This window comes from Streptomyces sp. NPDC104581, from assembly GCF_055583685.1.
On the sequence record NZ_JBVJNN010000002.1, the window covers coordinates 1 to 56,238 of the forward strand.

Sequence of the window (56,238 nt, forward strand, 5' to 3'; positions counted from 1 at the left end):
TCACGCCGTCCGGGCATGACCCCGGAGCGGCACCCGGCAACCGGCCCGCACCACCCAAGCCCGGCCGGCGATTGAGGCCACCCCACCGGCACCCCGCCCCGGCCTGCAGGGGCAGCACCCCGCCCCCGGGCGCCGGCCCGCACCACCCCAGCCCGGCCGGCGATTGAGGCCACCCGGGCCCCGGCCCGCCACCCACCCGCACCCGCCAAACGAACCCCGCACAGCGCAGCGCTACGCGTCCTCCCGCCGCACCGACAGCAGGTCCTCCAGCTGCTCCTCCCGCGCCTGCGCCGCCACGAACAGCAGCTCGTCCCCCGCCTCCAGCGTCTCCTCCGGGTTCGGCGTCAGCACCCGCGAGCCCCGGATGATCGTCACCAGCGACGTGTCCTCCGGCCAGTTGACGTCCCCGACCTGCGTCCCCGTGACCGCCGACTCCGGCGGCAGCGTCAGCTCCACGAGGTTCGCGTCGCCGTGGCTGAAGCGCAGCAGCCGGACGAGATCGCCGACGCTCACCGCCTCCTCCACCAGCGCCGACATCAGCCGGGGCGTCGACACCGCGACGTCCACGCCCCACGACTCGTTGAACAGCCACTCGTTCTTCGGGTTGTTGACGCGGGCCACCACCCTCGGCACCCCGTACTCCGTCTTGGCCAGCAGCGAGACGACCAGGTTGACCTTGTCGTCGCCGGTCGCCGCGATCACGACGTTGCAGCGCTGGAGCGCCGCCTCGTCCAGCGAGGTGATCTCGCACGCGTCCGCCAGCAGCCATTCCGCCATCGGGACCCGTTCGACCGAGATGGCGGTGGGCGCCTTGTCGATCAGCAGGATCTCGTGGCCGTTCTCCAGCAGTTCGCCCGCGATGGAACGACCCACCGCGCCTGCTCCGGCAATCGCGACGCGCATCAGTGACCGCCCTCCTCGGGGCCCTCGGCGAAAGCGGCCTCGACCTTCTGGATGTCGTCCGTACGCATCATCACGTGGACGAGGTCGCCCTCCTGGAGCACGGTCTGCGACGTGGGCAGTACGGCCTCGCCGAGCCGGGTGAGGAACGCGACGCGGACGCCCGTCTCCTCCTGGAGGGTGCTGATCTTGTGGCCGATCCAGCCGGCCGACGTGTGGACCTCGGCGAGCTGGACGCCGCCGCTCGGGTCGCGCCACAGCGGCTCCGCGCCGGACGGCAGCAGCCGCCGGAGCATCTGGTCGGCGGTCCAGCGGACGGTCGCCACGGTCGGGATGCCGAGCCGCTGGTAGACCTCCGCGCGCCGGGGGTCGTAGATGCGCGCGGCCACGTTCTCGATGCCGAACATCTCGCGGGCCACCCGGGCGGCGATGATGTTCGAGTTGTCCCCGCTGCTGACCGCGGCGAACGCCCCCGCGTCCTCGATGCCCGCGTCGCGCAAGGTGTCCTGGTCGAAGCCGACGCCGTTGACACGCCGCCCGCCGAAGCCCGATCCGAGCCTGCGGAACGCCGTGGGGTCCCGGTCGATCACCGCGACCGTGTGCCCCTGCCGCTCCAGGCTGGTCGCGAGCGCGGCTCCCACTCGGCCGCAGCCCATGATGACGATGTGCACGTCCTCTTTACCCCGCAGTCCTGTTCGCCGAGCTGACCTGCGTAAACACCTGGTTCACTCTTCTCTCTCCGTGCGCCGGGCCACGGACGGACAACCGTACGGGGCGCCGCCCGGTGATGAGCTTATGCGTCCGCGTCCGCCGTGCCGTCACCCGTGTCGGGGAGGCGTCGGGGGACCCTGAGACGACCCCGACTTCCCCTCAGTCCACCCTGATATGTGTCAGGTTTCTTTGACAGGTCCCGCGGGCTACTGTCAGTCTTCTCTGACAGGTGCTGATGAAGGGCGCTGCGATGCGAGAGGTCCCGACCGGCGACGAGCTGCTGAAGGTGCTCGGCGCGCTCGGCAATCCACACCGGATGCGGATCATCGGCGCGCTCCTGGAGGGCCGGAACTACGTCAGCAGGCTCGCCCGCGAACTCGGCATCGGCCGCCCGCTGCTGCACATGCACCTCCAGCGGCTGGAGGCGGCCGGTCTGGTCGTCGGGACGCTGGAGCTGTCCGAGAGCGGCAAGTCGATGAAGTACTTCGAGCTCACGCCGTTCTGTTTCGCCCTGACCCCCCAGTCCGTCGCCACGGCGGCGCAGACGCTCACCGAGGAAGAGGGAACGACCATGAAGGAGTCCGCGAAATGAACGATTCGGGATGGACGGACCTGGCCGGGGCCATCGGCGCCGGCGGCGTCTTCCTGTTCCTCATCGTGGTCGTCTGGCAGGTCGCGGCGACCTGGCGCGCGCGCATGCTGGCCGCGCGTGAGGAGCAGTACAAGCAGCTCGCCATGAAGTACGCGCAGCTGCTGGAGGACAACGTCGAGCTGCACCGTCGCACGCTCGACGAGCTGACACAGGCCCGCGGCTCGATCGCGTCGATGGAGAAGATGATGCGCGAGATCGAGTAGCGCCGGCGCCAAGTGAAGCCGTACGGCCGGGAGTTCCAGCTCCCGGCCGTACTCATGGAGATCCGTCACCCGGGGCACCACCCCACGCGCCGCGGCAGGTCGGCAAACCATCACGCCGCGGTGCGGAAGGAGTGTGCCCCTTCACTCACTCCATACCGAGGAGATTACTCATGACCACGTTGCCGAAGCGGCTCGCCGGGGCACCCGGCGGCAGCCGCGGGAAGTGGTTCGTCCTGCTCGCCTGGCTGATCCTCGTCGTCGCGCTCGGCCCGCTCGCGGGCAAGCTCGGCGAGGTCGAGGAGACGGGGCCGAACGCGTTCCTGCCCCGAGGCGCGGAATCGGCCCGGGTCAACACCGAGCTGGAGAAGTTCCGCACCGACACGCTGATGCCGGCGGTCGTCGTCTACACCGGCGAGGGGGCGGCGGCGAAGGCCCGGGCGGACCGCGAGCGCTTCGCGCCGTACGCCGCCGAGGGCGAGCAACTGCCGCCCGCCGTACCGTCCGAGGACGGCGAGGCCCTGATGGCCGTCGTGCCCCTGTCGTACGAGGACGAGATCACCGACACCGTCGACAGGCTCCGCGACATCGCCGGCGCCAACGCCCCACCCGGCGTCGAGGCCGAGGTCGGCGGCCCCGCCGCGTCCCTGACCGACTCCGTCGCCGTCTTCGGCACCCTCGACGCCACCCTGATGATCGCGACCGGACTCGTCGTCGCCGTCCTGCTGCTCATCACCTACCGCAGCCCGCTGCTCTGGCTGTTCCCGCTGCTCGCCGTCGGCTTCGCCGCCGTACTCACCCAGGTCGGTACCTACCTCCTCGCCAAGTACGGCCACCTGCCCGTCGATCCGCAGAGCGCGGGCATCCTGATGGTGCTCGTCTTCGGCGTCGGCACGGACTACGCGCTGCTGCTCATCGCCCGCTACCGCGAGGAACTGCACCGGCTGGAGGACCGCCACGAGGCCATGCGGACCGCGCTGCGCCGCTCGGGTCCGGCGATCCTCGCCTCGGCGGGCACCGTCGCCATCGGGCTGGCCTGTCTGGCGTTCGCCGACATCAACTCCTCCCGCTCCATGGGTTTGGTCGGCGCCGTCGGAGTGGTCTGCGCCTTCCTCGCGATGGTCACCGTGCTGCCCGCGCTGCTGGTCGTCGCCGGCCGCTGGGTCTTCTGGCCGTTCGTCCCGCGCTTCGGCACCCCCGTCCGCAAGGAGGCCACCGTGTGGTCCCGGATCGGCGCCCTGGTCGCCCGGCGCCCGCGCTGGTCCTGGCTGATGTCGGTGGGCGCCACCGGAGTGCTCGCGCTCAGCGCGGTCGGCATCGACATGGGGCTGAGGCAGTCGGAGATGTTCCAGGAGAAGCCCGAGTCGGTGGTGGCACAGGAGCTGATCTCCGCGCACTACCCGTCCGGCGCCTCCGACCCGGCGAAAGTCGTCACCCGCGCCGACCGCGCCGCCGACGTCGAGTCGGCCCTGCGGGACGTCGAGGGCGTCGCGCGCGTCGAGGGCGGCGACCGTACGCCCGACGGCAGTCTCGCCACCCTCTCGGTGGTGCTGACCGACGCCCCGGACAGTACGGCGGCCAAGGCGACCGTCGACCGGCTCCGGGACGCGGCGGGGGCCGTGGACGGCGCGGACGCCCTCGTCGGCGGGGCCACCGCGCAGACCCTCGACACCCAGCGGGCCGCCGACCGCGATCTGCGCACCGTCATCCCCGTGGTGCTGGTGGTGGTCCTGATCGTGCTGGTCCTGCTGCTGCGCGCCCTGGTCGCCCCCCTGCTGCTGCTCGCGACGGTCGTCCTGTCGTACTTCGCCGCGCTGGGCGCCTCGAACCTCCTGTTCGAGCACGTCTTCGGCTTCGCCGGTGTCGACTGGTCGATCCCGCTGATGGGCTTCGTGTTCCTGGTCGCGCTCGGTATCGACTACAACATCTTCCTGATGCACCGGGTCCGCGAGGAGGCACTGCGGATCGGACACCGGCGCGGCGTACTGGAGGGCCTGACCAGCACCGGCGGCGTGATCACCTCGGCGGGTGTGGTGCTCGCCGCGACCTTCGCCGTCTTCGCGGCGCTGCCGCTGGTGACGATGGCGCAGATGGGGGTGATCGTCGGGATCGGAGTCCTGCTGGACACCTTCCTGGTCCGTACGGTGCTGGTCCCCGCGCTCGCGCTGGACCTGGGGCGCCGGTTCTGGTGGCCGGGGCGGCTCTTCGCCCGGGGCGCCCACGACGGCCCGGGCGGGCCGTCGCGGCGGCCGGCGGGGGAGCGCTCGCCCGAACACGTCTGACCCCGTTCGCCGGAGCCCGCCGCCCGCCTCGCCCGAGCCCCGCCGCCCGGTGCGGCGGGCGGCGCGGCTCGGGCCCCGTCCTGGCGGGGTGGTGCTTGGGAGGGCCGCGCCCGGACGGCTTACGATCCTCATCGTGCCGAAACTGACCGACGTGCCCAAACGGATCCTGATCGGGAGGGCGCTGCGTAGCGACAGGCTGGGAGAAACGCTCCTTCCCAAACGCATCGCACTGCCCGTCTTCGCCTCCGACCCGCTGTCCTCGGTGGCCTACGCGCCGGGAGAAGTCCTCCTGGTGCTCTCCATCGCGGGCGCTTCGGCGTACCACTTCAGCCCGTGGATCGCCCTGGCCGTCGTGGTCCTGATGTTCACCGTCGTCGCCTCCTACCGTCAGAACGTGCACGCCTACCCGAGCGGTGGTGGCGACTACGAGGTCGCCACCACCAACCTCGGGCCCAGGGCCGGTCTGACCGTCGCGAGCGCCCTGCTCGTCGACTACGTCCTGACCGTGGCCGTGTCGATCGCCTCCGGTGTCGAGAACCTCGGCTCGGCGGTCCCCTTCGTCATCGAGAACAAGGTCCTGTGCGCGATCGGGATAATCGTGATCCTGACGCTGATGAACCTGCGGGGCGTACGGGAGTCGGGCAAGCTCTTCGCCATCCCGACGTACGTCTTCGTCACCGGCGTCTTCATCATGATCCTCTGGGGCGCCTACCGCGGGCTCGTACTCGACGACACCATGAGCGCGCCCACCGCCCACTTCGAGATCAAGGCGGAGGAGAGCGGCCTGGCCGGGTTCGCGCTCGTCTTCCTGCTGCTGCGCGCGTTCTCCTCCGGCTGCGCCGCTCTGACCGGCGTCGAGGCCATCAGCAACGGCGTCCCCGCCTTCCGCAAGCCCAAGAGCAGGAACGCGGCGACGACGCTGGCGATGATGGGCACCCTCGCCGTCACCATGTTCTGCGGCATCATCGGCCTGGCCATGGCCACCGATGTGAAGATGGCGGAGTTCCCCGGCAAGGACCTGCTGCGCGACGGTGTGCCGGTCGGTGACGGCTACGTCCAGAACCCGGTCATCACCCAGGTCGCCGCCGCCGTCTTCGGGGCGGACACCTTCTTCTTCGTCCTGCTCGCCGCGGCCACCGCGCTCGTCCTGTTCCTGGCCGCCAACACCGCGTACAACGGCTTCCCGCTGCTCGGCTCGATCCTCGCGCAGGACCGCTATCTGCCGCGCCAGCTCCACACCCGGGGCGACCGCCTCGCGTTCTCCAACGGCATCGTGCTGCTGGCCGGCGCCGCCATCCTGCTGGTGTGGATCTACGGGGCGGACTCCACCAAGCTGATCCAGCTCTACATCGTCGGCGTCTTCGTCTCCTTCACCCTCAGCCAGACGGGCATGGTCCGGCACTGGAACCGCCATCTGCGCACCGAACGCGACAAGGCCAAGCGCCGCCACATGATTCGCTCACGCGCGATCAACGCGTTCGGCGCCACGTTCACCGGACTCGTCCTGATCGTCGTGCTGGCCACCAAGTTCACCCACGGGGCGTGGGTCGCCCTGCTGGGCATGGTGATCTTCTACGGGACGATGAGCGCGATCCGCCGGCACTACGACCGTGTGGCCGAGGAGATCGCCGCCGCCGAGGCGCCCGGCCCCGACAGCGTACGGCCGTCGCGCGTCCACACGATCGTGCTCGTCTCCAAGGTCCACAAGCCGACGCTGCGGGCGCTCGCCTTCGCGAAGCTGACGCGCTCGGACCGGCTGGAGGCGCTCTCCATCAACGTCGACCCCGCCGAGACGAAGCAGCTCAGGGAGGAGTGGGAGCGGCGCGGCATCAACGTCCCGCTGAAGATCCTCGACTCGCCCTACCGCGAGATCACCCGCCCCGTCATCGAGTACGTGAAGGGCCTGCGGACCGAGAACCCGCGGGACGTCGTCAGCATCTTCATCCCCGAGTACGTGGTCGGCCGCTGGTACGAGCAGGTGCTGCACAACCAGAGCGCGCTGCGGCTCAAGGGGCGGCTGCTCTTCTCCCCGGGTGTGATGGTGACCTCCGTCCCGTACCAGCTGGAGTCCTCCGAGGTCGCGAAGAAGCGGGACAGACGGCGCGCGGAGTGGACCGCGCCCGGCTCGGTGCGCCGGGGGCCGGTGGACACCCGGCCGCGGAAGGAGCCCACGGGCAAGCCCTGAGGGACCGCGGGTGGCGGTGGGCGCCGCCGCCCGCACGTAGACTGGATCGCTTCCGCCGCCGTACCTTCCCGCCTCTGACCTCGCCCTGACCCTTTGGAGCCCAGCCCCTCATGCAGACAGAACCACAGCCTTCAGAGCAGGCTCCTGAACAGGCTTCGCTGGTCGGGCAGGAGTACGAGGTCGAGGTCGGTCCCGTCGCGCACGGCGGCCACTGCGTCGCCCGCACCGACGAGGGCCGCGTGCTCTTCGTACGGCACGCGCTGCCCGGTGAGAGGATCGTCGCCCGGGTGACGGACGGCGACGAGAGCTCGCGCTTTCTGCGCGCCGACGCGGTCACCGTCCTGGAAGCCTCCAAGGAACGCGTCGAGGCCCCCTGCCCGTACGCGGGTCCGGGCATGTGCGGCGGCTGCGACTGGCAGCACGCCAAGCCGGGCGCCCAGCGCCGCCTCAAGGGCGACGTCATCACCGAACAGCTCCGGCGACTGGCCGGGCTCACCCCGGAGGAGGCGGGCTGGGACGGCACGGTCATGCCCGCGCCCGGCGACAAACTGCCCTCGGGCGAGGTGCCCCGGTGGCGTACCCGCGTGCAGTACGCCGTCGACGCCGACGGCCGGGCCGGACTGCGCAAGCACCGCTCGCACGAGGTACAGCCCGTCGACCACTGCATGATCGCCTACGACGGCGTCAGCGAACTGGGCGTCGAGAAGCGCGAATGGCCGCAGATGGCCTCCGTCGAGGCGATCGCGGCCTCCGGCTCCGGCGACCGCCAGGTGGTCCTCGCCCCGCTCAAGGGCGGCCGGCTCCCGCTGGTCGAGTTGGACCGGCCGGTGTCGGTGCTGCGGATCGAGGAGCACGACGGGGGAGTGCACCGGGTCCACGGCCGCGCGTTCGTCCGCGAACGCGCCGACGACCGCACCTGGCGCGTCGGTATGGGCGGCTTCTGGCAGGTCCACCCGAAGGCCCCCGAGGTCCTGGTGGAGGCCGTGATGCAGGGCCTCATGCCCCGCAAGGGGGAGACGGCCCTCGACCTCTACTGCGGGGTGGGCCTGTTCGCCGGGGCGATCGCCCAGCGCGTGGGCGAGACGGGCGCGGTGCTCGGCATCGAATCCGGCAGGCGCGCGGCGGAGGACGCCCAGTACAACCTGAAGGACCTCGCCCGGGTCCGCATCGAACACGGCAAGGTCGACACGGTGCTGCCCCGCACCGGGATCACCGAGACGGACCTGATCGTCCTCGACCCCCCGCGCGCGGGCGCGGGCAAACAGGTCGTCAACCACCTCGCGGGCCTGGGCGCCCGCCGCATCGCCTACGTGGCCTGTGACCCGGCGGCACTGGCCCGCGACCTGGCGTACTTCCGGGAGTCGGGCTACAAGCCGCGCACACTGCGGGCGTTCGACCTGTTCCCGATGACGCATCATGTGGAGTGCGTGGCGATCCTGGAGCCGGTCGCGAAGGGCGCCTGACCTGCAGGTTTGGGTGATGTGCAATATGTGCACTGTGAGCGTTACGGGCGATATCTTTACGCTGAAATGACGCCCTGCGAGGCATCTTGACGCTCATTTGACGCTCGTTCTGATGGGTCGTCAGCCACGTCGAATTGCTGGTCAGACGCTCTGTTGATTCCGCGAGTGCGGCGCCTTGGCGGGAAATTCATGGTGCCAATGCGCCCATGAGCAGGCCCTCGAAGCAGAGAGGAAGCGCTTCGCTCTGTTTCTTGTGAAGGGGTTGGCGCCAGCGTCGGCGATGTCACCAGGTGTGCAAGCACCGCGCGTTGCCATCGCCGTGGTCGTCCGCGACAGCGACGTCCTGCTGGTCTGCCGGCGGACCACGAGGCCGCTGGCATCAGCTGGCAGTCCCCGGCCGGAGAGGTCGAGCCGGGCGAGACCCGCGAAGACGCCGCCGTGCGCGAGACCCAGGAGGAGACCGGGACTGGAGGTCTCTGCCGTGAAGCTGCTCGGCGAGCGTATCCATCCGAATATCGAGGGCTGGGCGAACTCGCGGGGGGGGGTGCCTCTATGTCTTTCGTCAAGCGATGCGAGGCGTTCGGGGTTCGTAGAAGGTGCCGTCGCGGAGCATCGCGAACAGCACGCTGATGCGTTGCCGTGCGAGCCGGAGGAGGGCCTGGGTGTGGGTCTTTCCTCTGGCTCGGCAGCGGTCGTAGTAGGTGCGGGAGGTGGGGTCGTGCAGGGCGGCGAACGCGGACAGGAACATCGCGCGTTTGAGCTGTCGGTTGCCGCCTCTGGGGGCGTGTTCGCCGTGGATCGAGGTGCCCGACGATTTCGTGGTCGGGGCGAGGCCGGCGTAGGAGGCAAGGTAGGCGGCGGTGGGGAAACTAGTGCCGTCGCCGACGGTCACCAGCAAAACGGCTGCGGTCCTGACCGCGACCCCCGGCATCGAGGTCAGGACCTGGGAAAGAGGGTGTTGTTCCAGCAGAGTGTTGATCTGGGCTTCCAGGGCCCGGCGCTGTTCGTGGACTGCGGCGAGCTGGCGAGCCAGGGACGGGACGACGATGTCGAGGGTGCCGGTGCCGGGAACCACCACGGTCTGCTCGTCGAGAGCGTCGAAGACGTCGTCGATCAGCCGTTTCGCCATCCTGGGCGCCTTGGGCCGGATCACTTCAACGAGCCTGCGTCGTCCGGCTTTTCGCAGGGCGGCCGGGGAGCCATAGCGTTCGAGGAGCCAGGTGACGGCCTGGTGATCGAGACGCGGGCCCAGGACCCGTTCCAAGCTGGGGTGGAACTGGGTGAGCAGGCCGCGTATCCGGTTGCTGGTGCGGGTGGCCTCGGCTGCGAGGTCCTGGTCGAAGCCGACCAGGACGGTCAGCTCGGCGGTGATCTCGTCGGTCACCTCCAGCGAGCGCAGGGTGTGCGGCATGGTGCGGGCCGCGTCCGCGATGACCGCGGCATCCTTCGCATCGGTCTTCGCCTCGCCCGGGTAGAGATCGGCGATCCGCCGCATCGCCAGGCCGGGCAGGTAGGCGACCTTGCAGCCCGTGTCGCGGGCGACGGTCAGGGGCAGGGCGCCGATCGAGGCAGGCTGGTCCACCACGACGAGAACGGTGCCGAACTTCGCGGCCAGCTTGTCGAAGACGGCCCGCAGCTTCGGTTCGCTGTTGGGCAGCGGCTTGTCGAAGACCTTCTTGCCTGCCGGGGTGAGCCCGTGGCCGTGATGGGCGCTCTTGCCGACGTCCAGGCCGAGGAACACGCCGACGTCGCCGGTGTCGAACATCGTGCTCTCAACTCCTTTGGTGCGGCTGGCCTTGGCGTCGGTGTCGTACTCGCGCATCCACGTTATGCAGACCTGCCGTCCGCGAACTGTCCGGCATTGCGCCGGGCCGGACGGTGGTCGGACCTCTCATCAGCGTCTCCGACAACACCTCTCGGGCCCGGTGAACACCACCCCCCAGGTCATCGAGGACAGGGGGACACAGTCATGCCGGGCCCGGAGGCCAGCGGCCCTCTTGCAGGACCGCGGAAAACATAACGGGGATCTCGCGGCACGTGCCGTAAGGGCTCTACAAGCCGGTGCAGGATACCTCGACGAAGCCCTGCCCGCTTGAGCAGTCACCTGGCCGGGCTGGGAGAGCGGCCCCCTCACTCAACCTGCTCGGGCAATGTCGTCGCCCCCTCACTGAGTGCACGGAGAAGGGTGTTGCTGAAGCCGACGAAAGGGGCAGAGGCAGCACCCCCGCGCCCTGTGGATGTGATGATCAGAACGGTGCCCCTGTGGTCGTGGAATACAAGCGCGGCATCGACGCCGCGGTGATCAACCAGGGCCTCTTCTACATGTCCTGGCTCCTCGACCACAGGGACGCCTTCCACCGGCTGGTGCGGGAGCGGCTCGGATCGGCGGTCGGGGCCCAGGTCGTGTGGAGCGCGCCGCAGCTGATCTGCGTGGCTGGCGACTTCACCCGCTACGACGTCCATGCCGTGTGCGAGCACCGGCGCAGCATCGACTTGGTCCGCTACCGCTTTTACAGGGCCGAGCATCTCGGCCTGGAGACTGTGGCTTCCGTGACCCGGCAGCCCGTGGGTTCCCCGGCAGGGAGCCGCGTGGCGGGAGCCCCACGCGCGCGTGCGGGCATGGGCGCGATGGAGGAGCTAGCGGCGGCGGTCGACGAGGTGCTGCGTGGTCTGGGCGACGACGTGATCGCGGTGCAGCGCCGACAGTACCGCGCCTTCCGGCGCCTGCGGAACTTCGCTTGCGTATGCACCCCGCGGCAGTCCAAGGTCCTCGTGTACCTCAAGGTGGACCCCAAGCAGATGGATCTGGTACCGGGGTTCACTCGTGACGTCACGGGGCTTGGGCACCACGGCACGGGAGACCTGGAGGTGCAGGTTCGCACGGACCGGGACCTGGAGCGTGCCGAAGAGCTGTTCCGTCTGGGCTACGCAGTGGCATCGCGGCTCAGCAGCTGAGAGGACCGCAAGGCGAGTTATTCGGTGGTGAGTGGTCGTCGTGCGCTGTCCTTTCACAGTGGCTGTCAGGGATTGCTGTGGACTACCAATGGTGCGGCGGAGTCCCGGTTTCGCTAACCGGGACTCCGCCGATATAGTGCGCGCCTGCATCTGGCACGGCAGTACGAGCCATTGATGGCTTGGATGATCGGCCGGATGAAGAACTACAAGATCCTTCGTGACCGTCGGCAGCGCGGCGACGGCCTCCATCACGCCGTCCAGCCGTCACCCGCATGCACAACCTCACCCTCGCCGCATGATCAGACGAGCCGACGGCATACCTCAGGCTGCATGATCACATCCTTCTGCAACGCGCTCTATCGGCCGAGAATGGATCAATAACGTCGCTGCGTACGAGTCAGACCCACTTTTCTGGCAAGTGGGTCTGACTCGTTGACACCGCATCAATGCCTCAGTTGCTCCAGGGAATCCCATAGGGCTTCAGAAGCCGTTCGGGCTCACCCCCCAAGTACTCGCGCGCGGCCGGGGATCCATCCCGGGCTGCCTGCCGAACGTCTTCCATCCGCGCGATACGCCAGGCCGACTCCCACTGCGGCCACTCCTCCTGGGGAACATCGCTGACCGCGAGAACGGCAAACATGATCGTTCGCGTGGGAGAAGTACGTCGAGTGACGAAGTTGTGGAAGGTGGAACGACTGATCGGCTGCTCAATCACGCCTCGAGCAGCCAGGCGCTTGGCCTTCTCTTCTGCCCTTCGGTAAGTGAGCCCAGAGAGCGCGTACTGTGATACGAGCGCGTTCCATAGGTCAGCAGGTGTCACCACGAAGTCTCGTGGATTCCTCTTCTCACCCTGGAGCATCTGCCTGATTCTGAGTTCCCACAGTCCTTTCCGATGCAGTCGTCTGCCGACGTTTACATCGGCGCCGCATGCCCGGGCGATCTCCTCGACCATCGTGAGCGACGGCAACGTGGTGCCACTGACCGCCCTACTCAGAGTGGACTTGTTAACCTCCAAACGTTCTGCCAGCTGCGCATAGGTCAAGCCTGTTCGTTGCCGCTGTTCGCGCAGCCAGCGCGCTAGTTCTACAAGAGGAGACGGCTGCTCGGGCAGCTCTTGCAGCTTTCGTCCCATGGGCCATCACGGCCGGAGGGCGGGACCGACCGGATCAGGCGTGCCCGCCCTGAACAGGGTCGAGATCACCGCCATTCCGCCGAGCATCTGCAGTACGTCCGCCACCGGGTGCCCCAGGACGACCAGAACTGTGGCGAGCGTCATGGCAATCACCACGATGACGACTACCTGTGTGCTCGGGGACTCGGGTGTCTCACGGGCCCCATGAACAACACACTCGAGATGAGATGTCCTGCCAAATGCCATTGCACCTCTTCCTTTCCGCCCTGCCTGTTGGCCTGCGGGCCGTCTTGCGCCACGTCCCTACGAGGCGCCATGTGACCCATGTTCAGCGCGTTGACGACCTCAACGCCATTCGCGTTGTTGCACAGATGTCCAACACCTGGACTGCAACAATCCGTCTTGGTCACCCGGAGGCTTCGTCAACTTGGAAAGGGAAACAGCAGGTCAGCGACTTGTCGAAATGGCCCAGGCGTTGGGATGCTGCCAGGCTGTCCACGAAGCCAATGTGGTATACATCACTGGCTCCATACGTGCGCTCACCTCTGCGGCATGCCAAGTCTATTGTCAAGCACAAGACTTGGCGCGCACTCAGCAATCCCCGATCACAGGCCCAAAGCCACGACGAGCCCTCCGAGGGTTGTGGACCATTCCTGGACACGGCCCAGACGACGAGTCGGCTGCAACCCGGGGGCGAGCAAGACTCAGCTAGGTGTGCTGTCCGGACAGCACACCTAGCTGTATTGATCACGAGCGTTGTTGACACTGGCGGGTCTTGAACATGGCGAAGACCTCCGATGTGGTGGAGCTGTCTAGGAACGCACCGCACGGAGGTCTTCGTGTCCCACCGTAACGCCCGGCTCACCGTTCATGGCAGGCGACTGCTCGTCGAGCGTGTCTGCGCAGGCCGTCCCGTCGCTCATGTGGCCGCCGAGATGGGGATCTCCCGTGCCACGGCCCACAAGTGGGTCCGCCGCTGGCGTGCTGAGGGCGAGGCGGGCCTCGCCGACCGCTCCAGCCGCCCCCGGACAACACCGCACCGAACCCCGGCGGCCGTGGAGGCCCGCGTCTGCCGGCTGCGGCAGGAACGCAAGCTCGGCCCCGCGCGGCTCGGCCCGACGCTGGGCCTGCCCGCCTCCACCGTGCACCGCATCCTGACCCGCCACCACCTGAACCGGCTCGCGTTCCTGGACCGACCCACCGGCCAGGTCATCCGCCGCTACGAACGCGACCGGCCCGGCGAACTGGTCCACGTCGACGTCAAGAAACTCGGCCGGATCCCGGACGGCGGCGGCCACAAGGTGCTGGGCCGCCAAGCCGGCCGCGCCCGCCGCAGCGGCGTGGGCTTCGACTACGTCCATTCCGCTGTCGACGACCACACCCGACTCGCCTACAGCGAGATCCACGGCGACGAGAAGGCAGCCACCTGCGCCGCTTTCCTGCGCCGGGCAGCAGCTTTCTTCGCGGACGTGGGCATCGGCCGCGTCGAGCGGGTCCTGACCGACAATGCCTGGCCCTACCGCAAAAGCTTCGCCTGGCGGCATGCACTCACCGACCTCGGCGCGACCGGCAAGCTCACCCGTCCCTACCGCCCGCAGACCAACGGCAAAGTCGAACGATTCAACCGCACCCTGCTCGACGAATGGGCCTACCAGCGGCCCTACACCTCAAACGACGAGCGGACAGCAGCCCTGGCAGACTTCCTGCACACCTACAACCACCACCGCTGCCACACCGCACTCGGAGGCAAGCCCCCGATCAGCCGCGTCAACAACCCTGCGGGTCAATACAAGTAGCGGCCGTCCGCAGTCACCACAGCGACGTGACCACTGCCGCGCCAGGTCCTCTTGATCAGCCCTCGCTGCTCCAGCGCCCATGCCACCTGTGTACGGGCGGGTGGAACGTGCACTGCATCGGAAACCGCCGCGATCTCGCGCAGCAAGTCGGCCTGCGATGCAGACAATGCATACCTCACCACTCCGGCTCCACTTGAGGGTGCAGATGGGATTGTCAAGGTAGAGGGAAGGGAGGCGACCGAGGTGCGTTGGCCCCTCATACGCGTGATGCCAAGGCTGAACTCGACCACGGCCGACGGCATCTGGTGTAAAGCCCTGCTGATCCTCCACAGGACAGATCTGCCCGGAATGCGCTGTTCGGCATCGTTTTGGTGCCCTGCATCCGCAACCGAGACGCGCTGCTCAGGCGCGACAGCGAACGACCCGGTCGAGCAGGAGAGCAGGGGCCGAAGGCGACGTTTGTCTCTCGCGGAGTCATCTATGCTCGCGCCAGTTGGTATGACCGGTTCGCTTCAGGGGGCGGAGAGCCGCATGGTCGATGAGATCAAGTACGAGTACAAGGTCGTGCAGACGGTTCGGGGCACCGACGGTTTGGTGATCTCGAAGATGCAGAAGGACGGATGGGAGCTCGTGGAACAGCTCCCAGGCAGACTTCGCACCACCCTCAACTTCCGTCGGGCGAAGAGGCCGCTGCCTTGGCGTCTGATCGGAACTGGGGCTGCCGTCCTCGTGGTCTTGGCCGCCATCATCGGCACGGGCGTTGCGCTCGGCGACGGCGACGAGGAGAAGGGCGCGTCAGCCAGTTCGCCGGTCGCCAGTGAGAAGTCTTCCGCTACGCCGCCCGTAGACGAGCCGACCACCGCTGAGGTGATCACGGCGCAGAACAGTCCCGAGTTCGCCACGTTGTTAAAGGCGGATCCGTGTGGCGAAGCGAACGTGAACTTCGCAACCAAGCACGAGGGGCAGACGGTCGCCTTCGACGGGTCAGTCAGGCACATGGCGGCCCACGCGGATGACCAGACCCGCTACGACTTCCTTCTCGGTCCGGGCGACAAGGGGCCGCAGACGACGGACGGCCCGAACTTCAAGTACGAGGACGTCAACACCGGCAACCTCCACCTGACCGGCAAGGAGGTCCCTGCCACCATTGCAGTGGGCGACAAGTTCCGCTTCATCGCCGAGGTGATCGAGTTCAACACGATCCAGTGCCTATTCCGCCTCTCCCCGGTCTCGACGGAGACTCGGTAGCCGAGATGGCCAGCCTTCCCGTCATGGAGGGAGCTGCCCGATGGAACGGCCCCCTGCTCCATCCATTCGAGAGTTTTGAGCTTTCCCACCAGCTTGCCAGACGGCAGCGCCATCCTTGACCCATGCTCGCATCCAGCTCTGCCCAACGGCTCGCCGACCACGTTCGACAGTTCCTTGGCAGCGGACCGTTTTTCCAGCCGGGCGGATGGACCCACATGGGTGCTGTCATCTGCGACGTCAGCTTCCAGCCACGGTGCAACTACGAGAGGACTCTCCGACCGCGGCTCCTCCATTTGCAACGGAGCTGGGCTGATGCAAGAACAGTCCGCGGATTCCAGCGCCGGCTCGTGACGGAAGACCTTGCCGTGGCCATGAAGTTCAACCATGCACAGAAGGTCGCGACGGCCCACGCCATCACCGACCTTCTCGCTGTCCACGGGGTAGATACCCGCGAGGACCTTCACGCCTGGCTCGATCATCAGGCCAATCGCGCCGCTCTGCGCACGGTGAAGGGAGTGGGGCCGAAGAGCATCGACTACATAGGCAATCTCGTCGGCCGTTCGCACGTCGCCGTCGACGTACACCTACGTGCCTTCGCCGGGGATGCTGGTGTTCCGGACCTCCCATACGACCAGTTGCGCGCCGTGTATGAGGAAGCCGCCGCGCTTCTCGGGCACGACAAAGGCGGGCTGGAGCATGCCGTTTGGCGGCATAAGTCGAAGGCCACGTAGCCACCCAGCGGGCCTGGCCGTTGTAGGTGCGGTTGCAGCAGGCTGATCTGCCGAACCGAGGCGGACGCGCCGTCTAGCAGGTCGTCAGCCCTCGCGACCGGCTGTACTGCCTGGACCCGGAGCGCGACACGATTGAGAACGGCCCCTCCACCCCAGCGCGGGTCGCGAGGCTGGCGCGCGAAGACTCCCGTCCGACCGAGTGGTGGCTCGGGAAGCCCCTGAAGCGGATGAGGGACGGCGACCGGCTGTGGATCTACTTCGGCGGGGTCGAAGGAAAGATCGCGCCGATGGCACATGTGAAGTCGTCGCCGCGACCGGCGCCGATCGGTTCGCAAAAGCCATACGAGTTCGACGCCGAACTGGACCTGAAGGCGACCATGGCTCTGTCCAAGTCGCCGGTACGGCATGAGGAGATGGATCAGAGGCACCCGCAGGCATGCGGGGAGATGCGGGCGGCGGACGTGAAGCTGGCCGAAGCGCGTGCCAACCTCTGACCGTCCCTCCCGCTGGGCGCGCACCGCACCGCGGTGCGTGCTCAGCTCTTGAGGGCTTGCTCGATCCGCTCGAAGTTCTCAGGGCTGAAGTTGCCCCGGCTCATCTGCACGCTCCGGTTTTGTTTCGGCGTCACCACATTCGAATACGACGCCAGCTCCGGCACGGCGATCTTCCAGATGGCCGCGATGCGCCCGAGGACGATCACCGCGTCACGGGACATGGCGCGGCGCACCAGGTAGAAGGCGAAGGACTGGGAGGGCAGTGTGTAGGGGATCGGCCGCCACAATTGCGAATGGTAGCCGTGGAACTGCACGGCAAGGATCTGCCGGGCGAGTTCGTCGTGACTGTGCCCCTCCTTCGTCAGGCCGTTCAGGGTCCGGGACCACCACCGGAGACCTGGATGGTCCTTCTCGGGGTGCATCAGGAAGTGGTTGCGGGTCCCGCCGGCGATCGCGATGTGTTCCAGAGTTCGCTCGGTCACGCCGGGCCGGGCGTAGGCGGCCGGGTCTGCGTCGCTCACACCTGGGTTGGCCAGCAGCATGACCAGGGGCGCGTCGTGGAGGCCGATGAACGGTTCCGGCGGGAGTGTCAGGTTGAGCTGGTACGGCGCGTGCGAGGGGTGGACTTGGGTGTCGCTGAGGGCTTGCAAGTGCGGCAGGTCTTCGGGGACCGCGTACGGTGCGTTCCTGGTCGTGCGGGTCCACGGATTGAGCACCTGATCCCCCGCTATCCGCGTCGTCATGGCATGCAAGCCTACGAGCATCCTGAGAGCGGACCGTCACCGTTCCGGCCAGCCATCGGTGCAGGGAGCCCTTCCCATCCTGATCAGGTGGCGAGTTCGAGGCCAACGACGGCACGGACAGCGGCTGTGATCCGGGTGGTGCTGCAGCGGAGTTTCCGCAGGAACCGCAAGACTTGAGGATGGCCATGCGTGTTCGCCGAGGCTGCGGATCTTGGCGTGATCGCGATTGTGGCGTCGGCGCCAGCCGCGCAGGTGCTTGCCGCGCATCGGGACATGGATCGCACGGCCGGCGCCCTGGTACGCCTTGTCGGCCCAGCACTTGATGTCGTCTGCGGCGAGGGCGGTCGTGCCAGCCCCGTCTGGCCCGAGTGGGCGGGATGGGCTATCGACCGTGACGCTCGTTTGACGCTCTGGGCGCACTCACGCTGTGTAGGGAGCAGGGAAAGCGGCTCTGACCTGGTCTTTTCCGTGACTTGCTCAGGTCGACCTCTTCCCGATGACCCATCATGTGGAGTGCGTGGCGATCCTGGAGCCGGTGAAGAAGGACGCCTGACCTGCGGGTGCGAGTGGTGTGCGCTGTGGGCGGTACGGGCGATATCTTGACGCTGAATTGACGCTCTGCGAAGCATCTTGACGCTCATTCGGCGCTCGATCTGATGGGTCGTCAGCCACCTCGGGTTGCCGGTCAGACGCTCTGTTGACTACGCGGGTGCGGCGCCTTGGCGGGGAACGCATGGTGCCAAGGCGCCCGCGAGCAGGCCCCCGAAGCAGTGAGGAAGCGCTCAGCTCTACTCCTTCTGAAAGAGCTGGCAGCGGCGTCGGCGACGTCACCAGGTTTGCAGGCACTGCGCGTTGCGGGCCGGGCTCGTCCGGGGCACGTGGAGCATGGCGGGCCGGCCGTCGTGCTTCGGTGCCGCTGCGAGGACCTGGTCGCCGCGTGACGGATGGGCGCGGCGGGCGGAGGGCGCCGGAATCCGAAGACACTTCATGCTCGGCGGGTGCGGTGACAGGGCCGGCGGCAGCTGACTCACCTGGTGGTGTCGTGGCGGAGGTGGTCGGTGTGGCGGGTGACGGCGTCGACGCGGTCGGCGAGGTCGGGGTGGGTGGTTTCGAGGTGGGGCCGGGTGGCGGTGAGCGGGGCCACGAGGGTGGCGGGGTCGTTGTCGGCGAGGGCGGTGGCGAGGAGGGCCTGTCCTCGGCGGGCGTCCGGGGGGAGGCCGGTGAGGGCGGTGATCTGTCCGGCGAGCTGCCGGAGGTCGGAGGAGTTGTCGCGGGCCCAGTGGGTGACGCTGCGGTCTGCCGCGCGGCGGTCGCGGGTGGTCTGTACGCGCTGGTCCCCGGTGGTGCCGGGCGCGCCGGGGCGTACGCGCAGGTAGCGGCGTTCGGCGGCCTGGCGGCTGGCGACGCCGAGGGGGCCCGCGAGGTCGGCCCAGCTGGCGCCGGCCTCCCGTGCGGCTTCGATCAGGCCGGGTTCCCAGGTGGCGAGCCGCTCTCGCAGCTCGCGGAGCAGGAGCAGGGCGGCCAGGGCCTGTTCGCTGCTGGTGCCGGGGCTCTCGCCGGGGGCCGCACGGGGGGCGTGGGCGGTCTGTACGGCCTCGTCGATCGCGTTCAGGGCCGCCGACGCGGCGAGGAAGGTGGTCGGGGTGGGAGCGGATTCGGGGTATGGGGAGGGCTGGTCTGCCGCGGGCACGGTCACTCCTTCGTCGTGTCACCCTTTCGACGACATCAAACTTGTCATCGTTTCGATGACATGTTACAACAGTGGCAGCAGCAGCGCATTGGCAGTTTCTGCCCAGACCAATCGGAGGTGTTTCGCGATGTTGATGCGCACCGAATCGTTCCGCGAACTCGACCGTCTCTCCCAGCAGCTCATGGGCGCGACCGGCACCTGGTCCAAGCCGTCCGCGATGCCGATGGACGCCTACCGGGAAGGCGAGGTCTATGTGATCGCACTCGACCTGCCCGGCGTCCCGCCCGAGGCGATCGACATCGACGTGGAGCGAAACATGCTGACCGTCAAGGCCGAGCGACGGCCCGCCGCCAACACGGACGACGTCCGCATGGACCTCTCCGAGCGCCCCCTGGGCGTCTTCTCCCGCAAGGTCGTGCTGGCCGACACCCTCGACACCGAACGCATCGAGGCGCACTACGACGCAGGCGTCCTCACCCTGCGGATCCCCGTCGCCGAACGAGCCAAGCCACGCAAGATCAGCGTCGGCGCACCGGCACGGCGCAAGGAACTCCACACCTGAACAGGCTCCCCACCGCCACAGCCCCCCAACACCCCGATGAAGAAAGGCATCGCCCGATGCACCCCCAGGCAGTGCCGTCGGCGCCGGCGACGACGTACGACCAGATGCTCGAACAGATCAGGTACGACGGCGCCTACCCCACCCGGGAGCGCGCCGAGCGTACGGCGCGCGTCGTACTGGCGGCCCTCGGCAGACAACTCCGCACGGACGAGCGCGACGAACTCGCCGCGTGCCTGCCCCCTGAAGCCGCACACATCCTGACGGCGGAGCCCGCCGGCGCCGGAACGCTCACCGGCTGGGGCTTCGTCAAGGACCTGGCCACCCGCACCCACGGCACCCCCGCCACCACGCGATGGGACGTCGGCACCGTCCTGGCCCAGGTCGCCCACCTCGCCGACGACGACATCATCGACCGCGTCCTCGCCCAACTCCCGCCCGGCTACGCCCTCCTGTTCGGCCGCGCCGAACTGGTCCAGGCCGCCTGACACACCAGGCGGACAAGGCCGTGTCCCGCCCGCCCCCCCGAACGGGACACGGCCTCCACCACCGGATCAACGTTCTCGCCCGGAGGAATTCAAGGCGTAGTGCCCAGACGGGATCGGTGCCGCGAGGGCGGCACCGATCCCGAAGCCGCGAACGGCGGCGCGCCCTGACACGGCGCAGCCGGGCTATTGGGCGACCGGAGCGCTCCCCGTCCTGTGGCGGCCGCAGCTGGCAGGGACTCCCCGGCATGACGATTGAAGACGCCCGCGGTTACGGGCACCTGCGTCGTGATTGTCTGCGCCGCGGGACTCTCTGCCTGTGCTCGCTTCGGCACCGGGACGGTACGCCGGACAGCCGCGACCTGGAGGGAGTGTTCCCCCGCCCCGGGCGGCTCCGTACTGGAGCCGGACCGGCGCACGCCGTCAGCGCTGCAACGTCAGCAGAGCCGGACGGTAGGGCAGGAGGCCGTAGTCACCGCCGGAGTTGGGGCTGCGCCCCTGGTAGAGCAACCGCAGGTTGCAGGGGTCTACGGTCATGGTCTGATCAGGGCCGCTGCGGATCAGTTCGCCGTGGCTGATGTCGTTGGTCCAGCCGGCCCCACTGTTGGCCTTGCCGGCGAAGGGGTTGCTCTCGGTCGTGGCCTGGGGCGTCCATGAGCCGTCCAGACTGGTGGCTGTGAACGAGCGGAAGTAGCGGCCCTGCGAGCCGATCGCCTCGACGATCATGAGGTAGCGGTTCTGGCCCTGCAGCTTGTAGACCTGCGGAGCTTCGAACAGGTTGTTCGTCGTATCGCTCATGACCACTGTCGAGTTCGCGCCGAAACTGCCAGGGAAGTTCCCGATCGGCATACTGGCCCGGTAGATCTTGCCGTTGTCACCGGCGAAGAACAGGTACATGTTCGTCCCGTCACCGATGAGGGTCTGATCGATGGGTCCCGTTCCGGAGCCGGAGATGGTTCCGGAGAAGAGTTCCCGCTGGGACGACCAGCCATTCGGGTTGGCCGGGTCGCTCGACGTCCGGTAGGAGAAGGCGGTTCCGCCCCACTGGTAGGCGAGCACCCAGATGTTCCTCGGTGCGAAGTAGAGGAGTGTGGGGGCCACGGTGGAAGTCGACATCGCGTTCTGGCCGGCCGAGGCCATCTCCGACCAGTTGGTGAACAGGCCGAAATTCATCGACCCCCAACTCGTCCCCGTGTCGTGCGTCGTCGCATAGACGAGCTGCCTGCCGTTGTAGGGGGCCACGGTGAAGTCCTTGAGCGAGACCCATCCCGGCTTGGGCTGCGCGAGCGCGCCCGTTGATGTCCAGCGGTATGTCGACGGAAGATCGCAGGGGCCGGTGTCGCCGCCGCCGCCCCTGACGAGCCGCCACTGCTGGTTGGTGCCGCCCCAGTCGTCGTATTGGACGATGTTCGCGTTGTCGGCGGTAGAGGCGCCTTGCGCTTCGAGGGCCTTGTCGCTGTGGCGCGAGATGAACCTCACGTAGCCGTCCGGGCTGTCGGCGAGCCGCCACTGCTGGTTGGTGGCGTTCAGGTCGGCCCACTGGACGATCGGGGCGCCGTTCGCGGTGGACCAGTTGTGGACGTCCAGCACCTTGCCCGAGTGGCGGGACTTGATGCGGTAGTAGCCACCCCCCGAATCGACGAACTGCCACTGCTGCTGGTACTGATCGTTCCTGGTCCACTGGGTGATGCGGGCGCCGTCGTTGGTCGCCATGTTGTACACGTCCAGGGCCTTGCCGCTGTTGCGGTTGACCAGCACATATGAGGCGTCGGGGTCGACGGTCGCCGCGTCGGCGGGCTGGGCGCCGAGGAAGGCAGCCAGAAGGAGCAGGGGCGCGAGGACGGCCAGTAAGCGTCTTGGGCGGACCGGGGACGGGTGGCTAAACCACATCAGAGGGGCTCCTTCGGGGACGGGGGCGAGGCGACAGCGATGAACTGCGGAGCGGCCGCTCCCGGACACAGGGATGCTTCGAAAGAGTTTCGAAAAATTCCCGGATTCTCTGACGCCACAAGCTAGGAATACGGCACGCCCCGGTCAAGAGTCGGCGCCGATCTGTCCATAAACAGCGCCTGCTCTTTGGTCTTGAGAAGCTTCGCGCCGACCGGAAGCACCCCCCATTCCGGCCCTGGTCCGGCCCCGCGACGTCGGCGATCGACTCGGCGCCGGGCTCGCCAGGGCTTCTGAAATTCTCGGTACTTAGATCGAAACTTTCTCTGTTGAGTGTATTGACGGCCTCTCGTCAGTGCCTCAATCATCTCTTCCTGTGAGGCGCCGGTCACAGTTCGCGATCTCGAACTCCGTTGGTCCTGGGCCGGCGCGCACAACAGACCCGCCCACAGTCGCGCAGTGCATCCGCTTACCCGAGTGCCTGCGCCACTGACGTTCACCGGTGAACTCGCGCTGTCCGTATTCCGGCCCGCCCCGTCCGTCCGCCCCGCCGTCCGTCCGCCCAGAGGGAGCGGACGCCGCATTCTCCTGCGCTTCGTCACTTCCGTCCTACCTACCCTGGAGGCACAGCCATGGGCTCGAACGCCCTTCCCGGAACCGTTGTCCACCGGAAGATCCGAAGACTGCTTCTGGCACTGGTCGCCGGCGTCCTCGGTGTCGTTGCCGCACTGGGCGCAGCGCCGAGAGCACAGGCCGCCGAGAGCACGCTCGGCGCTGCGGCGTCGCAGAGCGGCCGCTACTTCGGCACCGCCATCGCATCGGGCAGGCTGGGTGACTCGGCGTACACGACGATCGCGGGCCGTGAGTTCAACTCGGTGACGGCCGAGAACGAGATGAAGATCGACGCCACCGAACCGCAGCGGGGCCAGTTCAACTTCACCGCCGGTGACCGCGTCTACAACTGGGCGGTGCAGAACGGCAAGCAGGTGCGCGGCCACACCCTGGCCTGGCACTCCCAGCAGCCCGGCTGGATGCAGAGCCTCAGCGGCGGCACGCTGCGTCAGGCGATGATCGACCACATCAACGGCGTGATGGGCCACTACAAGGGCAAGATCGCCCAGTGGGACGTGGTGAACGAGGCGTTCGCCGACGGCAGTTCGGGAGCCCGGCGCGACTCCAACCTGCAGCGCACGGGCAACGACTGGATCGAGGTCGCCTTCCGCACGGCGCGTGCCGCCGACCCGGCCGCCAAACTCTGCTACAACGACTACAACGTCGAGGACTGGACCTGGGCCAAGACCCAGGCCATGTACGCCATGGTCCGAGACTTCAAGCAGCGCGGCGTGCCGATCGACTGTGTCGGCTTCCAGTCGCACTTCAACAGCGGCAGCCCTTACAACAGCAACTTCCGCACCACCTTGCAGAGCTTCGCCGCCCTCGGCGTCGACGTGGCCATCACCGAACTCGACATCCAGGGTGCCTCGGCCACTACCTACGCCAATGTGACCAACGACTGCCTGGCTGTCCCGCGCTGCCTCGGCATCACCGTCTGGGGTGTTCGCGACTCCGACTCCTGGCGACCGGAGCACACGCCTCTGCTGTTCAACAGCGACGGCAGCAAGAAGCCCGCCTACACCGCCGTCCTCAACGCGCTCAACGGCGGCTCCTCCATGCCCCCTTCCGAAGCCGGACCGATCAAGGGCGTCGGTTCGGGCCGTTGCGTCGACGTACCCAACGCCGGTACCACCGACGGCACCCGGGTCAACCTGTGGGACTGCCACGGCGGAACACAGCAGCAGTGGACCTATACCGCCGCCGGCGAGTTCAGGGTCTACGGCAACAAGTGCCTGGACGCCGCCGGCACCGGCAATGGCGCCCAGGTCCAGATCTACAGCTGCTGGGGCGGCGACAACCAGAAGTGGCGCCTCAACTCCGACGGATCGATCGTCGGAGTCCAGTCCGGCCTCTGCCTCGACGCCGTCGGGGCCGGCGCCGCCAACGGCACCCAGATCCAGCTCTACTCCTGCTCGAACGGCAGCAACCAACGCTGGACACGTACCTGATGGGACCTGCCGGAAACGGCAGGCCGAATCGCTGAGGACTCAGTTGCGGCTCCCCCCGGGCCCTCCACGAGGACATCGCCGGTGGTCCCGGGGCACCGCAGTGCCGCTGTGGCGGCGCCCCCGCGCTGATGGGGTATCAAAAGATTTGTCGAGCAGGTCAGGGCTGTCAGGGGCGTATTTCGATGCGCTTACATCAACTCCAGGCCACGGAACAGCTTATGCAAGATCCGCAGGACGCTTCGACGGATCGCCTCGTCCGTCGGTCCAGGGATCGACAGACACGCTACGAGGTGACCGGCCCCCCGGACTCCGCCGGTGTCCGTTCCACGGCTCAGGAACGCCCTGATGGCGACTGGGACGAACCCGACCACGGACGGTGGCATGTGGTATGTAGCCCTGCGAGGCTGATGCGGGCCGGAGTTCGCCGTCGCGGGCGACTATGCGGTGACACGCTGCCCCGGCTACGTCGGCTCCTACAATTCCGATCCGGGATCAGAATGACCGATCCGAGGGATGCGGGTCACCCGTCTGCTGTACGTTCCTGGCATGGTCACGGGCAAAGTGAGTGAGAACGCGGAGTCGCGCTTCTCCACCGTTCTGGTCGGCGCGGCAAGACTTCCGGGCGTGCGAATCGACAGGGAGGCGTACCTCCGGACGGCGCTTGCCCGTCATTGCTCGGAGGATGAACTGCGCAGAGCGATAGAAGAGACCCCCGCAGCGGCGGGTATCCCTCTTGCTGTTCTGGACAGAGTGGCCGACGACTCCATTCGCTACGAAACCGCCAAGGTGAGCGCGGTCTCCGCGGCTGCTGGGATTCCTGGATTCATCGCCCTGCCCGCCACGGTGCCGGCCGATGTGGCCCAGTATGCAGCCCACATGCTGCGCATCGCGCAGAAGCTCGCTTATCTCTACAGCTGGCCTGATCTGTTCTCTGTCGACAACGAGGACCTGGATGACGCTACCAAAGGGGTGCTCACGCTCTTCCTCGGAGTGATGTTCGGAACCCAGTCCGCGAACGCCGCTGTGGGGAAGGTGGCGGGGATGATGTCGGAGCAGGTAGCGAAGAAGCTGCCTCAGAAGGCACTGACCCAGGGCATCGTCTACCCCATTGTGAAGAAGGTCGCCGGCTACCTCGGCGTCGAGATGACGAAGCAGACCTTCGCCAAGTCGGTCTCGAAGGCCATTCCCGTCGTCGGGGCTGCTGTGTCCGGAGGGCTCACCTTCGTGACTTTCCGCCCCATGTCCAGAAGGCTCAAGGCGCACCTCTCCGGCCTGGAACTCGCCAAGCCTGTTGGCCAGGTCATTACGGGGGAAGTCGTTCAGGGCGGGGGCTACCCGACCGCAGACGGGGCGCGGATCCGGCAGCCGGGCCGTTGAAGGCGTGTCTTCAAGCGTGGTGCGTAGCGGATCAGGCCATGGGCAAGGGCGATCAGGTCGTGGAACCCCATTGACGCGCAGGTGGAGAACGGTGGTCAGGGACCTCGTTGTCGAGGGTGAGCCGGGGTAGGCAATCACGACAGGTTTCTCCTTGCCGGGCAAGGGGGTCTGGATGGACTGCTGCAATTGGTGTGGGGACAGCCCGCTATACGGCATCGGCGGCAGCAGCCGGATTGCACTGGGGGGTCGGTGGTCGACCCTTCCTATCAGCCGGGATGGGACTTCGTGGCTACTCGGCGGGTAAGGGTCGTAGTGGTACCCCACGAGACGGCCCTGCCAAATCCCGCAGCGCTGTGGACGGCTTCACGTCGTGCGGGCCAGCCGCTTCAGGCTCTGGGCGTAGCGGTGCGCCACCGCCCGCTGAAGTGAACGTCCGCACGGGCCCAGTGCCTTGGTGTACCAAGCCGAGGGCCGGCTGATGGCGACGACGACGAAGTCGGTGGAGTCGTCCGGCAGGCGTTCCAGAACGAACGCCTCTTCACCGCACTCGGGGTGTCCGGTGAGCGTCCCGTAGGCGAACCCGGTCCGATGCCGCTCGTCGACGGTCCACACGACCTCGCACGGTGCCGTGAGCGGTCCCGCCCGCAGCGTCACCCGCACGCCCTGCGCGGCGTGCGGGGTGTCGTTCGGGACGCCGAGAAAGGGAGTGGCCCGGTGCATCTCCCACCCGAGGAGCGCCTCGGCGGCACGGTCGTACGTGCCGAGCCCCAGTGATGTACGGAGCCGCAGCACGTGGAAGCCCGGGGGCGCCGGTCCGTCCTTCGCCGTCATGCCCACGTCGGCATAGGTCAGATCGCGCATGCGCTCCATCATGCCCCGCCGCCACGGGGGAGCGGGGCCGACAGCCCCCGAGCCCGTAGGACGGCGGCGAAGGGAGGGGCCGGGCGGTCAGAGTCTGCTCATCGAGGCCATCGCGAAGAGCAGTTCGTTCAGTGCGACCCGGTCGCCCTGCTGGCCCGCTGCCACGTCCTGGGGTTTGAGGCGGCCCGCGGAGAGGCGGCAGAACTCGACCTCGTCCAGGACCACTTCGCCGACGCAGTTCTCGGGGCCGGCGGTGGAGGTGGGGTCGTCGACCGGGAGGTACCAGTCGCCGCCGCTCTCGCCCTCGATGGTCAGGCGCAGCGAACGGGGGTTGAGTGTCGGGTCCAGGGTGGGCAGGGGCGGGGAGGCCAGACCCGCCTGGCGCCGGGCGGCGAGGATCGACGGGAGCATCTGGACGGCGACGCCCACCAGCGTGCGCAGATGCGCGGGCACCGGTGGCGGGTACGGGTAGTCGACGGCGTCGGCGATGTCCGTGGCGTGGATCCAGGTCTCGAACGCCCGGTCCAGGAGGGCCAGGCGCAGCGGCAGCATGACGCCCTCACCGTAGGGAACGGGGATGTCGGCGATGCCCGTCCCGCTGAACGCGCAGGTGCGGATCAGCTCGTAGGCGTGGTCGCGCCAGGTGTCGCGCAGTGCGTCCGGGCCCGAATCGGCGAAGGGCATCTCCTGTGCCCAGAGGGCCTCGGTCCGGTCCTGCGGGTCGGTCGAGGAGGTCGTACCCGGCCGGAGCGGGTCCGGCAGGCCGAGCGACGCGGAGACCGCGCCGTCCACCGCCAGGAGGTGGCCGAGCACACCGGCCACCGAGGTCCTGCGGCTCGTGGAGTCCGCGCCGTCGAACCACTCCAGCCTGACCTGCGCCGCCCACTCCGAGTCGTCCAGGTCCGTCAGCAGTGCGTCCAGACGGGCGGCCTCGGCGTCGTAGGGCTGCGCGTAGTCCGGTACGGCGACCTGGGGTGGACGCGCGCTCAGGCATGCCCCGATGACCTCGGCGCGCAGCGTGGTCGGCAGGTCGAGGTCCATGTGGGGGTGCAACAGGTCCATGGCCGACCGAAGCCGTCCGGCCTCGCGGGAGCAGTCGCCGCATTCGGCGAGGTGCGTGTCCACCTCCGCCGCCTCCTCGGGCGAGCACGCGCTGAGCGCCCAGGCGCCGAGCAGACGTTGCAGGCGCGCGTGTGCGCCGGAGTCCGCTGTGGAGTCGCTGTTCATCGCCCGTCCTCCCTGACGGCCTCGGTCCGTGCGGCGATCATCTGAAGTCCCAGACGCAGTCGGCGCAGGGTCTCCTCCTCGGAGACTCCCAGGGTGGCGGCTGTCTGACGGTAGTCCAGCCCCGCGGTGCGGGTGAGGTGCAGAGCGCGGCGCACCCCGGGGCGCAGCTCGCTGATCGCCTCGTCCGCGCGGCTGCTCTCCTCGGTCCGGGCGGGGTCCCCGTATCCGTTCGTCCGTGCTTCCGGTACGTGCTCCGCGGCCATCTCGCAGGTCCGTACGGCGAGCCAGGTCGCCAGGCGGTAGCGCGCGTGGTCGAACGAGCCGGGGTGCAGCCAGAGTTCGGTGAAGACGCGTGCCACCAGTTCACGCGTGGCCTTCTCCTCGCCGGTCAGCCGGGCGGCGAGAGCGTGCACGAGGCGGGCGTGCCGGTCGTAGAGCTCACCCAGTGCCGCGGCCTCGCCACGAGTCAGCCGGAGCTGTATCTGACGTTCCCATCGCGCCCAGTCCTCGGGTGTGTCGGTCATGGCTCAGTACCTCCCGGCTCGCGCGCCGGTCCCCACTATCCAGCATCCGGCCCGAAATGGGGAAACGCCCTTGACAGGGCGGAGGTTGGGGATTTCTCGTCCGGTTCGGACGAGGACGGCCGACGGCCGTCGGGCCCCTTGCCGGGTGGCCCGCTCGTCGTGTGCGGCGCCGGGCACCGGACCCGGCGGCGTCCACCGGGTCGGGTGTCACGTCGCCCGCACGGGGCGCAGCGCTCATGCTGGACGGAGGACGGGTCGAGGGTCGCCGTCGCCGTGGCCGTCGCAGGAGGTGTGTGCAGCATGACCAGCAAGGTGATCGTCGGTGTCGACGGGTCCCCGGAGAGTCTGGCCGCCGCCCGCTGGGCGGCCGACGAGGCCTGCCTCCGCCGGGTGCCGCTGAAGCTGCTGAGCGTCTGGGAACCGGCGCCTCCCGGGCCGGAGCCGGTCATGGGCGCCGAGACCCGGCGGCACTGGTCGGAACGCATTCCCAGGGACGCCGCGGAGGAGCTGCGTGAGAGCCGTCCCGATCTGGAAATCCTTGTGGAACAGACCTCCGGCCGACCGGGTGAGGTGATTCCCCGCGCGGCGGGCGACGCCGACCTGCTGGTCCTGGGATCCCGGGGGCTGAGCGGCTTCCGCGGGTTCCTGGTCGGCTCCGTGGGCCAGGCGGTCGTCGCGCGGGCCGGACTGCCGGTCGTCCTGGTCCGCCCACCGGATCCGGTGACGGGCGGGCCGGAGCCGGCGGGTGACGCGGCCACGACCCGATACCGGCCGGTCGTCCTCGGGCTCGACGCGAACGCCCCCGACGACACGCTCATCGAGTTCGCCTTCGAGGAGGCCCTCCGCCGCGACACCCGCCTGCACGCCGTCCACGGGTGGCAGCTGCCCGCCTACTACTCCTACGGGCTCGCGTTCGGTGGCTCTCCGGGGTCGGCTCTGGACGAGAGCGAGATCGCCGCTCTCTCGCAGGCCCTGCGGCCGTGGCGGCAGAGGTATCCGGCTGTGCAGGTGGACGAGCGGTCCCTGCCCGGCCGCGCCGTCAACCATCTTCTCGACGCGGCCCGTGACGCCTCCCTGCTGGTCGTGGGCCGTCGTGTCCGGCGCACGTCACTCGGCGGCCGTATCGGATCGGTCACCCACGCCGTCCTGCATCACTCGCCGGCGCCCGTCGCCGTGATTCCCCACCCGTGACCGATCCGCCCCCGGGGCGGCGCCGCACCGCGTGGGACCCGGGCAAGTGGCGGGCGGAGGCCCGAAGACGCACGATGGTGGGGTTCCCGCATCCGTAGGACCGACCGCGCGGGCGCCGAATCCAGTCATCGCGCCGCGCGGCATCGGAGGGCGGTTCCACCGTCCCCCACGAGCGGAGAGGTAGCCATGACCGGAGAAATGAACCTGGCAGCCGACTATCCGATCCTCGGCGCTTTCTGGACGGTCCTCTTCTTCGTCCTGAGCGTGCTGTGGCTGATCCTGCTCTTCCGGATCATCGCCGACATACTCCGGGACGACATGACCGGAGTGGCCAAAGCCGGCTGGCTGCTGTTCGTGATCCTGCTGCCCTTCCTGGGCGTCTTCGTCTACGTCGCGCTCCGCGGCCGTGGCATGGGGGAACGTGAACAGCGCCACGCGCGGGCCCGGCAGCAGGATCTCGACTCGTACATCCGCGCGACCGCCGGATCCGGCACCAGTCAGGCGGAACAACTCGCGAAGCTGGTCGAGATGCACGACAAGGGCGCCATCAACGATCACGAGTTCCAGAAGGCGAAGACCAAGGTGCTCCACTGACGCCACCGGAACCACGTTCACCGCTGAGGCACCGCTGAGGCCGCGGGAGCCGCGTTCAGTGGGTGTCGATGATCCGGCCGCTGATCCGTTCCGGCAGCAGCCGGATCCACAGGGGCCGCGACCCGCCCGCCCAGGGGCGTGAACCCACCCGGTCCGCGAGGGCGTCCCTCTCCGCGTGGTCCGTGACGTGCGCGGCCGTCCCCGTCAGCAGTACGCTCCAGCCGCTCGTCCGCCTTTCGTCGAGACGGTCCGCCTCGAAGGAGAGCGACGTACCCGTGTCGACGGCCGGGGCGCTTCCGGGCTCCGTCCGGTACACGACGCTCCGGCCGTCCACCAGGAAATTGACCGGCACGACCACGGGCGCGGTCTCCCCCGGGAGCCCCAGACGTCCGACGCCATGGGTGTCGAGCAAGTCCCAGCACTCGCGTTCCGTGAGCCGCCTCAGCCGCGGACGGGCCGCTGCGGCGCCCTGCCCCGGCGGTGGCTCGGCGCGCCCGCGGAGCAGTTCGGCGGTCGTCATGTCCAGGGCGCCGGCCAGCCGGGTCAGCCCCTCGGGGTCGAAGTCGCCGTGCGTCGAGGCAAGCGTGCGCAAGTACGTCGGGGACATCCGGGCGCGGTGTGCCAGCTCGGCCGGTGAGAGGCCCAGCTGGATCCGGCGCAGTTCCACCCGGTCGGCCATGTCCTCCGGCGCCCCCGGCCCGCTCTCGGCCCCTCCGTCCGACGGCGTGCGCTTGTCCTCGACCACCCTCGTCTCCTTCGCCGGGGCTCCCGATACCGTTCCCAGAGGAACACAGGGTTCCGGTGCGCCGCGAGCGCTGGCGGCCCGGCCGGGCCCTTCCGGGAGGACGGGCGCCGGAAGACACGCCGACGGCCGCTACGGCTCAGGCGCGGGGTCCCCCATTCGACGGTCCGGCCGGTGGGGGAGAGGAGAGGGAGAAGTAGCTGTCCTCCTCCTGGATGAAGTGCAGACGCAGCACGGTGTGGAGTCCGTAGAGGCAGGCACGCAGGTCGTCGACCTGCTCCAGGCGCAGTTCCCCGGCTTCGTCCGCCAGTCGCAGATGCGTGGCGATACGGCGGGCGAGCCGGTCGATCTCGGTGTGGGCGCGGCTCATCGTCTCGGTGTTCGCCGGGCCGCCGAGCTGTCTGTTCAGGGCCGGGTAGAGCTGCTGTTCCTCGGCGTGTTCGTGCGGGAGCAGCCGTTCGGTCAGCAGACGGTCGACGCGGCGCAGGGTGGCCAGGGCCTTCGGTCCCTGGTCGGTGGAGACCAGTCCGGCGGCCTCTCTGATGGCGTCCAGGGTGTCCCGGAGATCCTCGTGTTCCATCGCGAAACGGTGGATCAGCGTCTCGGTGTCCGATTCCAGGACCGGACCCGCGCCCCGGGCCGGCAGGAGCGCGCGGAGGGCGTTGAGGATGACGGCCGTGTCGATGGCCTCCTGAAGAAGCGCCCCGGGGGCCGGGCGCAGCCAGCCGGCCAGGGCGGCTGCCATGGCGACCAGGGACATCAGCATGCCGCCGACGGCGCTCTGTACGGCGATCCGCCGGGCCCGGACCGCGATTTCCATCGCGTCGGCGAGGCGGTCGACCCGGTCGGTGGTCAGAACGATGTCGGCGGCTTCGGAGGTCGCGGTGGAGCCGCGGGCGCCCATGGCCACCCCGATGTCGGCGGTGGCCAGGGCGGGCGCGTCGTTGACACCGTCGCCCACCATGATCGTGACGGCGCCGGCGCACTCCTCCCGGACCGAGGCGACCTTGTCGGCGGGCAGTTGCCCCGCGCGGACGTCGTCCAGACCCAGCACCGCTCCCACCTCACGGGCCGGCTCGGCGCGGTCGCCGGTGAGCATCAGCAGCCGGGTCAGCCCCGCCGCCCTCAGCCGCCGGATCGTGCGCGGGGCGTCGTGGCGCAGGGGGTCCTGGAGCAGTACGGCGCCGGCGAGCGTGTCGTCGACGGTGAGCCAGGCGACGGCGGCGCCGTCGAGCAGCGCACGGTTGTCAACGGCCCGTGCCCATCCGGGCAGGGCCCGCGCGGCGAGACCGGTCTTCCCGACGGTGACGCGGTGGCCGTCGACCGTGCCGGCGGTTCCGCGTCCGGCCTCCTCGTCGGCCCGGTCGGGCACCGACAGGGTCAGTCCCCGGGCTCCCGCCTCACGGACGATGGCCTCGGCCAGGATGTGCGCCGAGATCTGGTCCAGCGACGCCGCGAGCCGCAGCACCTCGGAGGTCGTCCTGCCCGGGGCCGCCGCGACCTCCAGCACACGCGGCCGCCCGGCGGTGAGGGTTCCGGTCTTGTCGATCACCAGTGTGCGGGCCCGCCCCAGCCGCTCCAGAGCCCCGCCGTCGCGCACGATGACGCCCCTGCGTGCCGCTCTGGAGAGGCCCGAGACGATCGCCACGGGAGCGGCGAGCAGCAGGGGACACGGCGTCGCGACGACCAGAACCGCCACCGCGCGCACCGCCGACCCGCTGACCGCCCAGGCGAGCCCGGCCATCCCCAGCGACAGGGGCAGGAACCACGCCGCGTAGCGCTCCGCCAGCCGTACGGTCGGTGCCCGCTCCGCTCCCGCGTGCTGGGCCAGCCGCACGATCTCCGCGTAGGTGCTCTCCTCCGCGGTCGCGCTCGCCTCCAGCTCGAAGACGCCGCCCGCGTTGACCACACCGCTGCGTACGGCGTCGGCGGTGCCCCGCTCCACCTGCGCGGACTCTCCCGTCAGCACGGACTCGTCGAGGAGCGCGGTGCCGGTGGTGACCCGGCCGTCCACGGGCACCACCTCGCCCGTTCCCACCACGATCGTGTCGCCGACGGCGACATCCGCGAGAGCGACCACGGACACCGTCCGCCCCCTGCGGCGGCGCGCCGATCGCGGAGCGTGTTCCAGGAGCGCCCTCAGATCGTGCGAGGCCCGGCGCTCGGCGGCCGCGTCGAGCGCCCGCCCGGTGGCCAGCATCAACGCGATCAGGGCGCCCGCCAGGTACTCCCCGACGACCAGCGTGCCGACCAGCGCCAGTACGGCGATCAGGTCGACGCCGGCCCGCTTCCTGCGCAGCGCGGCGACCACCCAGCCGATCGCGGGGGCCAGGGCGACGACCGTACCCGCCGCCCAGAACGCGTCGGCCACGGCCACGTCGCCGGTCAGCCGGGCGACCCCGCCGCCCAGCAGGGCGATCGCCGTCGCCGCCAACAGCGCGGGCTCCAGCAGCCGCCGGACAGGTCTTCCCCCGGTCGCTCCCCGACGCCTCGGGTGTCTCACGGCTTCTCTCCGCCCCTCGCGCGAATCACTCAGGCGCCATGAAAGCCGTCCGCGCCCTCTCCCCCCGGCCACCGCGCCAGGACGCGGGCCGAACGGGCTACCAGGCGCGCGGGGCGGCTCGGCGCCGGAGAGACGGGCCGCGGCCAGGGACGGGGCCGTATCCGGCGACCGGCCGTCCTCAGGGACGGGCCGTCACCCGCGCTTCACCGGCGAAGCCGCTGGTCCGCCACGAACGGCCGTCGGGCAGCACCGCGAACCCCTCGTAGCCGTCCAGCGACTCCAGCCAGTCCCGCGCCGACTCTCCCCTGGCGAAGGCCGCGGTGGCGTAGGCGTCGGTCATCGTGAGTCCGTCGCCGGTCACCGTGACCGACGCCAGGCCGCCGGCGGGTACGGCGAGGTGCGGGTTGACGATGTGGGTCCCGCGTTCGACCGTTCCGGAGGTGGCGACGGCCAGGTCGCCACCCTCGACGACGGCGCACAGTTCGCCGGGGCGCAGGGGGTGGGCGATCCCGACGCGCCAGGGAGTGCCCGGTGCGGCCTCGCCTCTCAGCCGCAGGTCACCGCCGCCGTTCAGACAGGTGTTGCGGGCTCCCGCCTCGTACAGGATCCGGGACGCGCCCTCCACCGCCCATCCTTTGACCAGCCCCGACGGGTCGAGGAGCCCGGTCGCGAGGTGGCTGAACCAGCCGCCGCTGGTCCGCACCGCGTCGCGGCACAGACCAAGGACCTCGCGCACCTCAGAGGAGCAGTCGGCGGGCCCGATCTCGTGCCGGGCCAGCCGGCTGATGGCGCTGTCGGGCCGGTAGGGCGAGTACACCTCGTCGACATGGTGCAGCCAGTCCACCGCCTCGCTCAGCGCCGCCTCGATCGCGGGGGCGCGTCCGTCCCGGATGTCGAAGGAGACGACGGTGCCCATGACGTGCTCGACATGGCGCAGACCGCGCCCGGTGTCAGGCACCGGCCCTGTCCAATGCGCTCTGGAGGGACTGGATGTACCCCTGGCTGGTGTAGCTCGCGCCGGAGACGGCGTCGATGTGCGCGCTGTGTGTGGCCAGAGCCTCCTTCGTCAGGCGTGGCACGGCGTACGCGGCGATCTGCTGGTCGCGTCCGTTCCCGGACGGCACCTGGATCACCCTGACGTCGGTCAGCTTCCCGGCCTTGACGGTGGCCGCGACCTGCACCGTGCCGTACTGGGTGGACACGGCGTCACCCGTGTAGGTGCCTGTGCCCGGCCGGGACCCGCCCGGTGGCGACGCCGGCGCGGTCGGGGCCGGTGACGTCCCCGCCGGTGGTGACGCACCGCCCACCGGGGTGGTCGGCTGGTGCGGTTTGAGCGTCAGGAGCAGCACGACGAGGGTGCTGGTCGACGCCGCGGCGAGTACGGCTCTGCGCATGGTGGGCGCTGCGCGCACGGTGGGCCTCCTCAGAACTCGAACGACTCGTGGTGGATGTGACGGCGGGGCACACCGGCGTCACGCAGGGCGTGCTCGGCGGCGTCGGTCATCCCGGGCGGACCGCACACGTACACCTCGTGGGCCGCGAGGTCCGGTACCAGGGCGCCCAGCGCACTCGCTGTCAGTGGGGAGCGGCTGGTGGCGGGCTCGCCCGCGATGTAGTGCACGACGGCCCCACGCGCCGCCGCTATGGAGTCGAGTTCGGCGCAGAGCGCCATGTCCTCCGGACGGCGGGCCCGGTAGATCAGGGTCACCTCTCCCGGGAGGGTCTCGAAGAGGGCCCGGAGAGGGGTGATGCCCACGCCGCCCGCCAGCAGCAGGATCCTGCGCGATCTGCTGCGGGCCGCGGTGAAGGCGCCGTAGGGGCCCTCCGCCCACACCCGGGTGCCCGGCCGCAGCCCCGCCAGTGCCGCGCTGTGCTTTCCCGTCGCCTTCACGGTGATCCGCAGCTGACGGGGGAGGGGCGGGGCGGAGAGGGAGTACGGATTGGCGGTCCACCACAGGCCCGGTGCCAGGAAGCGCCAGCGGAAGAACTGTCCCGGCCGCGCGTCCAGTTCGTCCAGGTGCTCCCCCGTCAGATGCACCGAGACGATGCCGGGGGCTTCGTGCCGGACGTCCGCCACTCGCAGCCGGTGACGGAGCGAACGCCGTACGGGGACCAGGAAGCGGTACCAGCCGATGAGGGCGGCGACCCCGAGATACAGCGCGTACCAGACCGCCTGGGCGGTCGGGTGTCCGACGAAGTCGGCACCGTTGCTCAGCTGGTGGAAGAAGGCCAGGAAGACGGCCAGATAGGTGGCGAAGTGCAGGTAGTGCCAGGTCTCGTAGCTCATCCTGCGGCGCGCGGCGCGTGCCGAGACGAACGCGGTGACGACGAAGAGCAGGAAGGCGGCGGTGGCCTTGAGCATGTCCGGGTAGTGGAACACCAGTGTGCTCGTCTGACTCACCGGCCCGTTGCCCGACGTGAGCGCGTATCCCCAGATGATCAGCAGGGTGTGGGCGAGGATGAGCGAGATCGTGTAGCGACCGCCGATGGCGTGCCAGCGCGCCAGCCGGTCGGTGCCGATGCTGTGGTCGAGCAGGGGGACGCGGGCCATCAGCGCCACCAGCACCGCGCAGGCGTAGCCCGCGAGAAGCCCGGTGATCCGGCCCGCGTCCGTCAGCCACGCGCCGGCGCCCACCACCGACGCGGTGTGACTCCACCACAGGCCGATGACCCCCGCGGCGCCCAGCCAGATCACGGCCTGCACCACCAGGGGCACCACCGAACGCGGGCGTCGCGGTCGCGGGGCACGGTCCGCACGGTGTCGCGCGGGGGTCGTGGTAGTCATGGGCCTTCTTTCCGCCGGGTGCTGACCACCGTCGCAACCCGACCTCTGAGGCTCCTCTGAAAGAGGCCGCCGCGGCCGTATTCAGAGGAAACTCAGAGCGAGTCCGGAACGCCGCGGCCCCGGTCCGGAGGGATGCTGGAGACACCATGGACGACCGAAGCTCCCCGCCCCGTATCCCGCACAGCGGTGACGGCGACCCCGTGCGGGTCCTCGTCGTCGACGACGAGCCGGACCTCACGGAGGTCCTCTCCGGCGCCCTGTCGGGTGAGGGCTGGCAGGTGCGTACCGCAGCCGACGGCGCTTCCGCCGTGGCGACCGCCAGGACGTTCCGTCCGCACGCCGTCGTACTGGACTGGATGCTGCCCGACATGGACGGTCTCCACGTACTGCGCCGCCTGCGCGGCGATCTGGACGGCGTGTGCGTGCTGTTCCTGACCGCACGCGATTCCGTCCAGGACCGGGTCGCCGGAATCACCGCGGGCGGCGACGACTACGTGACGAAGCCCTTCAGCCTGGAAGAGGTCCTGGCCCGGCTGCGCGGCCTGCTCCGCCGGGCCGGTACGGCGAGCGGGCCGGGCGGTGACAGGCTGGTCGTCGGGGAACTGGTGATGGACGAGGAGGCCCGGGAGGTCACCCGCGCGGGCGAGATCGTGGAGCTGTCCCGTACGGAGTTCGAACTCCTGCGGTTCCTGATGCGCAACCCCCGCCGAGTCCTCTCCAAGGCACAGATCCTCGACCGTGTCTGGTCCTACGACTTCGGAGGGCGTGCGCATGTCGTGGAGCTGTACATCAGCTATCTGCGCAAGAAGATCGACGCCGGCCGGCCCGCGATGATCCACACCGTGCGCGGTGTGGGCTACGTGCTCAAGCCGGAGTGCTGATGCGGCCGCGGTTTCCCCGGGTCCCGCTGCCGCGCACCCTGCGGAGCCAGCTGACCACCGGAATGGTCGTTCTGCTCGCCCTCGCCTGCCTGGCGGTGGGGTTCACCACCGTCCTCGCGCTCGAAGGTTTCCTCGTGAGGCGCCTCGACCAGCAGCTCGCCGCCTCCGGGGGACGATTCGCGCAGAGCCTGGAGCACGAGTCCCGGCCCGACGCCGACAACATGCCCGACACCCGCGGTCAGTCCGAAGGCACGTTCGGCGCCCGGCTGCTGAGGGGGGCGGTCGTTCAGGCGGCGGTCGTCCGGGACGAGACGGACGCCGGAGTGCCCCTGGACGCCGCCGACCGGCGGACACTCGAACGCCTGCCCGCCGACGGGAAGGCCCACGGCGTCAGGCTGTCGGCGCTGGGTCCGTACCGCCTCGCCGCTGTCCGCGGGGACGACCAGGATGTCCTGGTCACCGGTCTGCCCCTGCGGCCGGTCGAGGAGACGGTGCACCGACTCGAACGGGTGGAGGCGGTGGTGTTCGCCGTCGCCCTCGCGGTCACGGGCATCCTCGGAGCGCTCTGGGTGCGCTTCTCGCTGCGGCCGCTGCACCGGGTGACCAGCACCGCGGTGAGCGTCGCGGAGCGGCCCCTGGCCAGCGGCGAGGTCGCCATGCCGGAACCGGTACCGGTCGGTGACCCCCGGACCGAGGTGGGGCAGGTCGGCACGGCCGTCAACCGCATGCTGGGCCATGTCGGCGACGCCCTGGAGCGCCGCCAGGCAAGCGAGCAACGCCTGCGGCACTTCGCCGCGGACGCGAGTCACGAGCTGCGCACACCGGTGGCGAACATCCGCGGGCACGCGGAACTCGCACTCCGCACCCGGAGTCCCGTACCGCCCGAGGTGCGCCGCGCGCTGGAACGCGTCCAGTCCGAGTCCGAACGCATGAGCCGCCTGGTGGACGACCTGCTGCTGCTCGCCCGTATCGACGCGGGCAGCGCCCTCGGCCGATCCCGGGTCGACCTGACCCGGCTGGTCCTCGACGCCACGGACGACGCACGGGCGGCGGGCCCGGATCATCGCTGGCTGCTGGACCTGCCGCGGGAGTCGGTGACCGTGGACGGCGACGAGCACCGTCTGCACCAGGCCATCGGGAATCTGCTGGCCAACGCGCGCGTCCACACCCCCGCGGGCACCGAGGTCACCGTCCGGCTCGCGGCGGAGGACGGCCGCGTCGGGCTGACCGTGACGGACGACGGGCCCGGCATCGATGCGGACCTGCTGCCCGAGGTCTTCGGCCGCTTCGTCCGTGCCGACCACGCCCGCTCGCGCACGACGGGCAGCACCGGACTGGGCCTGGCCATCGTCCACGCGGTGGTCACGGCGCACGGCGGCACGGTGGAGGTCGGGAGCCGGCCCGGCCGCACCGTGTTCACCGTGACCCTGCCCGTCTCGGCGCCGGGCCCGGCCCCGTGACTCCGGGTCAGGGGCCCCCGTCCCCCGGCGGCTCTCCCGGCCCGTCGAGGGCTCGCTCCCGGGACGGGTCGCCGGGCCCGCCCGTCACGTTTCCCGCCTGCCGGCGGATTCGGCCGGGCCGGTGAGCGCCGACGGGTGTTTGAGGTCCTCGGAGACCGCGACGACCCCGTCCACGCCGCCGCACAGCCGCAGGAGTACCGCGACGGTGTGTTCGTCGTCGACGGCGCCGTGGAGGGAGACCTGCCCCTGCTCGACGTCGGCGGTGACGGCGGACGGCGCCAGGTTCAGCGTGCGCGCCAGGATGTCCCGTGAGATCTCCTCGTGAATGGCGCTGTCCCGCCGGAGAAAGACCCGCAGGAGGTCCGACCGGCTGACGATGCCCACCAGTTCGTCCGTCTCGTCCACCACGGGCAGGCGTTTGACGTGCCGCTCGGCCATGGAGCGTGCGGCCTCCACGACTGTCCAGCCGGGGTACGCGCACAGCGCCGGGGCCGACATGATCTCCGCCGCGACCACGCCCTCGGCCCTGGCCCGCTCCCACGCCTCCAGATGGGGGAGTGGGGTCCTGCCGGACTGATCGGACCTGTTGGCCGCCTTGCGCAGCAAGTCGGCCTCGGAGACCACGCCGACCGGACGGCCGCCGTCGTCCAGCACGGGCACGGCGCTGACGCCGTGATCCGCCAGGGCTCTGGCGATCTCCTTGAAGGGGGTGTCGAGTCGCACGCTCACGACATCGCGGGTCATGAGTTCACCAATGCTGCGGTGGTCCATGTCCTGCACTCCTTCCGGGCTGGGCGGGCCTCCAGGGTGTGGGGCCGCCGGAGACCGGGGGACACCATCCAGCGTGACTCCGCTCGGCGCGGCGCAGCAGGTGCCACTCAGCCCTATCGGGCGACGACAGGCCCCGGAAACCCTCCGGACGGGTGCTTACGGGTGCTTACGGGGCCGTCGGCGCCGGTGTGCCCGACGCTTCGGCGAGGTGCGCGTGCGCCCGGTCGAGCAGCGAGGTGGCGCCGGGGTGCGCCTGGAGCGCGGGCAGCAGGAGCAGCCACAGGTCGTGGAGCCGCTCCTCGATGTGCTCCCGGCCGTCCATCGCGTCGGAGACGGTGTGCAGTCCGAAGAACGCGGACACGACGGCGTTCCCCGCCTTCCGGGGGTTCACGGACGGGGTGAGTACACCCTCGCGGGCGGCCTCCTCCAGCAGGCTGACGACCGTCTCGATCCAGCCCTCGAACGGAGAGGGAAGGGACGCGTCGACGGACTTGCGTTCGGCCCAGAGCCGTGAGCCGCCCCGTACCACCACATCGTCCCGGAAGGCGCGGGCGACCGAGAAGCTGAGCGCGACGAGTTTCTCCAGGGCCGGAATGTCGGCCTCGCGGTGGCGTCCGACCAGTGTGGGCCAGGTGTCGAACACTTCCTCCATCACCGCGAGGGCGAGATTCTCCTTGCACGCGTAATGGAAGTAGATCGCGCCGCTCGTCCGCCCGGAGAGCGCGCTGATATCGCTGATGCTGGTGCCCGCGTACCCCCGTTCCTCGAACAGTTGCGCAGCCGCCTCCAGAAGAGAACGCCGTGTTGCTTTCGCCCGTCCCTGCACATGCACCCCGATGCCGCGCCGTCCCGTTACCGCGAGGAAATCTAGTCCATGAAGCCGTCGTGATCGAAAAGACGGAGTGCGGACCTGAAGGGGATGAGTTCTTCTGGTCATATGGATAATTCGGTGGGTGAATTCACCGGTGAATCCCGGCTGAGCTGGTCACGGACCGTCCCTCGTGAACTGGTGCACCGCAGGTCGGCGGCAGAGGTGCTGCTCACCGACGTACGTCCCGGCGGGGACAGGGGTGAGTTCGACGTGGCGGCCTCCTGGCCGAGATCACATCCCACCTTTCCCCGGGACGGCGCGGATCTGCACAGTCCGCTGATGGTCATCGAGACGGTGCGCCAGCTCGGTATCTATCTGCCGTTGCGTCATTACGCCGTGCCGCCCGAATCCCGGCTGCTGATCACCGACCTGCACTTCCGGATCGATCCGGAACGGGAACCCCGAGCCCTCTCGAATTCCACGGACGTGACCTGCCGCGCGCGCGTGAGCGACCTGCGCGTGGGGGCGGACGGCTCCGTCGGCGGACTGCGGATGGAGATCTCCGTCCGGTTCGGCTCCGAGACCTTCGCGCGGGCGGGCGGCGGGGCGCGTTTCCTGGGCCCGGAGAAGTACGCCGCGATACGCGGGGCCGCGGCGACCTCGCTGCCACCCGCGGCCGCCGGCCGCTGGGAGCGGCCGGACATCGGACGTATCGCCGTGGCAGATCCGCGCGATGTGATGATCGCGGTCGACGGTGGCGCCGTGCGGCTGCGGCCGGCCGATCCGCGGCACCCCTTCTTCTTCGACCATCCCTCGGACCACGTACCGGGCATGGTCCTGCTGGAGGCGGCGCGGCAGGCCGGCGCGCTGGCGAGCGGCGGCCGGTGCGCGCGCCCTACCGCCGGTCGGCTGAAAGCCCTGAGCTTCGCCGAGTTCGCGCCGGCCGCCCGCGTGCTGGCCGTGCCGCACCACCGGACCTGCGGTTTCCGTGTCCGGCAAGGGGGTCGGTATGTCGCCTATGGGGCCTTGGAGTACCGGTAAGTACATTTTCATAACTATGTGTCACTCCTTGACGACTTTTCGTAATGCTTCATACCGTAGCGATCGTTATGTTCTCGGCTGGGCCCGGAGAAACCTTCCTCCCGTATGCGCGCCCACCGGGAACCGATCCCGCCCCCGGATCCGGCGGCCTGCGCGTCGACCGTGCCGTGCCTGACGGCACACCTCTCGGCGTTCCGCCCTCCGCGGGCACTGCGGAACGGAACAACTCCCATGACCTCTGAACGAGTCCTCTCCTGGACCCCCTCGGCCATCGTCTTCGACTGCGACGGCACCCTCATGGACACCGAAAAACACTGGATGGACGCGAGAGAGCACGCGCTCGGCGAATTCGGCCTCACCTCGTCCCCGGGCTTCGCGGACCGGGCCAAGGGACTGCACTACACCCAGTGCGGCAGGCTCATGGCCGAGGAGGCCGGACGGCCCGACCTCGCCGAGGGCATGACCGGCAGCCTGCTGCGGATCTTCCGCGACCTGGTCGCCGAGAACCCCGTGACCATGCCCGGAGCCCGTGAACTGGTCGTGTCCGCGGCCACGTTCGCCCCGCTGGCCGTGGCCAGCAACTGCCCGCGCGAGGTCGTCGAGTCCTGCCTGGACACGGCGGGCCTGCGGGACTACTTCGGCCACATCGTGGTCCCCGACAGCGGCATCCGGCCCAAACCGCAGCCCGACGTCTACCTGGCGGCCGCGCGCCACTGCGGTGCGGACCCGGCCGACACCCTCGCCGTGGAGGACTCCCTCTGCGGGGTCGAAGCCGCGTCACGGGCCGGTATGCGGGTGCTCGGGGTCGGCCCCTGGCCGGGGGAGCGGACCACGGCCCTGGTCGACCTCTGGGTCACCTCGCTCGCCGAGCCCGACCTCTCGCGGTGGGCCGACGCGCGGATCCCCCGGCAGGCCACGCGCTGAAGCCCCAGGGCAGGGGCGTGCCGCCTGCCCCGATTACGGCCGCCGGGAGCCCGACAGCGGCGGGCCTTCCGCCCCGGGCCGCGCCTCCCACCACGGGCCGCGCCCGGCCTCCCACCACGGGCCGCGCCGCGCCTCCGGGCCGCGCCTCCCACCGACGGCGGCGCCTCGCCCCGTGGGCCGCGCCTTCCCGTCCTGGGCCGGCTGGCGCGAGAATGGTGGCATGAGTCCCTTCAGGTCGACCGCCCCGGATCTGCGTGGCCGCCTCGGCGGTGCTCTCTTCGCCCGGGTCGCGGGCCCGGCGGGGAAAGAGAACCGGGCGCGCATCCACGACACTCCGGGGCCCCGGTGGTTCGACGCGGACAGGCCGGTCCGAACCGTCCACGGCGACGCCTCGATGTTCATCGGCGGCCTCAGAGCACTGCTCCTCCAGTCCCTCCACCCCCTCGCGATGGCGGCGGTGGCCGCCCACTCCGGCTACCGCGGCGACCCGTGGGGCAGGCTCCAGCGCACGAGTACCTTCCTGGCCACGACGACATACGGAACCGCCGCCGACGCACAGGCCGCCGTGGACCGGGTGCGGGCCGTACACGAGCGCGTACGCGGGCGGACCGCCTCGGGGGAGGCGTACCACGCGGGCGACCCCCATCTGCTGGGCTGGGTCCACGCGGCGGAGGTGGACAGCTTCCTGATGGCCCACCAGCGGTACGGGGCGCATCCCCTGGACGAGGCGGGACTCGACGCCTACGTCGCCGACACCGCCCGGGTCGGGGAGGCGCTCGGCGTCGTGGAGCCCCCGCGCGACCGGGAGCAGCTGACGGCGGTGCTCGCGGCGTACCGTCCCGAACTGCGCCCCACCGAACAGGCGCGTGAGGCCGCCCAGTTCATCCTCCACCACCCGCCCCTGCCCCTCGCCGCCCGGCCGCCCTACGCCGTACTCGCCGCGAACGCGGTCGCCGCGCTTCCCCCGTGGGCCCGCACCGCGCTGGGCGTCCGGCCCGCCGCGCTGCTTCCGAAGGGCTGCGTCGTCCCGGCCGGCCGCCTGCTCACCCGCACGATCCGCTGGGCCATGTCTCCGGCCCCACCGCTCACCACCGCCGGTCCGAACACCGGGTGACGGGGGACGGGCGGGCGTCCGGCGTCCGGCGTCGCGGTGCGGCCCGGGCGGCGGTCCCGCGTCAGCCACCCATCGCCGTCACGCGGTCCATGCGTGACAGCTTCTCCGGATCGCGGACCGCGTAGAGGCCTGGTGACGAGGTCGGCGGCCAGGCGGAGGGCCACGATCGTGTCGGGTCCGGCCGTCGCGGTGGATGATCAGCGCCGAAGCGCCGTTGACCAGTCGATTGACTCGGGCCCCGCCGAGTCCGGCCAGGACCTCGATCACGCTGTCGACGCCCACCACCGTTCCACGGCCGCCCGGACCACTCCACCGCCGTCCGTCAGAAGGACGGCGTCCGGGGCGATCATCTTGTGGAGCCGCGTCAAGTCGCGTGTCTCCACCGCTTGTTGGAAGGCGGCGGTTGCGTCGCGGGACTGCGACGGGGAGACCGCCCCGCGGGGGCGGCGCGCGGCGACATGGGCCCGACAACCGTCGCCGGTTGACGCCCCGTGCCCGGTCCCGATCGAAGAACCGGTGCCGGAGCGCGGTCATCGGGTGCGGCGTGCGCAGGCGGGTGATGTGGCGTGTCCCGCTCGCCCATGGTCCGTTCGCGCCCTGATCAGGACGCTGCCCGCTCCTACACGGCGGCCGGACCCGCTCGCCGGCGGGAGGAGCGCGGGTCACGCCGGTGCGGTCGGCGAATTGCCGAAGTGGACATTCGTGCGGAGAAACGTTGCTCCTGGCCGCGTACCCCACCCGCCGTCACGGCATTCACGTCCTTTCGTGTGATGACAGGTGAAGTAGGTAAGAGGGAGGGTAATTCGGCGTACCTACAGGAGGGCTGAGGATCACATATGACCGTCGAAGCCGACCGGGAAGCCGTACTGGCACGGGCGTCCGGGCAGCAGAGTCTGGCGACCGCGGCCGCGCGGAATCTGGCGACGATCGCCAAGTCCGTTCCGCAGATGCAGGAGACCTCGTCGCGGTGGCTGATGAGGATGCTGCCATGGGTGGATGTGCGGGGCGGCACCTACCGGGTGAACCGGCGGCTGAGTTACGCCGTGGGCGACGGGCGCGTGACCTTCGTGCAGACCGGCGGGCGCGTCGCGGTCGTCCCGGCCGGGCTGCGGGAGCTGCCGGTGCTCAGGGGGTACGGCGACGACGCGGTGCTGGACGAGCTGGCCGGCCGTTGCGAGCAGGTCGAGTTCGCACCCGGCGCGGTGCTGGTCCGGGCCGGTGAAGTGAAGGACCGCCTCTTCCTGCTGGCGCACGGCCGTGTCGAGAAGATCGGCACCGGGCCCTACGGCGGGGACACCGGACTGGACGTCCTGGCCGACGGCGCCCACTTCGGTGACGAGTCCCTGACCGGCGCGGACGCGACCTGGGACTGCGCCTTCCGGGCCACCACCGCCTGCACGGTGCTGGTGCTCTCGCGCGAGGACGTCGGCGACGTCGCCGCACGCGAGGGCTCCCTGCGGCGCCATCTCGGCGCCGGCGCGGCGCTCCCGAGGCAGCGCACCAACGCGTACGGCGAGGCCGCGATCGACCTCTCCGCCGGACACGTCGGTGAGCCACGGGTCCCGCACACCTATGCGGACTACGAGCCCGAGCCGCGCGAGTACGGGCTCTCCATCGCGCAGACGGTCCTGAAGGTCCACAGCCGTGTCGCGGACCTCCTCAACGATCCGATGAACCAGACCGAGCAGCAACTCCGGCTCACCCTTGAGGCGTTGCGCGAACGCCAGGAGTACGAACTCGTCAACAACAAGGAGTTCGGGCTGCTCGCCAACTGCGACTACGCGCAGCGCCTCCAGCCCCACGACGGGGTGCCCGGCCCCGACGACATGGACGAACTCCTCTCGCGCCGGCGCGGCAACAAGTTCTTCCTCGCCCACCCGCGCGCCATCGCCGCGTTCGGCCGTGAGTGCAACAGACGCGGCCTGCTCATGGAGCCGGTCGACGTCAACGGCCACCATGTCCCCTCCTGGCGGGGCGTGCCGATCTTTCCGTGCGGGAAGATCCCCGTCAGCGACGCCCGTACGACCACGATCATGTGCATGCGTACGGGGGAGGACGACCAGGGCGTGATCGGGCTGCGGCAGACCGGCATCCCGGACGAGATCGAGCCGAGCCTCTCGGTGCGGTTCACCGGCATCGACGAGCAGGCGATCCTCTCCTACCTCGTCACCGCCCACTACTCGGCCGCGATTCTCGTCCCCGACGCGCTCGGCGTCCTGGAGAACGTCGAAGTCGGCCGCCGGCACTGACACTTCCCGGCCCCCTCCGCTCCAGGGCCCCGGCCTCCGCGCCCCGCGACCACCCTGCCCCGCCCCGGCCCGCGCACTCCGGGCCGCCGACGGGCGCGCCCATCTGCCCCCGTACGAAAGGCACCTCACGCATGACCCGAACCAGCGGGGCCGACGGCCCCCCGTCGGCGTGGCACGGGCCACCGCCCGCACGCCCACCGGTCCTCCCCAGGGCCCGGGCGCTGCCGGCCCCACCCCCCTCGCCCGCGCTCGAACGCCTGCTGGCCGGTCCCGCCGGGCTGGGCACGGCCGCCGCCCGGGCCTTTCACTACCCCGAACCGCCGGTGCGGACGGATCAACCGCCCGGCCAGGAATCCGGCAGACCCACGGACACGGGTGCGGGCCCGGGTCCGCACGCCGACAGGGACGGCGACACGGCGGTGCGCATCCCGCCCCTGTACTGCCCCGACGCCCTGCGGGACGACCCCGCCCTCGGGGAGGAGGTCAACAACCGCCTGGTCGACTGGGCCGAGGAGATCGGGATCTTCACCGGGCGCCTCGAACGCCTGCGCTCACACCAGTTCGGGCACCTCTTCATGCTCGCCCATCCCGACTGCGACGACCCCGACCGTCTGATGGCCGCCGCCCGCTGCGGACTCGCGGAGTGGTCCGTGGACGACCACTGGGTCGACGAGGGCGACGAGACGGAGCCCGAACTCCTGGGCTCCCGACTCGCGATGACCCACGCGGTGGTCGATCCCGTCCGCCTCCCCGCCCGCTATCTCGCGCAGTTCGAGGAGGTCGTCGGGCAACAACCCGTACTGCGCGCCTTCCGGTCCAGCCTCGCCCATCTCTCCCAGATCGCCAGCACCACCCAGATGGCACGTCTGCGCCACGAACTGGCCGTCATGTTCGTCGGATACGGGCAGGAGGCCGAATGGCGCAACAGCGGACGCAGACCCGCGGTCTGGGAGTACCTGCTGCACCGCTACGAGAACGCCTTCTACCCCTGCATGGTGCTGATCGACCCGGTCGGCGGCTACGAACTGCCCGCCCACGAGTTCGCCGATCCCACCGTGCGGCGCACCTATCTCTACGCGGGCATGGCCAACGTCCTGCTCAACGACGTCTATTCGATGGCCAAGGAAGATCCCGGAGACACCAACCTGCCCAACCTCATCGCCACCGAGGACAACTGCTCGCTCCAGGAAGCGGTCGACCGCACGGCCGCCATCCACGACGAACTCATGCACACCGTCGAGGCCGACTGCGCCGTTCTCGCCGCGGCCGGCTCCCCTCAACTGCGCCGGTACCTGGCGGGGTTGTGGGCGTGGATGGGCGGCAGCAAACAGTGGCACGCGACTAGCCCCCGGTACCGGACCGCGCCGTGAGGCCGCCCCGTGGAGCCCGCCCGCCGAGCCCACGGGGGGACCCCGTACCGAATCCCGCGACGAACCCCTCAGATCCGTAACGCCTTATGAAGGAGATGTCCATGACCGTTCAGAACACCACCGCCCACCCGCTGCGCAGCCTCTACCAGAAGTCCGTCGCCAATTACTGGAACCAGGAGCGGAACCCTGTCAACCTCCGCCTCGGCGAGGTCGACGGCATCTACCACCACCACTACGGCATCGGTGACGTGGACCGGTCGGCCCTCGACGGCCCCGAGGAGACCCGGCAGGAGCGCCTCACGGCCGAACTTCACCGGCTCGAATGCGCCCAGGCCGATCTGCTGATGAGCCACCTCGGCGACATCACCCCGGCCGACCGTGTCATGGACTCCGGCTCGGGGCGCGGCGGCAGCAGTTTCGTCGCCCACAGCCGCTTCGGCTGTGAGGTCGACGGTGTGTCCATCTCCGAGACCCAGGTCGCCTTCGCCAACGGCCAGGCCGAGGAGCGCGGCGTCGACGACAAGGTCCGCTTCCACCTCAAGAACATGCTGCACACCGGCTTCGAGAGCGACACCTTCCAGGCCATCTGGAACAACGAGAGCACCATGTACGTGGACCTGGCCCTGCTCTTTCCCGAGTACGCCAGGCTTCTCAGGCACGGTGGCCGCTACGTCACCATCACCGGCTGCTACAACGACGCGTACGGACTGCCGTCCCGTGCCGTCAGCGAGATCAACGCCCACTACATCTGCAGCATTCATCCCCGCAGCAAGTACTTCAAGGAGATGGCCGCCAACCGCCTCGTCCCCGTCAGCGTCGTCGACCTGACCGCGGCGACCATCCCGTACTGGGAACTGCGCGCCGAGTCCCCGCTGGCCACCGGTATCGAGAAGGCGTTCCTGGACGCCTACAACGACGGCAGCTTCCAGTATCTGCTGATCGCGGCGGACAAGGTCTGACCGCGGGCGCCGGCTACAGATAGCCGAAGAGCGACAGCCACCGTCGCTGATCGGCGTCAGCCGCGCCGAGCAGGGCCTTGGGTTCGAAGCGGACGACCTGCCCGCTGTCCACGGTCGGCAGGTCGTGCCCCAGCACCTTCGGCGGCGTCACATCACTGCGCGCGGGGAATTCGCCGATCTGGCGGAAGACGTCCTGGCCGCGCTGCGACATGTTCCAGTCGAGGAAGAGTTCGGCCGCGGCCTCGTGCTCCGCCGACGTGGCCTTGCCGAGGTAGTAGTCGTACGCGGCCATGCCCTCGTCGGGCACCACGAAGTCGACCGGCGCGTTCTTGCTCGCCGCGATGTTGACGCTGCTGACGACCGCGGTCGCCACGGAGATCTCGCCACGTGCCAGGCTCTCCAGCGCCGCGCTCGACGAGTCGAAGATGCGGGGCTGCTGATCGGCGAGGGCCGGCAGATAGTCCGGCCCGAGCCGGTCCTCCTGGAACCTGGTCAGGGCGAGCGAACTGCCGCCCGCGCCGACCTGGGTGATGCCGAGGCTGCCCTTCCACTCCGCCTCGGTGAGCTCCTTCCAGGAGGTCGGCGCGTCCTTCTCGTCCACGAGGACGGTGTTGTAGGCGAAGGTGTAGAGGGGGTCGAAGACACGGTAGAACTCGCCGCCGTGGTAGCGGACGGTGTCGTCCAGCTTCTCGTAGCCGGGCACCTCATGGGCCCGGAAGACCCCGGCTTCGCGCATCCGTGAGGCGATGTCGTAGTCGGAGGTGCGGACGACGTCCGCACCGAGCCGGCCGGCGCCCTGCTCGCTCAGCACGCGCTCGGCGAGGCGGTTCGGGACGAGGCGCACGAGGTCGACCTTGATGCCGGTGTCGTGCTCGAAGGCGCGGATGACCTGTTTCTCGGAGTTCTCGATGTAGCCGCTGTAGAGGGAGAGCGAGCCCTCCTTCCTCGCGGCGGCCAACAGCTCGGCGTCGGCGATCTGTTCGCCGTCCACGACGAGCCCGCCGGAGGTGTCGACCCGGGCCGACAGGTCGACCACGGCCGTGGTGGGCGGCGGTGCGCAGGCAGCGGCGGCGGTCAGCGCCCCGACCGCCGCCAGGGCGGCCAGGACGCGCGAGCTCTTGCGGTTCATCGGGCTCCGTCCACGGTCTTGGCGCCGAGGGACTTCGCGAGGAGTGCGATGACCAGGATCACGCCGCAGTAGAGCAGGCTCACCGTCGCCGCGCCCTGCATGGCGCCGTTGTCGAAGTTGTCGAAGATCATGATTGAGAGAAGCCGGGTGTCGGAGGTGAACAGGAAGAGGGCGGCGGACAGTTCACGCATGCAGAGCATCAGCAGGAGCAGCAGCGTGGAGACCATCCCGACGCGCATCAGCGGCAGCGTCACGTGCGAGATCGCCCGTGCCCGCGGCGCGCCGAGCAGTACCGCGCTGTCCTCCAGATCGCGGTCCACCTGGAGGATGGACGAGGCCACGCCCCGGTACCCCTGCGGGAGGAACACGGCGAGGAACGCCACGACGAGGACGGCCATCGTCCCGTACACCGGAAGCGGCATGACCAGCCAGGTCCACAGCAGACCGAGCCCGAGGACGATCGCGGGCACCGCGAGCGGCGCCATCGCCACGAACTCCAGCGCGCGCCGCCCCGGGGCCTTGGTGCGGTAGACGGTGTAGGCGAGGGCGAAGCTGATGCCCGTGCCCAGCACACCGGCCAGTACGGCGGTGAGCACGCTGTTGCGTGCGACCTCGATGAAGTCGGCCGAGGTGATCATCTCGCCCAGCGCGTAGAACGACAGCGCGTCGCTCTCGGCGAGCTGGCCGATGCTGGAGAGATACGGCGAGCTCTGGAGTGAGGCGACCGTCAGCGCGCCGAGCGGCAGTACGACGGCGAGCGCGAAGTACAGGAGCGCCGCGGCGAACGCGGGTCCCCGCCAGCGTCCCAGCGGGACCGTGCGGGCCCGCACGCCCTTGCCCGTGACGGTGGTGAACTTCCGCCGCAGCACGGCTCGTTGCTGCACGGCGGTGACGATGAGCAGGACGAGGGTGAGGACGATCGAGACGGCGGCTGCCTCGTTGCCGCGCGACGGCGAGGCGTTCATGAGCCGGTAGATGAAGCTCGGCAGTGTGTCGATCTGGCCCGGATTGCCGATCACCTGCGCGACCGGGAAGTTCTCCATCGTCAGCGCGAATATGAGGATCCCGGAGCCCAGGATCGCGGGCATGGCCAGCGGGAACGTGACACGCCGCATGGTGCGGCGCAGGGTCGCGCCGTGGACGAACGCCGCCTCTTCGAGGTCGGGGTTCATCAGCGACAGCGAGGCGTGGACGAGGAGGAACGCGTACGGCGCGTAGTAGAGCGCCAGGACCATGATCAGTCCGGGCACGGTGTAGATGTCGAGCGTGACGTCGAGTCCGGCGCCGTGCAGCAGCAGGTTGAGGAAGCCGGTCGCCGGGCTGCCGAGCAGCGACCAGGCGATGGCGCCCACGAGGGACGGCAGGAACAGCGGCGCGATACCGACGAAGTAGAGGAAGCGCCTGCCCGGGGTGTCGGTGCGCGCGGCGAGGAAAGCAAGCCCGCAGCCGATTGCGAGCGCGAGCACCGACGCGGCGCCGGCGACGAGCACGGAGTTGCCGAGGGCGCCCACGGCCTGCGAGGTGGAGAGGATGGAGAAGTTCTCCAGCGAGAGCGAGTCGAGCCCGATCGCGCCGGGCCTCGGCACCTGGGTGCTGAAGGCGGCGAGCAGGATGAACAGCATCGGTACGACGACGAGGATGCCCAGACAGGTCAGCAGGACTCCGGTCGGCATGCCGCGCCGCAGCCGCGTGATCACGGCGCTCATGCGGGCACCTCCGACGGCAGCACCTGAACGGCGGCCGGGTCGGCGGCGGCCCAGACGGACGCGCCGGGCCGCAGCAGTTCGCGACCGCGCCGGGGGACGATCGCGTCGAGTTCGGGGCCGCCCTTGAGGCTGACGCGGTAGCGGACGTAGCTGCCCTGGAAGCTGACGACCTCGACGCGGCCGGGCCAGTTGTTGACGCCGTCGGCCGCGGGGGCGTCGGTGAGCCGGATGTCCTCGGGGCGGATGCAGACGCTGGGGTCGGCGGGGGGAGCGGTGTCGCAGTCGGCGAGGACCTCGACCTCGTGGCCGGTCAGACCGAGCAGCGCGCCCGTGCCCCCGTTCCCGCCGGTCCCGGTCCCGTTCCCGCCGGTCCCGGCACCGTTCGTGCCGTTCCGCGCCTCGTGCCGCCCGGTCGTCACCGTGTCCCGCGAGCCGATCGCCGTACAGGGGAAGATGTTGGACACCCCGAGGAAGTCGGCGATCGACGCCGACGAGGGGGTGTCGTAGATGCGTTCCGGGCGGTCCGTCTGCACGATGCGGCCGTTCTGCATCAGCGCGATCCGGTCCGCGAGCGCGAGCGCCTCGGACTGGTCGTGGGTGACGTAGACACAGGTCAGGTCGAGCCGCTGCTGGATTTCGCGCAGCTCCACGCGGAGCCGGTCGCGCAGCCGGGCGTCGAGGTTGGACAGCGGTTCGTCGAGCAGCAGCACACTGGGCCGCATGACGAGGCTGCGGGCGAGCGCGACGCGCTGCATCTGGCCGCCGCTGAGGAGGCTGGCGCCCCGGTCGGCGAATTCGGTGAGCCCGACCAGGTCGAGCACGTCGGCGACGCGTTCGCGGATCTGATCCCTGGGAAGCTTCTGCTGCTGGAGGGGGAAGGCGACGTTCTGGTGGATCGTACGGTGCGGCCAGACCGCGTACGACTGGAACACCATGCCCACGTTGCGCTTGTTCGGCGCCACGTTGATGCCGCGTTCGCTGTCGAAGACGACGGTGTCACCGATGGTTATCCGGCCGCTCGTGGGGGTTTCGAGGCCGGCCACGCACCGCATGGTGGACGTCTTGCCGCAGCCCGACTTGCCGAGCAGGACCAGTGACTCACCGTCCTCGATGTCGATGCTGAGGTCGTCGACCGCGGTCGCGTCGCCGTAGGCGAGCGTGATGTTCTCCAACTGGACTTTCATGACAGCTCCTTTGCTGCCGGACAGGCGCGTCGGGTGCGTCAGACGCTTTCCTGTAGGAGGGCGGGGACAAGGAGTTCCGCGGTCGCGATGGCGCGCGCGGCCCGGTGCAGGGTTACCGCCCGGACCGCGCCGGTGTCGTCGAGCGACACGTCCGCCGTGATGACGCCGGCGGGTGTGCCCAGCCGGAGCAGAGTGGCGACCGGCCGATTCTCGGCCAGTTTGGCCGGAATCGTATCTGGTGAGAGTGCGGCGGACGCAATCGCGACCGCCGAGGTGAGCCCGATGGCCGGATGCGGGGCGTGCATGGACAGCATGCGGACGGCGATGTCGTAGTCGGCGGCCGGGATCCGTTCACCGAGCGACGTCACATAGTCACCGGCCGGCGCGACGACACCCACCTTCGGTACGGAGTGGCTGACGGGGTCATGGGGCCCGGCGAGGCCCATCCGCAGCGCGGCGGCGCGGCGCAGCCGGGTCAGGGCGGGGACCAGGGACGAGAACGCGTCGACCGTCTCCAGGGCGTCGGAGCCGAAGGCCGCGGCGTCGGCGAGTACGGCGGGGGCGCCCGCGTCCACCAGGGTGGCGTCGACGCCGTACGCCGGGTGAGACCCGTCCGCCCACCGCGCACCGTCCGCCAGGTGCGCACCGTCCACCGCCTGGGGCCGGCCGGCGCCGCTCACCTCCAGGCGGTCGACCGCGTTGCCGGTCGGCAGCAGGGCGCCGGTGGTCGCGCCCGCCGGATGCCGGAAGCCGAGCGCGACGGGTACGCCGAGGGCGCGCGAACCGGGCACGGTCGCGTCGCCCAGCTCCGGCACCACGCCGCCCGGCGTGGGCACGGTGGCCGAGAGCCGTACGCCCGTGTTCTCGTTGCGCAGCTCGACCGTGGTGGTGGGGTGGACCGGCTCGGCGAGCCCGGTGCGCAGCGCGTACAGGCCCACGGCGGTCGCGCAGTTTCCGCAGTTGCTCGCCCATTCGACCCCGGCCGTACCGATGCCGACCTGCGCGAAGAGGTAGTCGACATCGACGCCCGGCTCGGCGGACGGGCGGACGATCGCCGCCTTCGATGTGGTGGACGTGGCCCCGCCGACGCCGTCGATCTGGCGCGGGTCCGTCGCGCCGAACGCCGACGCCAGGACGGTGTCCAGCCGCCCGTCGGGCCCACCGTCCACGCCCGCCGCGCGCAGGTCGTCGGCGTCGAACACCCAGCACTTGCTGGTGCCTCCGCGCATGAGTGTTGCCGGCAGCCGCAGCACGTGGCCCTCCCGTCGTTCGAGAAAAGCCCGGTGACGATCTCCGGGCGACACCGAGCATGCGCGTGCGACGACTTCAGTACAATCTCGAAAAAATGGATGCCCATTTAGCAGAACTTAAGGACTGTCCCATGCATCTCGACGTACGCCGGATGCTGCTCCTCACCGAGGTCGCCGGACGAGGCTCCCTCACGGCAGCGGCCCAGGCCCTCGCCTTCACCCCCTCCGCCGTCTCGCAGCAGATCGCGAAGCTGGAGTCGGAGGCCGGTCAGCCCCTGCTCGAACGCCACGCGCGCGGCGTGCAACTCACCCCCGCGGGACAGGCCCTGGTACGGCACGCACAGCACATCGGCCGTCAACTGGACGCGGCACGGGCCGAGTTGGACGAGATCGCCGGACTGCGCTCGGGCGAGCTGCGCATCGGCTCGTTCCCCACCGCCGGCGCCTCGCTGCTGCCACGCCTCGTCCAGCGCTTCGGGCAGGCCCACCCCAATGTCGAACTCATCGTCCGCAGCGCCGTCTTCGACGGACTGCTCGCCATGCTGGAGAGCCGCGAGATCCAGCTCGCGCTGCTCTGGGACTACCACTGGCGCCGGGTGGACGACCCGTCCCTCACCGTCACGCACCTGCTCGACGACCCCACGGTGCTGATCGTCGCCCGCGACCACCGGCTCGCGGGCCGCGAGTCCGTGGACATCACGGAACTCGCCGGCGAGAACTGGATCACCCGCGCCGACGAGCACCCCGTCGCCGACGTGCTCGCCAGATCCTGCCAGGCGGCGGGCTTCCGCCCGACGGTCGCCTTCCACGCGCACGACTACCAGGAGGCCCAGGCCATGGTCTCCATCGGCCTCGGCATCGCCCTCGCGCCCCGCCTCGCCCTGACGAACCTCCTCTCCGGCATCGAGGCCGTCTCCCTCACCCCCTCGGCCCCCACCCGCCGTATCCTCCTGGCCCGCCTGACGGAACGCCGGCCGACCCCGGCGGAGAGCGCGGCGGAGGAACTGTTCCGTGAGGTGGCGAGGGACATCGAGCCGCGATGACCGGCACGGGAGGGCGGCGGAGGCCGGACGCGGCCCCGCCGCCCGGCCGGTCTCAGCCGATCGCCTTGATCACCCGGGCGGGCACTCCCGCGACCACGGTGCCGGCGGGAACATCACGGGTGACCACGGCGCCGGCGGCGACCACCGCGCCGGCGCCGACGGTCACCCCTTGCGTGATCACGGCGGCTGCCCCGATCCACACGTCCTCCCCGATGACGATCGGGGCGAAGGAGAGGTACTCGCGGCGCTCGGCCAGGGGCAGGGGGTGGCCCCCGGTGACGAGGCTCACCCTCGGGGCGATCATGACGCCGTCGCCGATTCGGATGCCTCCCCTGTCCATGAAGGTGCATCCCTGGTTGACGAAGACGTTCTCCCCGAACGTCGTGTTGAGCCCGTACTCGGTGAAGAACGGCGGGTAGATCACCACCGACTCCGGCAGCGGGCCGCCGAACACAACCGAAAGTAGTTCCGCGCGGCGCTCGCCGTCGCTGAACGGAAGCACGTTCAGCCGGGACGTCGCATCGGTCACCTCGGCGATCCGTTCCGCATGGCGCGCGAACTCCTCGGTCCGGACATACATGACCTGCTCTGTGCGGGTAGACATGCGCACATCCCACCACCGTGCGGAACCTCGATCAAACAACCCCGCACCGCACCGGCCACAACCAACAGGTGTGCGAGTAGAGTGCGAGCGTGGACACTGAAGCGCTGCGGACGTTCGTCGCCGTCGCCCGGACCGGCCAGTTCCAGGCCGCGGCCGACGAGTTGGGGATCAGCCAGCAGGCGGTCTCCAAGCGGATCGCGGCCCTGGAGACGCACACCGGGGTCACCCTCCTGGTGAGGACCTCCCGGGGCTCGCGGCCGACCGTGGACGGGCAGGTGTTCCTGCCGCACGCCAAGAAGGTCCTGGCGGCCGTCGCGCTGGCCGAGCAGGCCGTGCGCCCCGGCAGCCGTCCCCTGCGCGTCGATGTCCTCAACCGGCGCATCGCCCCGGCCCAGGCCGTCTACCGGTTCTACCGCTCCCACCCCGGGACGGACCTGGACGCGGTCACGCTGGGCGGCGAGAACGCCTCCCAGGCCGCACGGGCGGTGCTCGAAGGGACCGTCGACGCGTCCTTCCGCGCCCTGCCCGCGGACCGGGTCCCGGCCGGGATCAGCGTCGAACGGCTTCTGGACACACCCCTGGAACTCCTGGTCGGACCCCGCCACCCGCTGGCCGACGCGCCCTCGGTCAGTCCCTCGGACGTGGCCGGCCACCGCGTCTGGATCCCCGGGATCAGACCGGACACGGAGTGGGCGGCGTTCTACCGGGCGCTGTCCGAAGCGTTCGGCCTGAGTATCGACGCGCTCGGCCCCGACTTCGGCGACGAGGCCCTGATGGACTCGCTGGCCGACTCGGCCTCGCTGGCCACGCTCGTCGGCAGCGAGGACCGGTACCTGTGGCCCCGGAACCACGACCTGCGGCGCGTCCCGTTGCACGGTCCGACCCCGGTCTACCCGCACATGCTGCTGTTCCGCAGCGGAGACCGGCACCCCGCGCTGACCGCGCTGCGCGACCATCTGCGCACCGCGGCCCCGCGAACCCCGCACGACGTGTGGACCCCGGACTGGGCGGCCCGCTGACCGGAGCGCCGGCGGGCCCCGCCGACCGGACCGAACGGGGCGGCTACGCGTGGAAGCCGTTGCACACGATGGACGTGTACTTCGTGGGTCCGCCCTCGACGTGGTAGATCACCACGGTCCAGTCGCCCGGATCGTCGCTCACCGGGATCGCGTCGACCGTCCGTGTGCCGAAGTGGGCCCGGAAGTCATCCGGGTACTGGAGCTTGACCGTGCCGCCCGAGGACCACTTCGAGTAGAGGTCGACGGGCGCGCTGGTGAATCCGATGCCCTTCCCCGCCGACTTGAGGGGGCGTCCGGTGGCGCGGTCGGTCTCGTGCGGAGGGCGTATGCCGACGGAGACGTAGTACGGCGCGGGGCGCTTCCCCTTCCCCGCGTCCTTGGGGCGGAAGGCCACCGAGGCGGTGCCCGAGCCTGTGGTGTGCGAGACGGAGGACCGCATGTCCGCCGGCGGCGAGGAGTCGGCGACACTGCCCAGGTCGCAGAAGCCGATGCCCTGGGACGCCTGTTGCGGATCGTCCGACAGGGCCCAGCGGTCCTGCGAGACGCGGTCGTTCGCGATGTGGTCCGGTGGGCCCTGCGCCGGATCGTCCTTCGCGTCGTCTTCCGTGTCGTCCTCTGTGCCGCTCCCCGTGCCGTCCCCGGCGGTCGGTCCGGACGCGGCGGCTCCCGTGGTGCCCGCCTCGGGGTCCTTGCCGTTGTCCTGTCCGGGGAGCAGCCAGAGCCCCAGCGGCACGGCGAGCCCC

At 70.0% G+C, this 56,238-nt stretch carries 49 protein-coding genes and 3 pseudogenes (1 of these 52 only partly in view); 28 read left to right on the plus strand and 24 right to left on the minus strand.

The features are described 5' to 3' along the window. Positions 1-231 precede the first annotated feature (231 nt). Together ACZ61E_RS01595 and ACZ61E_RS01600 are read right to left on the minus strand one after the other, a co-directional pair. Complete coding sequence (locus ACZ61E_RS01595; protein ID WP_469696647.1) at positions 232-903, minus strand: potassium channel family protein; 672 nt, start codon at positions 901-903, stop codon at positions 232-234. Beyond that, positions 903-1,571 (minus strand): potassium channel family protein, encoded by a 669-nt coding sequence (locus ACZ61E_RS01600; RefSeq protein WP_469696649.1) that lies wholly within the window; start codon positions 1,569-1,571, stop codon positions 903-905. Before ACZ61E_RS01600 ends, ACZ61E_RS01595 begins: the two co-directional genes overlap by 1 nt. A 290-nt stretch (positions 1,572-1,861) precedes the next feature. On the opposite strand from ACZ61E_RS01600, the gene ACZ61E_RS01605 reads away from it, so the two are divergent. The 6 genes and pseudogenes from ACZ61E_RS01605 to ACZ61E_RS01630 all read left to right on the plus strand — a co-directional run. Continuing rightward, positions 1,862-2,203 (plus strand): ArsR/SmtB family transcription factor, encoded by a 342-nt coding sequence (locus ACZ61E_RS01605; protein WP_469696651.1) that lies wholly within the window; start codon positions 1,862-1,864, stop codon positions 2,201-2,203. Beyond that, on the plus strand, positions 2,200-2,466 hold the full coding sequence (locus ACZ61E_RS01610; RefSeq protein ID WP_147878707.1) for a hypothetical protein: 267 nt from the start codon (positions 2,200-2,202) through the stop codon (positions 2,464-2,466). Before ACZ61E_RS01605 ends, ACZ61E_RS01610 begins: the two co-directional genes overlap by 4 nt. 170 nt (positions 2,467-2,636) lie before the next feature. Further along, the gene (locus ACZ61E_RS01615; RefSeq protein WP_469696653.1) at positions 2,637-4,745 is read left to right on the plus strand and encodes an MMPL family transporter; all 2,109 of its coding nucleotides are present in this window, start codon (positions 2,637-2,639) and stop codon (positions 4,743-4,745) included. A 133-nt stretch (positions 4,746-4,878) separates the two neighbouring features. Further along, the gene (locus ACZ61E_RS01620; protein WP_469696655.1) at positions 4,879-6,930 is read left to right on the plus strand and encodes an APC family permease; all 2,052 of its coding nucleotides are present in this window, start codon (positions 4,879-4,881) and stop codon (positions 6,928-6,930) included. 110 nt (positions 6,931-7,040) lie between these two features. Next, positions 7,041-8,393: a class I SAM-dependent RNA methyltransferase gene (locus ACZ61E_RS01625; RefSeq protein WP_469696656.1), complete on the plus strand. Its 1,353-nt coding sequence runs from the start codon at positions 7,041-7,043 to the stop codon at positions 8,391-8,393. 280 nt (positions 8,394-8,673) lie between these two features. Then, positions 8,674-8,904, plus strand: a pseudogene (locus ACZ61E_RS01630) (NUDIX hydrolase); the annotation flags it as partial. Between the two features lie 51 nt (positions 8,905-8,955). On the opposite strand, the gene ACZ61E_RS01635 reads toward ACZ61E_RS01630, so the two are convergent. Beyond that, complete coding sequence (locus tag ACZ61E_RS01635; protein WP_469697114.1) at positions 8,956-10,158, minus strand: IS110 family RNA-guided transposase; 1,203 nt, start codon at positions 10,156-10,158, stop codon at positions 8,956-8,958. A 479-nt stretch (positions 10,159-10,637) separates the two neighbouring features. Here ACZ61E_RS01635 and ACZ61E_RS01640 point away from each other — a divergent pair. Together ACZ61E_RS01640 and ACZ61E_RS01645 are read left to right on the plus strand one after the other, a co-directional pair. Next, positions 10,638-11,348, plus strand: a pseudogene (locus ACZ61E_RS01640) (DUF5655 domain-containing protein); the annotation flags it as partial. Positions 11,349-11,534: 186 nt separating this feature from the next. Further along, a pseudogene (locus tag ACZ61E_RS01645) lies at positions 11,535-11,647 on the plus strand (IS5/IS1182 family transposase); the annotation flags it as partial. Positions 11,648-11,799: 152 nt separating this feature from the next. Here ACZ61E_RS01645 and ACZ61E_RS01650 read toward each other — a convergent pair. Both ACZ61E_RS01650 and ACZ61E_RS01655 read right to left on the minus strand, forming a co-directional pair. Continuing rightward, positions 11,800-12,480 carry a helix-turn-helix domain-containing protein gene (locus ACZ61E_RS01650; RefSeq protein ID WP_469696658.1) on the minus strand — a complete coding sequence of 227 codons (681 nt, stop codon included), beginning with the start codon at positions 12,478-12,480 and terminating at the stop codon, positions 11,800-11,802. A gap of 6 nt (positions 12,481-12,486) precedes the next feature. Then, positions 12,487-12,624, minus strand: a complete 138-nt coding sequence (locus tag ACZ61E_RS01655; protein ID WP_469696659.1) for a hypothetical protein — start codon at positions 12,622-12,624, stop codon at positions 12,487-12,489. Between the two features lie 695 nt (positions 12,625-13,319). On the opposite strand from ACZ61E_RS01655, the gene ACZ61E_RS01660 reads away from it, so the two are divergent. From ACZ61E_RS01660 to ACZ61E_RS01675, 4 genes are all read left to right on the plus strand, one after another. After that, positions 13,320-14,276 (plus strand): IS481 family transposase, encoded by a 957-nt coding sequence (locus tag ACZ61E_RS01660; RefSeq protein WP_469696661.1) that lies wholly within the window; start codon positions 13,320-13,322, stop codon positions 14,274-14,276. 531 nt (positions 14,277-14,807) lie between these two features. Continuing rightward, the gene (locus tag ACZ61E_RS01665) at positions 14,808-15,524 is read left to right on the plus strand and encodes a DUF4839 domain-containing protein (RefSeq protein WP_469696663.1); all 717 of its coding nucleotides are present in this window, start codon (positions 14,808-14,810) and stop codon (positions 15,522-15,524) included. 347 nt (positions 15,525-15,871) lie between these two features. Next, complete coding sequence (locus ACZ61E_RS01670) at positions 15,872-16,255, plus strand: HhH-GDP family DNA glycosylase (protein WP_469696665.1); 384 nt, start codon at positions 15,872-15,874, stop codon at positions 16,253-16,255. A 227-nt stretch (positions 16,256-16,482) separates the two neighbouring features. Beyond that, positions 16,483-16,749: a hypothetical protein gene (locus ACZ61E_RS01675; protein WP_469696666.1), complete on the plus strand. Its 267-nt coding sequence runs from the start codon at positions 16,483-16,485 to the stop codon at positions 16,747-16,749. A 41-nt stretch (positions 16,750-16,790) separates the two neighbouring features. On the opposite strand, the gene ACZ61E_RS01680 is transcribed toward ACZ61E_RS01675, so the two are convergent. Further along, positions 16,791-17,492, minus strand: a complete 702-nt coding sequence (locus ACZ61E_RS01680; protein WP_469696668.1) for a hypothetical protein — start codon at positions 17,490-17,492, stop codon at positions 16,791-16,793. Between the two features lie 1,027 nt (positions 17,493-18,519). Next, on the minus strand, positions 18,520-19,182 hold the full coding sequence (locus tag ACZ61E_RS01685; RefSeq protein ID WP_469696670.1) for a type III effector protein: 663 nt from the start codon (positions 19,180-19,182) through the stop codon (positions 18,520-18,522). A 127-nt stretch (positions 19,183-19,309) separates the two neighbouring features. Between ACZ61E_RS01685 and ACZ61E_RS01690 the strand changes: the two genes are divergently transcribed. Beyond that, positions 19,310-19,744, plus strand: coding sequence for an Hsp20/alpha crystallin family protein (locus ACZ61E_RS01690; protein WP_469696671.1), 435 nt, complete (start codon positions 19,310-19,312; stop codon positions 19,742-19,744). A gap of 56 nt (positions 19,745-19,800) precedes the next feature. Further along, entirely contained in the window at positions 19,801-20,229 is a 429-nt protein-coding gene (locus ACZ61E_RS01695; protein WP_469696672.1) for a DUF2267 domain-containing protein, read from the plus strand. A 420-nt stretch (positions 20,230-20,649) separates the two neighbouring features. Here ACZ61E_RS01695 and ACZ61E_RS01700 read toward each other — a convergent pair whose 3' ends face one another. Further along, positions 20,650-22,116, minus strand: coding sequence for a non-reducing end alpha-L-arabinofuranosidase family hydrolase (locus ACZ61E_RS01700; protein ID WP_469696673.1), 1,467 nt, complete (start codon positions 22,114-22,116; stop codon positions 20,650-20,652). A 629-nt stretch (positions 22,117-22,745) separates the two neighbouring features. On the opposite strand from ACZ61E_RS01700, the gene ACZ61E_RS01705 reads away from it, so the two are divergent. Beyond that, the gene (locus ACZ61E_RS01705) at positions 22,746-24,176 is read left to right on the plus strand and encodes an endo-1,4-beta-xylanase (RefSeq protein ID WP_469696674.1); all 1,431 of its coding nucleotides are present in this window, start codon (positions 22,746-22,748) and stop codon (positions 24,174-24,176) included. A gap of 546 nt (positions 24,177-24,722) precedes the next feature. Beyond that, complete coding sequence (locus ACZ61E_RS01710; protein ID WP_469696675.1) at positions 24,723-25,553, plus strand: hypothetical protein; 831 nt, start codon at positions 24,723-24,725, stop codon at positions 25,551-25,553. Between the two features lie 363 nt (positions 25,554-25,916). Here ACZ61E_RS01710 and ACZ61E_RS01715 read toward each other — a convergent pair whose 3' ends face one another. From ACZ61E_RS01715 to ACZ61E_RS01725, 3 genes are all read right to left on the minus strand, one after another. Further along, positions 25,917-26,414: a DUF1990 family protein gene (locus ACZ61E_RS01715; RefSeq protein WP_469696677.1), complete on the minus strand. Its 498-nt coding sequence runs from the start codon at positions 26,412-26,414 to the stop codon at positions 25,917-25,919. Between the two features lie 87 nt (positions 26,415-26,501). After that, a complete protein-coding gene (locus tag ACZ61E_RS01720) occupies positions 26,502-27,641 on the minus strand; it encodes a zf-HC2 domain-containing protein (RefSeq protein ID WP_469696679.1) in 1,140 nt (379 codons plus the stop codon). Next, the gene (locus ACZ61E_RS01725; RefSeq protein ID WP_469696680.1) at positions 27,638-28,165 is read right to left on the minus strand and encodes an RNA polymerase sigma factor; all 528 of its coding nucleotides are present in this window, start codon (positions 28,163-28,165) and stop codon (positions 27,638-27,640) included. Before ACZ61E_RS01725 ends, ACZ61E_RS01720 begins: the two co-directional genes overlap by 4 nt. Before the next feature lie 300 nt (positions 28,166-28,465). Here ACZ61E_RS01725 and ACZ61E_RS01730 point away from each other — a divergent pair, with 300 nt between their 5' ends. Then, positions 28,466-29,356, plus strand: coding sequence for a universal stress protein (locus ACZ61E_RS01730; protein ID WP_469696681.1), 891 nt, complete (start codon positions 28,466-28,468; stop codon positions 29,354-29,356). A gap of 186 nt (positions 29,357-29,542) precedes the next feature. After that, positions 29,543-29,950 carry an SHOCT domain-containing protein gene (locus ACZ61E_RS01735; protein ID WP_469696683.1) on the plus strand — a complete coding sequence of 136 codons (408 nt, stop codon included), beginning with the start codon at positions 29,543-29,545 and terminating at the stop codon, positions 29,948-29,950. A gap of 55 nt (positions 29,951-30,005) precedes the next feature. On the opposite strand, the gene ACZ61E_RS01740 is transcribed toward ACZ61E_RS01735, so the two are convergent. From ACZ61E_RS01740 to ACZ61E_RS01760, 5 genes are all read right to left on the minus strand, one after another. After that, the gene (locus tag ACZ61E_RS01740) at positions 30,006-30,695 is read right to left on the minus strand and encodes a helix-turn-helix domain-containing protein (protein WP_469696685.1); all 690 of its coding nucleotides are present in this window, start codon (positions 30,693-30,695) and stop codon (positions 30,006-30,008) included. Between the two features lie 136 nt (positions 30,696-30,831). Beyond that, positions 30,832-33,126, minus strand: a complete 2,295-nt coding sequence (locus ACZ61E_RS01745; RefSeq protein WP_469696686.1) for a heavy metal translocating P-type ATPase — start codon at positions 33,124-33,126, stop codon at positions 30,832-30,834. 247 nt (positions 33,127-33,373) lie between these two features. Next, a complete protein-coding gene (locus ACZ61E_RS01750; RefSeq protein ID WP_469696688.1) occupies positions 33,374-34,153 on the minus strand; it encodes an FAD:protein FMN transferase in 780 nt (259 codons plus the stop codon). Next, entirely contained in the window at positions 34,146-34,589 is a 444-nt protein-coding gene (locus tag ACZ61E_RS01755) for an FMN-binding protein (protein WP_469697115.1), read from the minus strand. Before ACZ61E_RS01755 ends, ACZ61E_RS01750 begins: the two co-directional genes overlap by 8 nt. Before the next feature lie 29 nt (positions 34,590-34,618). Then, positions 34,619-35,980, minus strand: a complete 1,362-nt coding sequence (locus ACZ61E_RS01760) for a ferredoxin reductase family protein (RefSeq protein WP_469696690.1) — start codon at positions 35,978-35,980, stop codon at positions 34,619-34,621. 146 nt (positions 35,981-36,126) lie between these two features. On the opposite strand from ACZ61E_RS01760, the gene ACZ61E_RS01765 reads away from it, so the two are divergent. Both ACZ61E_RS01765 and ACZ61E_RS01770 read left to right on the plus strand, forming a co-directional pair. Further along, positions 36,127-36,861, plus strand: a complete 735-nt coding sequence (locus tag ACZ61E_RS01765) for a response regulator transcription factor (RefSeq protein WP_469696692.1) — start codon at positions 36,127-36,129, stop codon at positions 36,859-36,861. Beyond that, a complete protein-coding gene (locus tag ACZ61E_RS01770) occupies positions 36,861-38,321 on the plus strand; it encodes a sensor histidine kinase (protein WP_469696694.1) in 1,461 nt (486 codons plus the stop codon). Before ACZ61E_RS01765 ends, ACZ61E_RS01770 begins: the two co-directional genes overlap by 1 nt. An 84-nt stretch (positions 38,322-38,405) precedes the next feature. Here ACZ61E_RS01770 and ACZ61E_RS01775 read toward each other — a convergent pair whose 3' ends face one another. Together ACZ61E_RS01775 and ACZ61E_RS01780 are read right to left on the minus strand one after the other, a co-directional pair. Next, positions 38,406-39,092: a CBS domain-containing protein gene (locus ACZ61E_RS01775; protein ID WP_469696696.1), complete on the minus strand. Its 687-nt coding sequence runs from the start codon at positions 39,090-39,092 to the stop codon at positions 38,406-38,408. Between the two features lie 166 nt (positions 39,093-39,258). Continuing rightward, positions 39,259-39,918, minus strand: a complete 660-nt coding sequence (locus tag ACZ61E_RS01780; RefSeq protein WP_469696698.1) for a ScbR family autoregulator-binding transcription factor — start codon at positions 39,916-39,918, stop codon at positions 39,259-39,261. Between the two features lie 123 nt (positions 39,919-40,041). Between ACZ61E_RS01780 and ACZ61E_RS01785 the strand changes: the two genes are divergently transcribed. The 6 genes from ACZ61E_RS01785 (at position 40,042) to ACZ61E_RS01810 (ending at position 47,560) form a co-directional block, all read left to right on the plus strand. Next, complete coding sequence (locus tag ACZ61E_RS01785; protein ID WP_469696699.1) at positions 40,042-40,944, plus strand: ScbA/BarX family gamma-butyrolactone biosynthesis protein; 903 nt, start codon at positions 40,042-40,044, stop codon at positions 40,942-40,944. Positions 40,945-41,175: 231 nt separating this feature from the next. Further along, positions 41,176-41,868, plus strand: a complete 693-nt coding sequence (locus tag ACZ61E_RS01790; protein ID WP_469696700.1) for an HAD family hydrolase — start codon at positions 41,176-41,178, stop codon at positions 41,866-41,868. 220 nt (positions 41,869-42,088) lie between these two features. Continuing rightward, entirely contained in the window at positions 42,089-42,982 is an 894-nt protein-coding gene (locus ACZ61E_RS01795; RefSeq protein WP_469696702.1) for an oxygenase MpaB family protein, read from the plus strand. 836 nt (positions 42,983-43,818) lie between these two features. Further along, entirely contained in the window at positions 43,819-45,231 is a 1,413-nt protein-coding gene (locus ACZ61E_RS01800; RefSeq protein ID WP_469696704.1) for a family 2B encapsulin nanocompartment shell protein, read from the plus strand. Positions 45,232-45,362: 131 nt separating this feature from the next. Further along, positions 45,363-46,601, plus strand: coding sequence for a family 2 encapsulin nanocompartment cargo protein terpene cyclase (locus ACZ61E_RS01805; RefSeq protein WP_469696706.1), 1,239 nt, complete (start codon positions 45,363-45,365; stop codon positions 46,599-46,601). 101 nt (positions 46,602-46,702) lie between these two features. Then, entirely contained in the window at positions 46,703-47,560 is an 858-nt protein-coding gene (locus ACZ61E_RS01810) for a geranyl diphosphate 2-C-methyltransferase (RefSeq protein WP_469696708.1), read from the plus strand. Between the two features lie 13 nt (positions 47,561-47,573). Here the strand turns inward: ACZ61E_RS01810 and ACZ61E_RS01815 are convergent, their stop codons facing one another. The 4 genes from ACZ61E_RS01815 to ACZ61E_RS01830 are packed head-to-tail and all read right to left on the minus strand — an operon-like array spanning position 47,574 to position 52,832. Next, positions 47,574-48,689, minus strand: a complete 1,116-nt coding sequence (locus ACZ61E_RS01815; protein WP_469696710.1) for an ABC transporter substrate-binding protein — start codon at positions 48,687-48,689, stop codon at positions 47,574-47,576. Then, the gene (locus ACZ61E_RS01820) at positions 48,686-50,395 is read right to left on the minus strand and encodes an ABC transporter permease (RefSeq protein ID WP_469696712.1); all 1,710 of its coding nucleotides are present in this window, start codon (positions 50,393-50,395) and stop codon (positions 48,686-48,688) included. The genes ACZ61E_RS01815 and ACZ61E_RS01820 overlap by 4 nt, the downstream gene beginning before the upstream one ends. Then, positions 50,392-51,579: an ABC transporter ATP-binding protein gene (locus ACZ61E_RS01825; RefSeq protein WP_469696714.1), complete on the minus strand. Its 1,188-nt coding sequence runs from the start codon at positions 51,577-51,579 to the stop codon at positions 50,392-50,394. The genes ACZ61E_RS01820 and ACZ61E_RS01825 overlap by 4 nt, the downstream gene beginning before the upstream one ends. Before the next feature lie 38 nt (positions 51,580-51,617). Next, a complete protein-coding gene (locus tag ACZ61E_RS01830) occupies positions 51,618-52,832 on the minus strand; it encodes a PrpF domain-containing protein (RefSeq protein ID WP_469696716.1) in 1,215 nt (404 codons plus the stop codon). Between the two features lie 128 nt (positions 52,833-52,960). Between ACZ61E_RS01830 and ACZ61E_RS01835 the strand changes: the two genes are divergently transcribed. Continuing rightward, entirely contained in the window at positions 52,961-53,872 is a 912-nt protein-coding gene (locus ACZ61E_RS01835; RefSeq protein ID WP_469696717.1) for a LysR family transcriptional regulator, read from the plus strand. Positions 53,873-53,924: 52 nt separating this feature from the next. Here ACZ61E_RS01835 and ACZ61E_RS01840 read toward each other — a convergent pair whose 3' ends face one another. Further along, entirely contained in the window at positions 53,925-54,452 is a 528-nt protein-coding gene (locus ACZ61E_RS01840; protein ID WP_469697117.1) for a DapH/DapD/GlmU-related protein, read from the minus strand. Positions 54,453-54,565: 113 nt separating this feature from the next. On the opposite strand from ACZ61E_RS01840, the gene ACZ61E_RS01845 reads away from it, so the two are divergent. After that, the gene (locus ACZ61E_RS01845; protein ID WP_469696718.1) at positions 54,566-55,495 is read left to right on the plus strand and encodes a LysR family transcriptional regulator; all 930 of its coding nucleotides are present in this window, start codon (positions 54,566-54,568) and stop codon (positions 55,493-55,495) included. 43 nt (positions 55,496-55,538) lie between these two features. Here ACZ61E_RS01845 and ACZ61E_RS01850 read toward each other — a convergent pair whose 3' ends face one another. Then, on the minus strand, positions 55,539-56,238 hold the 3' end of the coding sequence (locus ACZ61E_RS01850) for a serine/threonine-protein kinase (RefSeq protein WP_469696720.1). Its footprint extends 1,058 nt past the window's final position; the window shows 700 of its 1,758 coding nt (coding positions 1,059-1,758); the start codon falls outside the window, past its right edge; its stop codon occupies positions 55,539-55,541.

Bases quoted from the DNA above. Each gene is read 5' to 3' on its own strand.
- ACZ61E_RS01595 (WP_469696647.1), bottom strand. From the start codon at position 903: ATGCGCGTCGCGATTGCCGGAGCAGGCGCGGTGGGTCGTTCCATCGCG.
- ACZ61E_RS01605 (WP_469696651.1), top strand. From the start codon at position 1,862: ATGCGAGAGGTCCCGACCGGCGACGAGCTGCTGAAGGTGCTCGGCGCG.
- ACZ61E_RS01610 (WP_147878707.1), top strand. From the start codon at position 2,200: ATGAACGATTCGGGATGGACGGACCTGGCCGGGGCCATCGGCGCCGGC.
- ACZ61E_RS01615 (WP_469696653.1), top strand. From the start codon at position 2,637: ATGACCACGTTGCCGAAGCGGCTCGCCGGGGCACCCGGCGGCAGCCGC.
- ACZ61E_RS01625 (WP_469696656.1), top strand. From the start codon at position 7,041: ATGCAGACAGAACCACAGCCTTCAGAGCAGGCTCCTGAACAGGCTTCG.
- ACZ61E_RS01635 (WP_469697114.1), bottom strand. From the start codon at position 10,158: ATGTTCGACACCGGCGACGTCGGCGTGTTCCTCGGCCTGGACGTCGGC.
- ACZ61E_RS01650 (WP_469696658.1), bottom strand. From the start codon at position 12,480: ATGGGACGAAAGCTGCAAGAGCTGCCCGAGCAGCCGTCTCCTCTTGTA.
- ACZ61E_RS01655 (WP_469696659.1), bottom strand. From the start codon at position 12,624: ATGACGCTCGCCACAGTTCTGGTCGTCCTGGGGCACCCGGTGGCGGAC.
- ACZ61E_RS01665 (WP_469696663.1), top strand. From the start codon at position 14,808: ATGGTCGATGAGATCAAGTACGAGTACAAGGTCGTGCAGACGGTTCGG.
- ACZ61E_RS01675 (WP_469696666.1), top strand. From the start codon at position 16,483: ATGAGGGACGGCGACCGGCTGTGGATCTACTTCGGCGGGGTCGAAGGA.
- ACZ61E_RS01680 (WP_469696668.1), bottom strand. From the start codon at position 17,492: ATGACGACGCGGATAGCGGGGGATCAGGTGCTCAATCCGTGGACCCGC.
- ACZ61E_RS01690 (WP_469696671.1), top strand. From the start codon at position 19,310: ATGTTGATGCGCACCGAATCGTTCCGCGAACTCGACCGTCTCTCCCAG.
- ACZ61E_RS01695 (WP_469696672.1), top strand. From the start codon at position 19,801: ATGCACCCCCAGGCAGTGCCGTCGGCGCCGGCGACGACGTACGACCAG.
- ACZ61E_RS01700 (WP_469696673.1), bottom strand. From the start codon at position 22,116: ATGTGGTTTAGCCACCCGTCCCCGGTCCGCCCAAGACGCTTACTGGCC.
- ACZ61E_RS01705 (WP_469696674.1), top strand. From the start codon at position 22,746: ATGGGCTCGAACGCCCTTCCCGGAACCGTTGTCCACCGGAAGATCCGA.
- ACZ61E_RS01710 (WP_469696675.1), top strand. From the start codon at position 24,723: ATGGTCACGGGCAAAGTGAGTGAGAACGCGGAGTCGCGCTTCTCCACC.
- ACZ61E_RS01715 (WP_469696677.1), bottom strand. From the start codon at position 26,414: ATGCGCGATCTGACCTATGCCGACGTGGGCATGACGGCGAAGGACGGA.
- ACZ61E_RS01720 (WP_469696679.1), bottom strand. From the start codon at position 27,641: ATGAACAGCGACTCCACAGCGGACTCCGGCGCACACGCGCGCCTGCAA.
- ACZ61E_RS01725 (WP_469696680.1), bottom strand. From the start codon at position 28,165: ATGACCGACACACCCGAGGACTGGGCGCGATGGGAACGTCAGATACAG.
- ACZ61E_RS01730 (WP_469696681.1), top strand. From the start codon at position 28,466: ATGACCAGCAAGGTGATCGTCGGTGTCGACGGGTCCCCGGAGAGTCTG.
- ACZ61E_RS01735 (WP_469696683.1), top strand. From the start codon at position 29,543: ATGACCGGAGAAATGAACCTGGCAGCCGACTATCCGATCCTCGGCGCT.
- ACZ61E_RS01755 (WP_469697115.1), bottom strand. From the start codon at position 34,589: ATGCGCAGAGCCGTACTCGCCGCGGCGTCGACCAGCACCCTCGTCGTG.
- ACZ61E_RS01760 (WP_469696690.1), bottom strand. From the start codon at position 35,980: ATGACTACCACGACCCCCGCGCGACACCGTGCGGACCGTGCCCCGCGA.
- ACZ61E_RS01765 (WP_469696692.1), top strand. From the start codon at position 36,127: ATGGACGACCGAAGCTCCCCGCCCCGTATCCCGCACAGCGGTGACGGC.
- ACZ61E_RS01770 (WP_469696694.1), top strand. From the start codon at position 36,861: ATGCGGCCGCGGTTTCCCCGGGTCCCGCTGCCGCGCACCCTGCGGAGC.
- ACZ61E_RS01775 (WP_469696696.1), bottom strand. From the start codon at position 39,092: ATGGACCACCGCAGCATTGGTGAACTCATGACCCGCGATGTCGTGAGC.
- ACZ61E_RS01790 (WP_469696700.1), top strand. From the start codon at position 41,176: ATGACCTCTGAACGAGTCCTCTCCTGGACCCCCTCGGCCATCGTCTTC.
- ACZ61E_RS01795 (WP_469696702.1), top strand. From the start codon at position 42,089: ATGAGTCCCTTCAGGTCGACCGCCCCGGATCTGCGTGGCCGCCTCGGC.
- ACZ61E_RS01800 (WP_469696704.1), top strand. From the start codon at position 43,819: ATGACCGTCGAAGCCGACCGGGAAGCCGTACTGGCACGGGCGTCCGGG.
- ACZ61E_RS01805 (WP_469696706.1), top strand. From the start codon at position 45,363: ATGACCCGAACCAGCGGGGCCGACGGCCCCCCGTCGGCGTGGCACGGG.
- ACZ61E_RS01810 (WP_469696708.1), top strand. From the start codon at position 46,703: ATGACCGTTCAGAACACCACCGCCCACCCGCTGCGCAGCCTCTACCAG.
- ACZ61E_RS01815 (WP_469696710.1), bottom strand. From the start codon at position 48,689: ATGAACCGCAAGAGCTCGCGCGTCCTGGCCGCCCTGGCGGCGGTCGGG.
- ACZ61E_RS01820 (WP_469696712.1), bottom strand. From the start codon at position 50,395: ATGAGCGCCGTGATCACGCGGCTGCGGCGCGGCATGCCGACCGGAGTC.
- ACZ61E_RS01825 (WP_469696714.1), bottom strand. From the start codon at position 51,579: ATGAAAGTCCAGTTGGAGAACATCACGCTCGCCTACGGCGACGCGACC.
- ACZ61E_RS01835 (WP_469696717.1), top strand. From the start codon at position 52,961: ATGCATCTCGACGTACGCCGGATGCTGCTCCTCACCGAGGTCGCCGGA.
- ACZ61E_RS01840 (WP_469697117.1), bottom strand. From the start codon at position 54,452: ATGTATGTCCGGACCGAGGAGTTCGCGCGCCATGCGGAACGGATCGCC.